The following is a 57,671-nucleotide window of genomic DNA, read 5'->3' on the forward strand; positions in this document are numbered from 1 at the left end:
CGGCGATCACAATAGTTGCGTAAGGCGCAAATTCTGTGGGAGCGGGCTTGCCCGCGATGGCGTCAGTTCAGCCGACATCTCTGTTGAATGTGTTGGCCTCATCGCGGGCAAGCCCGCTCCCACAGTGGTTTGGCGGTGTTAGTGGCCAGACAACGGCGGCGTACGCGGTGGAATCCGGCGCTTGCTCCCGGTGGATTCGAACGCCGCTGCAAAGCGCAGCAACGCCGAATCGTCATAGGCACGACCGGCGAAGGTCAGGCCCACCGGCATGCCGATGTCGGGCATCACACCCATCGGCACGGTCACCGTCGGTACACCCAGGTGGCGGATGGCGAGGTTGCCGTTGGCCACCCAGATCCCGTTGCTCCAGGCGATATCCGCCGAAGCCGGATTGACGTCCGCATCCGCCGGGCCCACATCGGCCACCGTCGGGAACAGCACCGCATCCAGACCCAGGCGATCCATCCAGTCCTCAAGGTCCATCTTGCGGGTCTGCTCCAGCCCACGCAGACCATCAGGCACGGTACTGATCTGATCCCAAGGCGTAATCCCGCGCTCTGCCATCTTCACGTATTCATCCATCCCCGCTGCCAGGTCTCCCTCGCGGTTAGGCAGGGTGCCGGGATCGTGCGGGAAAATCTGCGGACCATCGACGTCCACCAGCCGGTTCAGCTTCGGATCGCCGTTTGCCTGCAGGAAATCATCGAACGCCCACGCCGTCAGATCCCACAATTCATGGTGCAGGAACTCCTTGGAAACGATCCCGCGATTGAACACCGTCGGGGCTCCCGGACGATCGCCTTCGCAGTTCGAAACCAGCGGGAAATCCACTTCAATTACTTCGGCGCCTGCAGCCTCCAGAGCCTGACGCGCCTGCTGCCACAAACCAATCACCGAATCACGGGTGTTGATGCGCTGGCCGGTCGGACCTCCGATGCCCGGCGCTTCGCTGGTACCCGCTTCAGGGTCGGCATTGATGTACATGCGCGGAATGCCGAAGCGCTTGCCCGCGAGCGAGTCGGCCTTCGCCGCCAGCTCAAGGTAGGAAGCAGGGCGCACCGAGGCGACGCTCGGAATCGGCACCCAGGGTTGCAGGCGCCACAGGTCGCCGCGTTTGTCCGGATCTTCGGCCACCACCACATCGAGCACTTCGAGCAGGTCGGCCATGGTCCGGGCGAAGGGCACGACCACATCCATGGTCGGCGTCAGCGGCCAGTTGCCGCGCACCGAAATCACCCCGCGCGAAGGCGTGTAGGCGCACAGGCCGTTGTTCGACGCCGGGCCGCGACCGCTGGACCAGGTTTCCTCGGCCAGACCGAACGCCGCAAAGCTGGCGGCAGTCGCCGTACCGGCACCGTTGGACGAACCGGACGCGAAGGGCGCAGTGAGATAGTCAGCGTTGTACGGGCTCTCCGCCCGGCCATAGACCCCGCGCTGCATGCCGCCATTGGCCATCGGCGGCATGTTGGTCTTGCCCAGGCAGATCGCCCCGCCAGCGCGCAGGCGCTCGACGGTGAAGGCATCGCGGTACGCAACCAGATCCTTGAAGGCTGGGCTGCCGGATGCCGCGGTCAGGCCCTTGACCAGGTAACTGTCCTTGGCGGTATAGGGAATGCCGTCGAGCGGGCCGAGGGTCTGGCCCTTGGCGCGACGCTCGTCCGAGGCCTGCGCTTCCTTGAGCGCATCTGGGTTGCGCACCACCATGGCATTGAGCGCCGTTGACGTCTCGGGACCATCAAAGGCATCGATGCGGGCGAGGTAGGCCTGCACCAATTCGACTGCCGTGGTCTGGCCGGATTCGAGCGCGGCGCGCAGTTGAGCAATGGAAACTTCGGTGACTTCGATCATACGGTTACCACCGGCAGCGAAAGGGGAAGGCGATTAATGATTGCCTCAAGGGAGATCTGGAGCACGGGAACATCACTTTTCTGAAAGGGTATTTTTATAGTGTTACGGGTTGCACAGCCTTACGCGACGGGGGCTGGATTTCAACCTCGGCGTCGCATTCTGCCGCAAACCGCACACATGTCGTTTAACAAGTCGCTGTTTTCAAAGAAAAAAATTTACTCGAAGGGCTTCACAGACGAAACAAATGTTGGTAAATTTCCGCGCATTCCGAAACACACCCTTAAACAGGGCGTGAATCAGGGATCGAATGCCAGGCATTCACAGCAACATTCGCAGGGGCGTCGCCAAGCGGTAAGGCAGCAGGTTTTGATCCTGCCATGCGTTGGTTCGAATCCAGCCGCCCCTGCCATATTCGCAGTATCAGAAACGCCAGTTCCGCAAGGAGCTGGCGTTTTTTTTATACCCGCTTTAAACCCTTCCAGATCCATCCGGACACGGATATTGGCCATTTCGATCCCCTTTTGGCCTGCCTCACGCTGTGAACCGACTAACCTGTCAGCAAGAATCAAAGTCACAACCAGAGACCTTGATCTTCTTTGCCCTTGGCCGTTCCTGCGGCCACTGCCGTCTACAAAACAGAAAAAAACCAACGAGCTGACATTGGGGAACTGATCCATGGACACCATGAAACGCATCCTGGGCGCCACGGTTTGCGGGCTGTCGCTGCTGGCCAGCGCCGTGCACGCCGAACAGCGCGAGTTGAGGGTCTACAACTGGGCGGATTACATCCTGCCGTCCGTGCCCAAGGATTTTGCCGACAAGACCGGCATCAAGGTCACCTGGGACACCTTCGACACCAACGAATCCCTGGAGGCCAAGCTGCTGACCGGCAACTCCGGATACGACCTGGTGGTGCCGTCGAACCAGTTCATCGAAACCCAGATCAAGGCCGGTGTGTTCCAGAAACTCGACAAGTCCAAGTTGCCCAACTGGCAGCATCAGGACCCGGCACTGCTCAAGCTGCTCGACGCCAATGACCCGGGCAACCAGTACGGCGTGCCCTACATGTACGGCACCGTGCTGATCGGCTTCAACCCGGCCAAGGTCAAGGCGGCGCTGGGCGAGAACGCGCCGGTGGACAGCTGGGATCTGGTGTTCAAGCCCGAGAATATGGAGAAGCTCAAGTCCTGCGGCGTAGCGATGCTCGACTCGCCATCGGAGATCCTGCCGCTGGCCCTGCATTACCTGAAGCTGGACCCGAACAGCCAGAACCCGGCTGACTACGAGAAAGCCAAGGCGCTGATGCTCAAGATTCGCCCCTATGTCACCTATTTCAACTCCGCCAAATACATGACCGACATCGCCAACGGCGACATCTGCGTGGCCATCGGTTACTCCGGCAGCTTCTATCAGTTCGGCAACCGCGCCAAGGAAGCGGGCAACGGCGTGGTGGTCGACTGGCGTCTGCCGAAGGAGGGTGCGCCGATCTGGTTCGACACCTTCGCCATCCCGAAAAGCGCGAAGAATGTCGAGGAAGCCCACGAATTCCTCAACACCTTGCTCGACCCGAAAGTCATCGCCCCTATCAGCGATTTCCTTGGCTACCCGAACGTGAACAAGGATTCGTTGCCGCTGATCAACAAGGAAATCACCGGCAACCCCAACCTGACCCCCACGCCACAGGCCCTGGCAACGCTGTACGTGGTGCAGCCATTGCCGCAGAAGCTGGAGCGGGTGCGCACCCGAGTCTGGACCGCCATCAAATCCGACAAATAACCCGATCCCCCCTGTAGGAGCGAGCTTGCTCGCGATGGTCGTCAACGATAGCGCTGGCTGTCTGAATGCCCGCGGTGTCTGGACGTTCATCGCGAGCAAGCTCGCTCCTACAGGTGAACGTGGTGTGCAAATGGGGTGCATGTCGTCGGCTTCAGGCTTGTATTGATTATGTTCGTAATATATTGTCAGCGCACATGTCGAACGCAGGGGCCAAAGCCTCTGGGCGAGACTGAGTGAAACCCTTTGGTTTTTTTTGACCTTATAAATGACGTTCATCATCAATAAAAATGCCGGTGAACCTTCACAACGTCTGGCGGACACCCCCATGGATCAATCACTCAAATCTCTTCGTTACCCGTTTGCCGCATTGGCGCTCACTCTGCTCAGCGCCTGCGATCGCGCACCGGTGGCCGCCAACGCACCCGGAGCACCCCATGTCACGGTCGCCAAGGTTATCGAGCAGCCCATCACCGAGTGGGATGAAGTCACCGCTCGCCTTGAGGCGCCGGAAACCGTCGAAATCCGCCCACGGGTATCGGGGCAGATCGAACGGGTGGCCTTCACCGATGGCGAGCTGGTGAAGAAGGGCGACCTGCTGTTTCAGATGGATCCACGGCCGTTCGAACATGAGGTGCATCGCTTCGAAGCCCAGCTGCAACAAGCCCGGGCCACCCTGGTGCGCACCGCCAACGAAGCCCAGCGCGGGCAGCGCCTGTTGGGCAGTAACGCGATTTCCGCGGAGCTGGCCGACACCCGCAACACCACCGCCCAGGAGGCCAAGGCCGGCGTCGATGCGATCCAGGCCCAGCTCGATCTGGCGCGCCTGAACCTGAGCTTCACCCGCGTCACCGCGCCCATCAGCGGTCGCGTCAGTCGCGCGGAAATCACCGCCGGCAACATCGTCACTGCCGACACCACGGCGCTGACCAGTGTGGTCTCCACCGACAAGGTCTACGCCTATTTCGATGCCGATGAGCGCCTGTTCCTCAAGTACGGAAAACTCGCCCGCCAGGGCCAGCGTAGCCAGACCACTCCCGTGTACATGGGCCTGTCGAACGAGGAGGGCAACACGCACCTGGGGCAGATGAACTTCGTCGACAATCAGGTCAATCCCAAGACCGGCACCATCCGCGGTCGCGCGGTGTTCGATAACGCCGACGGCCAATACACCCCAGGCCTCTATGCGCGCCTGAAACTGGTGGGCAGCGCCGCCTACGCGGGTCTGTTGATCAGGGACGAAGCGGTGGGCACCGACCTGGGCAAGAAGTTCGTGCTGGTGGTCGATCAGGACAACAAGACCCTGTACCGCAACGTCGAACTGGGGCCGAAGCTTGAAGGCCTGCGCATCGTGCGCAGCGGCCTGCAGAAAGAAGACCGCATCGTCATCAACGGCCTGCAACGGGTCCGCCCGGGTGCTGTGGTCGCGCCGCAGGACGCACCGATGGCCGACGCGGAAACCGTCGCGGCCCTGACCCGTCAGCGCCAGGCCGTCGAAGCGAGCAATCAACCTGCAAGCCCATCGTCCGCAGCCGTCAAATCACCCGCCCTGGTGAAGACGGATGCGGCTCTGACACCTCGCGGATAAGGGCCCACCGACATGAAATTCTCTCAGTTCTTTATCACCCGGCCGATCTTTGCCGCGGTGCTGTCGCTGCTGATCCTGATCGCCGGCGCCATCTCGCTGTTCCAGCTGCCGATCAGCGAATACCCGGAAGTCGTGCCACCGACCGTGGTGGTTCAAGCCAGCTATCCGGGGGCCAACCCCAAGGTCATCGGCGAAACCGTGGCCGCGCCTTTGGAACAGGCGATTACCGGTGTCGAGAACATGCTCTACATGTCCTCGCAGTCGACCGCCGATGGCCGCCTGACCCTCACCGTAACCTTCGCCCTGGGCACCGATCTGGATAACGCCCAGGTCCAGGTGCAGAACCGCGTGACTCGTACCGAACCGAAGCTGCCGGAGGAGGTGACGCGCATCGGCATCACCGTCGACAAGGCCTCGCCGGAACTGACCCTGCTGGTACACCTGATCTCGCCGGACAAGCGCTACGACATGCTCTACCTGTCCAACTACGCGATCCTCAATGTGAAGGATGAGCTGGCGCGCCTGGAAGGCATCGGTACCGTGAAGATGTTCGGTATCGGCGACTACTCGCTGCGCATCTGGCTCGACCCGGACAAGACCGCCTCGCGCAACCTGACCGCCACCGATGTGGTCAACGCGGTGCGCGAGCAGAACCGCCAGGTCGCCGCAGGCCAGCTTGGCTCGCCGCCAGCGCCGAATGCCACCAGCTTCCAGATGTCGATCAACTCCCAGGGCCGGCTGGTCACCGAGGAAGAATTTGAAAACGTGATCATCCGCAGTGGCCCGAACGGCGAAATTACTCGTCTGAAGGACATCGCGCGGATCGAACTGGGCTCCAACCAATACGCCTTGCGCGCCATGCTCAACAACCAGGAAGCGGTGGCGATGCCGATCTTCCAGCGTCCGGGTGCCAATGCCATCGACGTGTCCGATCAGGTGCGGGCGAAGATGGCGGAGCTGAAGAAAAGCTTCCCCGAAGGCATGGACTACGAAATCGTCTACGACCCGACCATCTTCGTGCGCAGCTCCATTGAAGCGGTGGTGCACACGCTGTTCGAGGCGCTGATCCTCGTGGTGCTGGTGGTGATCCTGTTCCTGCAAACCTGGCGTGCCTCGATCATCCCGCTGGTGGCGGTGCCGGTGTCGCTGATCGGTACCTTCGCGGTGATGCATCTTCTCGGGTTTTCGCTCAACGCGCTGTCGCTGTTCGGCCTGGTGCTGGCCATCGGCATCGTGGTCGACGACGCCATCGTGGTGGTGGAGAACGTCGAGCGAAACATCGAGTCCGGGCTGGAACCGGCCGAAGCGACCCGCAAAGCCATGGGCGAAGTGACCGGGCCGATCATCGCGACCGCGTTGGTGCTCTGCGCCGTGTTCGTACCGGCGGCGTTCATTTCCGGGCTCACCGGGCAGTTCTACAAGCAGTTCGCTTTGACCATCGCCATCTCGACGGTGATCTCGGCGTTCAACTCCCTGACCCTGTCGCCAGCGCTGGCGGCGGTATTGCTCAAGGCCCATGACGCGCCGAAAGACCGCTTCTCCAAGGTGCTGGACCGGATGCTCGGCGGTTGGCTGTTCAAGCCGTTCAACCGAGTTTTTGAGAAGGCCAGTCGCGGCTACGTGGTCGGCGTAGGCAAGATCATCCGCGGCAGCGGGATTGCCCTGCTGCTTTACGCCGGGCTGATCGCCTTGACCTACATGGGCTTCAGCACCACGCCGACCGGTTTCGTGCCGACCCAGGACAAGAAGTACCTGGTGACCTTCGCGCAGCTGCCGGATGCCGCGAGCCTGGATCGCACCGAGTCGGTGATCCGGCGCATGAGCACCATCGCCATGAACGAGCCGGGCTTCGACAGCGCCGTGGCGTTTCCGGGACTGTCGATCAACGGCTTCACCAACAGCCCGAACTCCGGTATCGCCTTCATCGGCCTGCGCCCGTTCGATGAGCGCAAGGACCCGAGCCTGTCCGCCGGGGCGATTTCAGCCTCGCTCAACGCCAAGTTCGGCGAGATCCAGGACGCCTACACCGCCGTATTCCCGCCACCGCCGGTCCAGGGCCTGGGCACCATCGGCGGCTTCCGTCTGCAGATCGAGGACCGCGGCAATCTGGGCTACGACGAGCTGTACAAGGAGACCATGAACATCATTGCCAAGAGCCGCAACGTGCCGGAACTGGCCAGGGTGTTCACCAGCTACACGGTCAACGTGCCGCAAGTCGAAGCGGCCATCGACCGGGAGAAGGCCAAGAATCACGGGGTGAAGATCAACGATATTTTCGACACCCTGCAGGTCTACCTCGGTTCGCTGTACGCCAACGACTTCAACCGTTTTGGCCGCACCTATCAGGTCAACGTGCAGGCCGAACAACAATTTCGCCAGGAACCGGAGCAGATCGGCCAGTTGAAGGTGCGCAACGATCGCGGCGAGATGATTCCGCTGGCCACCTTCGTCAAGGTCAGTCCGACCTCGGGGCCGGACCGGGTTTCGCACTACAACGGTTTCCTCACCGCGGAAATCAACGGTGCCGCCGCCCCTGGTTACAGCTCCGGCCAGGCCCAGGCCGCTATCGAGAAGCTGCTCAAGGAGGAATTGCCCAACGGCATGACCTACGAATGGACCGACCTGACCTACCAGCAGATCCTTTCCGGCAACACCGCGCTGCTGGTGTTCCCGCTCTGCGTGTTGCTGGCGTTCCTGGTGCTGGCGGCGTTGTACGAAAGCTGGAGCCTGCCACTGGCGGTGATCCTGATCGTGCCCATGACGCTGCTGTCGGCGATTGCCGGGGTGATCATCTCCAAGGGCGACAACAACATCTTTACCCAGATCGGCCTGATCGTACTGGTGGGCCTGGCGTGCAAGAACGCGATCCTGATCGTCGAGTTCGCCAAGGATCGACAGGACCAGGGCCTGTCGCCGCTTGATGCCGTGCTGGAGGCCTGCCGCATGCGTCTGCGGCCGATCCTGATGACCTCGTTCGCCTTCATCATGGGAGTGGTCCCGCTGGTAACTTCCAGCGGCGCAGGCTCCGAAATGCGCCGGGCCATGGGCGTTGCGGTGTTCTCCGGAATGCTCGGCGTGACCTTCTTCGGCCTGCTGCTGACACCGGTGTTCTTTGTCCTCATTCGCCGCTTTATCGAACGTAAAAAGGCCCGCGCGCTGAAACTGGAGGTACAACCATGAAAGCTCTGAAGTTGTTTTTGCCCAGCCTTCTGGTGAGCGCCCTGGCGGCTTGCACGGTCGGTCCGGATTACAAGACCCCCGACACGCCACCGGCCTCAAGCACTTATGCGAAAGCGGCCAACTACGATCAGTCGCGATTCGAATCGGTGTGGTGGCAGCAGTTCGACGATCCGACGCTCAACCAGCTGGTGAGCCAATCCCTGCAAGGCAACCGCGACCTGCGCGTGGCCTTCGCCCGCTGGAAAGCGGCCCGGGCGATTCGCGACGACATCAGTAACGACAATCTGCCGGTGGTCACCAGCCGCGTGAGCAGCGTGCAGGGTCGCTCGCAGGTGCCGGGGCAGACCGAGAGCCGGGTGAATACCGAGCGCTACGATCTGGGTCTGGACATGGCTTGGGAGATCGACCTGTTCGGGCGCATCCAGCGTCAGCTTGAATCGAGCGATGCCCTGGAAGATGCCGCGGCGGCGGATCTGTATCAGCTGCGGGTGACGATGATCGCCGAGCTGGTGGATGCCTACGGGCAACTGCGCGGTGCGCAACTGCGGGAGAAAATCGCCCTGGCCAACCTGAAGAACCAGAACGACTCGCGCAGCGTCACGGTCAGCCTGCGCGATGCCGGCGTCGGCAACGAACTGGATGTGGTGCGCGCCGATGCGCGACTGGCGGCCGTCGAAGCCAGCGTGCCGCAGCTGCAAGCGGAGCAGGTGCGGCAGAAAAACCGCATCGCCACCTTGCTGGGTGAGCGTCCCGAGCAGATGAGTGTCTTGCTGAGCCCCAAAGATATTCCGGCTATCGCCAAGGCGCTGCCGATCGGTGATCCCGCCGAGCTGCTGCGTCGTCGTCCGGATGTGATGGCGGCGGAGCGCCGGCTGGCGTCGGCAACAGCGGATGTCGGCGTGGCCACCGCCGACCTGTTCCCACGGGTCAGCCTGAGCGGTTTCCTGGGCTTTACCGCCGGGCGCGGTTCGCAGATCGGATCCAGCGCCGCTCGTGCCTGGAGCCTCGGCCCGAGCATCACTTGGGCAGCGTTCGATCTGGGCAGCGTGCGAGCGCGCATCCGTGGTGCCAACGCCGATGCCGAAGGCGCTTTGGCCACCTATGAACAGCAGGTGTTGCTGGCGCTGGAAGAATCGGAAAACGCCTTCAGCGACTACGGCAAACGCCAGCAGCGGCTGTTGTCGCTGATCAGGCAAAGCGAGTCGAGCCGCAAGGCGGCGGACCTGGCGGGCATCCAGTACAAGGAAGGTTCGGTGGATTATCTGGTGCTGCTCGACGCCGAGCGTGAACGCCTGAACGCCGAAGATGCCCAGGCCCAGGGCGAGATCGATCAGTATCGGGGGATCGTCGCGATCTACAAGGCGCTGGGCGGCGGGTGGGATGCAGGGGGCAAACAGGTTACAGCGATGAATTGATCATGACACGGACCCTGTAGCAGCTGGCGCAGCCTGCGTCCGGCTGCGTAGCAGTCGCAAAACCTGTGCACCGGATCTATCTGAAACACCGCGGTGCATGGATTTACGACTGCTTCGCAGCCGGACGCAGGCTTCGCCAGCTGCTACAAAGGGCGTGTTTGGCTGGGATCCCTCAAATCACTTCAAACCGGCATACACCAGCTTCACAAAGAAATCCGGCTTGATCACGAAATGCCCCCATTTCCCGTCAAACGCCGCCGAAGGTTTCGCCGCGACAACTTCCTCCAGCGACTTACCCTGTTGTTTGAGCCGTGCGACGTTATCGCGCACGCCCACCAGCATGTCGCGAAACTCGATAACCTGCGCCCGTGTCCCCACCGGACCATGCCCCGGAATCACCAGCGTGTGATCCGTGGTGCGCGCAATCGCTTCGTTGGCCCAGTGGATCGCTGCATCGATACTGCCGCCATCCTGGTTGTCGATAAACGGATAACCGGCATTCCAGAACGTATCGCCCATCGCCAGAACATCGGCTTTTTCAAAGTAGATCGACAGGTCGCCATCGGAGTGACCGGGGCCGAAATTCTCGACCTTGATTCGGCTGGAATCGAAGTTGAAACTCTTCTCCCGATCCACCAGCACTGTCGGTTGAGCGTCTTTCGCAACCGGCTGGAAAGTCCAGTTCCAGTCATCGACATGGGTCGTCTGCGACAGATGCTTCAGCGTATTGACCTGCGCCACGATGGTCGCGCCATCCGCGTTCAACCAGGCATTGCCGTCGGTGTGATCCCAATGCCAGTGGGTGTCGACCACATACTTCACCGGCGCCGGGCTGATCGCCATGAGCGCCGCCTTGACCTTCTCCCGGTTCTTGCTGATACCGGCATCCACCAGAAACTTCCCGTCCTTGCCCGACAACACCACGATATTCCCACCGGAACCCTCCAGCACACTGACGTTGTCACGAAGGTGGTGGGTGACGATATCCGTATCCGCCCGCAGCAAATAATGATGGCCGGCACCGGTGTGGAAATAGTCGTCCTGAACAGGTTTCTCATCGACGGCAAACGCCAGGCCGGCGCCGAGTAACGAGGTGGTGGCGATAATCGCGGACAGCAGGAAATGGGCAGACAATGGGGCAGGAGGTTTTTCAGCGCAGGTCATTTCGGTTTCTCGACAGTGTCAGGTCCGACCGTTGAAAAAGGATCGATCGGTCCTGAAACCCTACGCGGCGGTGGAGCGGGGGCAGAAGTGCAATTTTCGTATTATGAAAATGCAGGGCGTGCATCCCCCTCTGTAGGAGCGAGCATGCTCGCGATGCACCCGAGAACGCCGCGGGGTATCAGGCTCCCCGCGTCATCGTTGGCGACCATCGCGAGCCTGCTCGCTCCTACAGGTAATGCTTCAGCAGTTGAGTAATGCGGCAAGCTCGATCATGGACTCCGCGACTACATCCCAATCCTGTTCCGGCTGCAAATCGATTGTCTGTCCAGCCCCATGCTCCACGGGTCGTCTGACGAACACCGTGCGAAACCCGCAAGCCCGTGCCGCGACAAGATCGCTGTTGTGCGCCGCCACCATGGCCACGCGATTAGGTGGCAGACCCACGGCTTCTGCCGACCGGAAATAAACCTCCGGCTGAGGTTTGTAGGCGCGGGCGAGTTCGGCGCCGGTGATGACGTCCCAGGGCAGGCCGCCGTAGCGGGCGAGGTTCATCATGCCGGCGATGTGGCCGTTAGAGATCGGGCCGATGGCGAAACGTCGTTTCAGGCGCGTGAGGCCTTCGACGGAGTCAGGCCATGGGTCGAGCTTCTGCCAGGCCGTGCTCCAGGCGGCGATATCGGCCGGGTCGAGTCGTCCGGCTTCGACGCCATGCCTGGCCATCAACGCTTCGAGATTCTCCCGGTTCAAAATGTCAAGCGTGACAAAGGCCCGCTCACCCGAGCGTACGCGCTGCATCGACGGCTGGTACAGCGACCGCCATTCATCGGCGAAGGCCAGCGGGTCGATCTGCACGCCGAGTTGCTGCAAATACGGCGCGGATTCCCGGGCGACGCTGGTTCGCCAGTCGACCACGGTGCCAAAGACATCGAAGCCAAGAAAGCCGACTTCATTCAGTGCGCTCATGTTCAGTCTCCTGCGCAGTCGGGGGAACACTTCAACGCCAGCCGAGGGCAGGGGCGACGTGCTTGAGGATGTTTTCGATGACGTGCGCGCAATAGTCCACGCCCAGTTGATTGGGGATGGTCAGCAGCAGGGTGTCCGCCGCTGCGATGGCCTCGTCCTTGGCAAGCTCTTCGATCAATACATCCGGTTCGGCGGCGTAATTGCGGCCGAAGATTCTTTGCGTGTCGTCTTCGAGAAAACCGATAGTGTCCTCGGTCTGGTCATTGCGGCCAAAGTACATGCGATCCATGTCGTTGGTGATTGCAAAGATGCTGCGGCTGACCGACGTGCGCGGCTGGCGGGTGTGTCCGGCCTGTTTCCAGGCCTCGTGGTACACCCGGATCTGCTCGGCCTGCTGGATGTGCAGGGGCTGACCGTTCTCGTCGTTTTTCAGGGTGGATGTCTGCAGGTTCATGCCCATCTGCGCTGCCCACACCGCGGTCGCCTCGGAGCCCGAACCCCACCAGATCCTGTCGCGAAGGCCTTCGGAATGGGGCTCGAGCCGCAGCAATCCCGGTGGATTGGCAAACATGGGCCGGGGGTTAGGTTCGGCGAAGCCCTTGCCACGCAGCAGTTCATAAAACACTTCGGTGTGGCGCCGCGCCAGGTCGGCATGGGTCTCGCCTTCGCGGGGCTCGTAGCCGAAATGCCGCCAGCCATCCATGACCTGCTCGCCCGAACCGCGGCTGATGCCCAGTTGCAGGCGCCCGCCGGCAATCAGGTCTGCGGCGCTGGCATCTTCGACCATGTAGTAAGGATTCTCGTAGCGCATGTCGATGACGCCGGTGCCGATTTCGATCCGGCTGGTTTTGGCGCCGACGGCCGCCAGCAGAGGGAAGGGTGACGCCAGTTGCCGGGCGAAATGATGGACGCGGAAATACGCGCCGTCCGCGCCCAGCTCCTCTGCCGCCACGGCCAGATCGATCGATTGCAGCAGCACGTCGGAGGCTGAACGGGTCTGCGAATGCGGGGACGGGGTCCAGTGCCCGAAATTCAGAAAGCCGATTTTTTTCATGGGATGCTCCCGAAGGGAAAGGGATGAATGGCGCTAATGTAGTCCGCGCCATCCATGACCTGTACCCCCCGTGCATTTGTTACAGCTTCAACCGTTAGTTGTGAATGCGCTGAGTTCCCGAACGTTAGCCGCCCTTGGCAGAGGCCAGATGGTACGCAACCAAGGCATTGGCATGCCCATGGCCCATGCCGTGATCGTTTTTGAGCACGGCCACCATTTCCATGTGCTTCTTGCCATCCAGGGTCTTGAGAAAGTCCAGCCAGTGAGAGACCGGCTGCCCGTACTTCTTTTCAATCGAAGGAAAGTACGATGCAGGTCCTTTTACTTTTGTCTCTTCGGTCATGCTGCAAGCTCCAGTTTTGCGGTCCGTTGATACTCACTTGCTGTTCTGTTTCTGCTTGAGATCCGCCTCGGTCCAGACGCCGGCGAGCGGGCCTCCCGGCAAGCCTTCAGCGGCTCGGGCCAGGGGGAAGGGCACCGGAACGAAGCCGGCGTCGCGTACCAGCCGTTCTCCCATTTCCTTGGCCTTGGTATCGTCGGCGAAGACCGGAATCGCCTTGCCGTCTCCGGACTGATCTTTCATCGCCATGTAGCCGATGGCATTGAATCCTCGCACCAGGTGCGCGCCGGGCAGGTATTGCTGGTCGGCCACTGAAACGCCGGTTTCCAGCGCCTTGCGCCCGGTATCGCCGTCACGCCCGCTGAAGGGGTTGCTGGTACTGAACACCACCTTGCCGTTCAGATGGCCCTTGAGCTGTTCCGCCACCACCGGCATGGCGCCGTAGGGAACGCTCAGCACGATCACCTCGCCCCATTTCGCGGCATCGTCGACTGAGCCTGCCTGGGCGTTGGGGCCGGCGGTCTTGACCAGTTCACTCAACTCCTCGGGATGGCGTGAGGAGAACATCACCGAGTGCCCGGCCTTGACCCAAAGCGTGCCGAGCGTGCCACCGACCTTGCCGGCGCCGATCACGCTGATCTTGAGGCCGTCCGCCGCAGCCTGTCCGGCGCACAGAATCAGGCCGGAGAACAGCAAAACGAGGATTCTGAACATGCTCTGTACCCCTGGGGGTTGGAAAGTGATGTAACCACCGTAGTAGAGGCCGCGCAGATGCGAAAGGCGGGCGAAGGGCGCGAGGCGTTTTTTGGATTGGCTGCTGATGGGTGGGTGGTGCCGTTTGTCCGTTGAACTTGGGTTAAGGGTACCTCTCTAAAGGAAATGTGGGAAAATTTCCCACGCAAAGGTGCTAACTGGCGTTGAAGGATCGCGCGGAAAGCGCAGTGGCTGTCGATGCTGCAGATTTATGTCCGTGCCGGTTGGCTGGTCGCTTTTTGGCGGCTGGAACTCACGGGATTGCGTTCGATATGGAAATGACTACGCAGCTCCAGGCGGAGGTGCAACATGCATATCAACAAATGTTTATTGGCCCTGGCCATAGGCGGAGTCCTGTCGGCTTCGACTGTCCTGGTACCGGATTACATCAGTGGTTTCTCCAGCGCGTACGCCCGGGATGGCGGTAGCGGCGGAGGAGGCGGTGGTGGAGGCGGACACGGCGGCAGCGGTGGTGGCGGTGGTGGCCACGGCGGCGGGTCCGGTAATGGCGGTGGCGGCGGCGGTTCCGGCAACGGTGGCGGCGGAAGCGGCCACGGTGGTGACGGCGGAGGCGGTAACGGCGGCGGTGGTGCAGGCAATGGCGGTGGCCATGGAGACGGGGGTGGTCATGGCGCTTCAGGCCATGACGGCAACGGTCATGGCGGCGTCGCTGGAAACACTGGCGGCAGAGGTCGGGACAATGCCCGCAACCACGACGCCAACGACGATAACGGTCGCGCCCGGGACGCTGCCCGTAACGACAACAATGCTGCCCGAGCGGCTGCCCGCAATGATGCCGATGCAGCCCGAGACGCAGCCCGCGCCGATGCAGACGCTGCTCGCGATGCCGCCAAGGCTGCGGCAGACAGGGCGAGAGACACGGCCAGGGCCAACGCGGACGCAGCGCGTGACGCGGCAAGAAGGGCTGGCGATCCAAACGCCGACGCTACCCGCGATGCTGCCAGGGCCGCAGCCGATGCAACCCGTGACGCGGCCCGTCGCGACGCAGATGCAACCCGCGATGCAGCCAAGGCAACTGCGGACGCCACCAGAGACGCCGCCAAGGCACAGGCCAACGCGGACCGCAATGCTGCCAGAGCCCAGGCCAGCGCAATCAGAGATCCGGACGCTCCAGATGCCCCGGATATGGACGTAGTCGAGGCACGCAACTAGTCCCTAATGTAGGAGCAAGGCTTGCCCGCGAAGGCGTAGTGTCAGGCCGGTCAGTGTCGACTGGCCGGACGCCTTCGCGGGCAAGCCTCGCTCCTACGGGGTTTTGTGTGCGCTCACTGACCGTTCGTCGTCCTCTCGAAAAATATCCTTTGATACCACCAGGCGTTTGGATGATTATCTGTACATCGCATGCGATCTAATCGAAAGCGACAAATAAAACTCAACCTGTGCCGTTTGGAGATCCAGCCATGAAAACCGAAAGCCACCACAATATGTCCCGCTCCACCCATCACGCTTTCGATGGCCACAACGGCAACAACTGGATCTGCGCCGCCTGATAAAAATCTGTTAACACCTTAATAATCGCATGCGATCAAATCGCATAAGAATTTGAATCGAGAGGAAGCCCCCATGAGCAAGATCGAAAAAGTCCTGGCCACCGGCAAAACCCACACCACCCACAGCGCTACCGGCACCACCTCGCGCGGCCACAACGGCAATCTCGACATCGCGCTGTCTTCGCCCGGTGCTGCCCAGCCAGCCCACGTGTTCGCCGCCACCCAGCCACACCCGAAAGCCGAGCAACTGTTCGCCGGGGCCTGGTCGGCCTGCTACACCGCAGCGGTAGGGCTGGTCGCTCAAGAGCGCAACATCGTGTTGCCGGCAAACATGGCCGTCGACATCGAGGTGGACCTGGGCCAGACAGGGCCGGACTACTTCCTTCAGGCTCGATTGACCCTGAGCGTACCGGGGCTGGCACATGACGTGGCGACCGAACTGGCACACATCGCCGATTCCATCTGCCCTTACTCCAAAGCCACGCGCGGCAACATCGACATGGCCCTGAACGTACTCACCGCCTGATAAATATCACGTATACGATTAAAGCGTATACGAATCACAACTCTGTAAACCTGAGGAAACCATCATGAGCAAGATCGAAAAAGTCCTGGCCAGCGGCAAAACCCACACCACCCGCAGCAGCACCGGCAACACCTCGCGCGGCCACAATGGCAGTCTCGACATCGAACTGTCGTCGCCCGGCAGTTCCACGCCAGCGCACGTTTTCACCGGCGTCCAGCCGCACCCGAAAGCCGAGCAACTGTTCGCCGGGGCCTGGTCAGCCTGCTACATCGCCGCGGTGGGGCTGGCCGCCCAGCAGGCGAAAGTGACCCTGCCGGCCGATACCGCGGTCGATATCGAAGTGGACCTGGGCCAGACCGGTGCAGAGTACTTCCTCCAGGCCCGACTGACGCTGCGTGTACCGGGCCTGACCCACGAGGTCGCCACTGAACTGGCCCACACGGCCGATGCGATCTGCCCGTACTCCAAGGCCACCCGCGGCAACATCGATGTCGCGATCAACGTCATCACCGCTTGACGCGACACACTGCCGGTTCAGCAGGACATCCCTGGTGAACCGGCAGTCCGTTTTCATAGAACGAGGAAAGTGCGCACTACCGATACCATCGCATGCGATGTATAGTCGACCCTCGCAACCCTTCGTCTTTTGCCCCAGAGAACGCTCATGAAATCGACCAAGAAGCTCGCCGCCCTCGACCTCAAGCTCTCTGAATTCCTCTGCTTTGCGGTCTATTCCTCCAACCTGGCCTTCGGCAAGGCATACAAGCCCATGCTCGAACGGCTCGGCCTGACCTACACCCAATACATCACCCTCGTCGCGCTCTGGGAGGAAGACAACCAGACCGTCGGCAGTCTCGGCGAAAAGCTGTTCCTGGAATCCAACACCCTCACGCCGATCCTGAAAAAGCTGGAGGGGATGGGCTATCTGCTGCGCCAGCGCGACCCGGAAGACGAACGCCAGGTCCGCATCAGCCTCACCAAGGAAGGGCGCGAGATGCGCGAAGGCCTGACCGAAGACGGTTTTCCGCAGACGGGGCTGGACCCCGATGATTTCGTGCAGATGCAGCAGGCCATCGTGAAGTTACGGAACAACCTCATCCGTACGACGAAAGACAGGGAATAAGCGGTATCACGTGATCCGCTTGTTCAACAATGAGACAACCATGCTCAGAGGGTGGTGTCAGAAGAAATTGATCTCGTAACCGAAGCGAGATGCCGCGGCGACAATGTGTTGTCCCATGATCTGCCGAGCCGATTCGGCATTACGGTCGGCCAGAGCCTGAACCAGTTCTTCATGCTCCCCGCGTGCCGCATGAGGAATGTTGCTGTACATCGGACCGCGCCGGGCGAAGTTCATCGTGATCAGGGCCCGCATCGGTTCGAGCACCGTGCGAATCATCGTCTCCAGATAATCATTGCCTGAAGCGGCCGCCACGGCCCGATGAAAGTCGAGGTCGGCGTTCACCGTTTCCAGTGTCGGTTCGCCTTCGTACTGCATGCGCAGCACCGCCGCCTGAATCATTTTCAGTTTGCGCGGTGTCATGTGCGAGGCCGCGAGGGCTGCGGCCTGGCTTTCCAGTACGGCCCGTACTTCGAACATGTTGCGCACCGTGTTGTCGCCGTCGAGCATCGGCTCGCTGGCACGCGGCGATGCCGACACCGGTTGCGCGGATGGAGCAGGGGCGGCGACGAAAACGCCCACACCCTGGCGCGACTGGATCAACCCCTGGGCCCGAAGCGTCGCGATCCCTTCCCGGACAACGTTCCTGCTGACACCGAAGTTCTGCGAGAGAAATTGTTCGGTCGGCAAACGGTCGCCTGGCCGTAGCCGGCCGGAGGCGATCTCTTCACTCAACGAACGGGCGATGTGCTCCGCCAGATGCGGTCGGCGCGCCACGGGCTGCAGGTTCATTTCACTCATGTTCATCCCTCTCACTTGTCTACTTAATCTACATCAGAAGACTTGTTCCAGACAGTTAAAACTGAAGTTCACTACCGTCATAAATAATAAAACCAATTAAATCAATTAGTTATTAGTTGAAATGGCAAGGCCCGCAAAAAAGTACAAGTTGTTCAGTTGAAGGACAACAGGACGTCAGGTAGGTTGTTCTCAACCCGGCGCGGCAAAAAATCCAAATCACCGCGCCGTTTTCGCAACCTGCCCGAGGCCCGGCCTTATGAAAATTGCCAGCATTGAAACCATTCCGCTCCGCATTCCCTTCACCACGGGAGGCAAATCAGCCGGCGGGGTCTGGGGACCGAAAGACCTGCAAATGGTCGACTCCCTGGTGGTCAAGATCACCACCGATGAAGGCATCGTCGGTTACGGCGAAACCTTTGGTTTCACCGCGATTCCAGCGGTGAAGGTGGTGATCGACACGATTCTCGCGCCTGAATTGCTCGGCAGTGACGTCACGCGCCGGCAGAAACTGCAGGGCGATCTGCAAAAGAAATTCCACGTGTTCGGTCGCAGCGGCGCGTTCATCTACGGACTGTCGGCTATCGATATCGCACTGTGGGATATCGCCGGCAAGGCGGCCGGACAACCGGTCTATCAATTGCTCGGCGGCAGCGAGGCCACGTCGCTCGCGGCCTACGCCAGCCTGATTCGTTATGCCGACCCGGAACTCATCCGCGTCAATGTGCAGCGCGCGGTCAACGACGGTTTCCGCCATCTCAAACTGCATGAAGTCGATCCCGAAGTGATTCGCGCCGCGTGCGAAGCCGCGGGTCCCGACGTGGAAATCACCCTCGACGTCAATGCGCCGTGGTCGGTGCGTGAGGCGCTGGACATGACCGATAAACTGCGTCCGCTGAACCTGCGCTGGATCGAAGAACCCGTCTGGCCGCCGGAAGACTACGCGGGACTGGCACGGGTTCGGCAGCAGGGCGGGATTCCCGTCGCGGCTGGCGAAAACGCCTCGACCCTGATGGATTTCCAGCACCTGCTGGAAGCCGGCGCGGTGGATTTCGTGCAGCCAAGCCCGGCAAAAATGGGTGGCATCACCGAACTGCAAAAGGTCTATGCGCTGGCCAACGCCCATGGCGTCACCGTGATGGTCCACGCCTTCTACGACGGTCCCGGCCTGCTGGCCGCGGTGCATGGCAGTGCGGCACTTGGCGGAGCGAAGTCCCTGGTGGAATGGCGCTACTTCGACCTCGAAGCACAGCTGTATGGCGACGCGATAATTCCGCGCAACGGCCGCATCGACGTGCCGCAAGCGCCGGGACTCGGCATCGAGCCGAACCAGGACGTCATCCGCGATTACCGCTTCAAACCCTGACCCCATCGATCGTCGCCGACGCCACAACGAATGCGTCGGCCTCGATCGGTCACAGCCGCATTCTTGATAAAAACAAATACGAGGATTGAGCAAATGCTAGACAGAATCGTAGGACCCATCCTGCCCGTCGCCTTTGTGATTGCGCTTGGCTACATCGCCGGCAAACGTGGGCGACTCACCCAGTCGGACAGCCTGCTGATCAGCCGGCTGGTGCTCGGCTGGATCTTCCCGGCGCTGCTGTTTGTCGGGATGGCGAGTACACCCCGTGAGCAGTTGTTCGACTTCAAGTTCGTCGTTGCCACCTTCATCGGCATCATGGGCATGTACCTGATCGCACTGGCGATCGGCTGGTACACCACTCGCGATCTGAAAGTGGCGACGCTCAAAGGGTTCGTCAACGGTTACCCGGATGCAGCCTTCATGGGCATTCCGATCCTTGGCGCGATGTACGGAGCGGGTAGTATCTATTCGGTGCTGGTGCTCAACCTGGTGGCGAGCCTGGTGATGATTCCGCTGACCACCATGTTGCTGACCATCGCCGATGGCAAGGGCAGTGGCCGGGAGGCTTTCGTCTCCAGCCTCTCGGGTGCGGTACGCCGTCCGCTGATGTGGGCGCCGGCGCTGGGCATTCTGCTCTCGCTGCTGCAGGTCAAGCTGCCGCCGCTGGCCGCGGAGTCGTTCAATCTGCTGGGCAAAGCCACGCCAGGCGTCTCCCTGCTGTGCCTGGGCTTGATCATGTCGTCGGAGAAATTGCAGATGTCGGGCGAGGTCTGGACCAACCTCGGGCTCAAGCTGTTCATCCATCCGGTGCTGATGTTCGCCGCGACCATTTTGCTGGGTACGCACGGAATCTACGCGCAGCAGATGATCCTGCTCTGTGCGCTGCCGTCGGCGACCATTCCGGCCATGTTCGCCAATCAGACGGGCGCCTATCAGAGCGAAGCGGCGACTTCGATTCTGGTCAGTACCGTGTTGTCGATCGTGACGTTCTCGGCGGCGATTTATCTGATCGATGGAGGGATCGCTTCGGTCTGATGGCGGCCGGTTTCAAGAGATCGCAGCCTGCGGCAGCTCCTGCTTTGGAATGCACTTCCATGTAGGAACCGGTGCAGGCTGCGATCTTTTTTTTGGCCACTGCGCAGTGTCTGTGTATCGCCATGTATCCAACCCCACCCTTAGTAGACTGGCATACAAATGCACCTCGAACCGGATACATCCGGGATACACGGTTGCAGTCAAATAGCCCTGCCTTAGCGAGAAAGCAAACGCGACTCGCACCTCGGCTCAACGCCTGAACCAAGCGGATTGACCGCACACTGTATCTGGAGAATTACCATGTCCCGTATGTCCAACAAATCCCGCATTGGCCTGATCGCAGTTGCACTGGCCGGCAGCATGAACCTGGCTTCGACCGCCTTCGCCGCCGACGCACTGCCACAGGGCTACCAACTGGCCTCTGCGGAAAAAACCAGCGAAGGCAAGTGTGGCGAAGGCAAGTGCGGTGCCAGCGAAACCGGCGCCAAAGCGACCAAGGCCAGCGAAGGCAAGTGCGGTGAAGGCAAGTGTGGCGACGACTCCTTCGCCCGCACCGACACCGACCACGATGGCCGCGTGTCCCTGAAAGAACTGCTGGCCGTGGCGCCACAAGGCGGTGAAGAATTCAAGGCGATGGACACCAACGGCGATGGCTACCTGTCCGAAGCCGAGGTCTACAAATTCCGCACCAACCAATACACCTCCAACGGCAAGAAAGTCCCGACCGAGCTGTTCACCAAAATGAGCAAAGCGCAGAACTGATGGTTTGATGCGGCGGTAAAAAAAACCTCCCCGGTGTTGTGGCCGGGGAGGTTTTTTTACATCTGGCGGGTCAGTCGAAGGCGTTGCGGTAGGCAAAGATTCCCGGCAAGCCGCCGGTCATCACGAACAGCAGATGACTGCCTGCTGGAAAGTCGCCCCGGCGTACCGCAGCCAGCAGACCGGCGAAGGCTTTGCCGCCGTAGACCGGATCGGTGAGCAGACCTTCGTGGGAGGCGAGCAGGCGTACGGCTTCGAGCATGGCTTCGGTCGGCGCGCCATAGGCTTCGCCGCGTTGGCTGCCATCGACGTTGACCAACGTTTCGGGTAGCGACGTGGACGGGGAGAGCAGTTGCAGGACTTGCGTGGTTTTTTCCAGGGTCAGCGCTGCTGCCTGTTCTTCGGTGGCCAGGACGGAGTAACCGAGAACTTTGCTGGAGGAACGGGCCAGCGTGACACCGGCCAGCAATCCGGAGTGGGTGCCGGCGCTGCCGTTGGGTATGGCGATCTGTTCGAAGTGGATGCCCAGCGCATCGGCCTGACGCAGGATTTCGGCGGCGCAGGCGGCGTAACCCAGGCTGCCTCGAGGGCTGGAACCGCCCAGCGGCATCACGAAGGGTTTGCGGCCATGCTGTTTGAGCCTGTCGACCAGTTCGGCAGCGAAGGTGTCGGGTGCGACACCCCGAGGCAGGCGATGGATTTTTGCGCCGAACAGCGCGTCGAGAATGACGTTGCCGTTGTGGCAGAAATCGTCATCGCTGCGCACCGCTGACGGGGTCAGGATCAGTTCGCAGGCCAGGCCTTGCTGGGCGGCGACCGCGGCGGTCAGACGGGCATGGTTGGATTGAAAACCACCCCAGGTCACCAGGGTGTCGGCACCGGCAGCCAGTGCTTCGCCGAGCAGGAATTCGAGTTTGCGCAGCTTGTTGCCGCCACCGCCGAGGCCGGTCAGGTCATCGCGTTTGACGTAGAGGTTGCAGCCGTTCATCTCAGGTAGACGACTCAGACGGTGCAGTTTCTGGATCGGCGTCGGGCCTTCGAGCAACGCCACCCGTGGGTAGGTGGCCAGCGCGGCATCAAGATGACTCAAGTCGTGGGGCATGAAGGATCGCCTTCTTGGAGGGAAGAGAGCTGTGGATCGGCCACTGTAAAAAGGCGCACGGGTGAAGATATAGCGCTGCCGGGTAATTACTGTTGATACATCATGTAATCAACTTGTAGGAGCGAGGCTTGCCCGCGAAGGCGTCAGGTCTGTTTGCATCAATGTTGAATGTGCCGACCTCTTCGCGAGCAAGCCCGCTCCCACAGGTTCTGCAGGCGTATGCAAGATCCCTTGTGGGAGCGAGCCTGCTCGCGATGGCGGCAGGTCAGCCTGCATCAATGTTGAATGTTCCGGCCTCTTCGCGGGCAAGCCTCGCTCCTACGGGTTTTATAGGTTTATGCAAATTCGGCTGGCAACCGAAGTCCCTGTGGGAGCGGGCTTGCTCGCGAAGGCGGTGGTTCAGGCGAAGTGAGGGTGTCTGGTGCGCCGCCATCGCGAGCAGGCTCGCTCCCCCAGGGAGAATGGTGTGATATCTGAATTAAAGATAACTGATACCTGATTAATTCGTTATTTGAGATATCACCTTCGCGCGTACAGTCGGCCCGACTGAAGTAGGGAAGGGCAGATGATGAACAGCGTGAAAGCGACAACGACACACCCGTCGGCCAGCCCATGGCGAGGCACGGTGGCGGGGTTTTCGGCGAGTCTTGTGGGGATCGGGCTGGCGCGGTTTGCCTATACGCCGTTGCTGCCGGCGATTGTCGGCGCCCACTGGTTCGATGCGTCCAGGGCTGCCTATCTTGGGGCGGCGAATCTGGCGGGGTATCTGGCCGGGGCGTTGTTCGGGCGTTCGCTGGCGGCGAAAACTTCAACCCGCTTCACCCTCAGGGCGATGATGCTGCTGGCGAGCATCGCGTTTTTCGCCTGTGCCTATCCCGTGTCCTTCGCCTGGTTTTTCGCCTGGCGCCTGCTCTCTGGTGTCGCCGGCGGGGCGCTGATGGTGCTGGCCGCGCCGACGGTTCTGGCCCACGTGCCAGCCTCCCGTCGAGGCCTGGCCGGCGGGGTGATTTTCATGGGCGTCGGGGTCGGGATCGCGGCGTCCGGCACGCTGGTGCCGCTGTTGCTGCAACAGGGCCTGGCGCAGACCTGGCTCGGCTTGGGCCTGATCGCGCTGCTGCTCACCGCTATCGCGTGGCATGGCTGGCCGAGCGAAAACAACAGCGCATCCAACACCGTCCACCATCGTCGTCCACCCTCCAACGGCACCCTCAAGGCGCTGTATGTCGAATACGCACTCAACGCCGCAGGCTGGGTGCCGCACATGATTTTCCTGGTGGACTTCGTCGCCCGTGGCCTCGGTCAGGGGCTGCAAACGGGCGCGCAATACTGGGTGCTGTTCGGCATCGGCGCCACCGTCGGCCCGTTGCTGGCAGGGGCGCTGGCTGATCGGATTGGCTTCGGTCGGGCGCTGCGGGCCGCGTTCATCATCGAGGCGATCAGCGTCGCCGCACCGGCCCTGGGACTTGGCACGGTCTGGCTGATGGCTTCCAGCGTCATCGTCGGCGCCTTCGTCACCGGCACCGTGCCGCTGATGCTCGGTCGCCTGCAGGAAGTGCTCGCCCGACACCCCGCGCAACAAGCCGCCGCGTGGCAAACCGCAACCGTGGGCTTCGCGCTGTTCCAGGCCGTCGCCGCCTATGGTCTGTCGTTCCTGTTTTCCTACAGCGGCGGTAACTATCGCTTGCTGTTCGGCATCGGCACGGTGGCGATGTTGATTGCCTTCGTCATCGACGTACTGGCGGCAATCCGCAGCGCTGAATCTACGGAGCACTCTGCAACGTGAACTACGCCGAGCGCAATCTTCCTTACTGGCGCCGCAACCTGGCGGTTTGTGTGTTCGGCTCGTTCACCACGCTGGTGAGCCTGACCATGCTGCTGCCATTCCTGCCGCTGTATGTGCAACAACTGGGCGTCACGGCCCAGGCCGATGTGGTGCAGTGGTCCGCCGTGGCCTTTGGCGCGACGTTTTTCGGCACGGCGATCACCGCGCCGCTCTGGGGTCGGCTGGCGGATCGATTCGGGCGCAAACCGATGCTGATCCGCGCCGCCATCGGCATGGCCATTGTGATGTCGTTGATCGGACTGGCCCGCGATGTCACCGACCTGGTGGTGCTGCGCCTGATCGCCGGCTTGATCGGTGGCTATGCCTCGGCATCGATCGTGATGATCGGCTCGCAAGTGCCACGGGAAAAAGCCGGATGGGCGCTGGGCGTGCTGTCGACCGGGGCGTTGTCCGGCAATCTGATCGGGCCGCTGGTAGGCGGTTTCCTGCCACAGTGGGTCGGCATTCGCGGGACCTTTTTCGTTGGCGGCGCGGTGATCGCCGTGGCGGCGCTGGCCACCATCCTGTTGGTCCGCGAGGATTTCCAGCGTGGTGTGGACGGCTCGCAACGCACAAAAAACAGCGCGGACAAACAGGACAACACCCGCTGGCCAGTCATCGCCGCGCTGTTGGTGACCGCCATGATGGTCCTGCTGGCCAACATGTCGATCGAGCCGATCATTACCGTCTACATCGGTCATCTGGGCGTGGCCTTCGACGATCAGGCGCGAGTGGCCGGCGTGGTGATGGCCGCTTCGGCACTGGGCAGCATCCTGACCGCCGCGCGACTGGGCGCACTGGCCGATCGCATCGGCGGCTGGAACGTGATCATCGGTTGCCTGGTGCTGACCGGCATCCTCATGCTGCCCCAGGCGTACGTCACGCATTGGTGGCAACTGGCGGTGCTGCGCGGCCTGATGGGCATGACCCTGGCGGGATTGCTGCCGGCGATCGCCAAGCTGATTCGCGGTGCGGTGCAAGCGCATAACACCGGCAAGATCCTGGGTTACTTGCAGTCGGCGCAGTTCTCCGGTCAGGTGATCGGGCCTTTGATCGGCGGCCAGATCGGCGCGCATTTCGGACTGCATCACGTGTTTCTGGTGACCGGCGCGCTGCTGGTGCTGTGTGCCGCTATCAATGGCTGGATAAAGAACCGTTTCGATGGCGCGTCCGCAGCTCTCGATCGGTCTACCGCGCCACGCTAGGGACTTCGTCCTCCCGCACGCTTTGCAGAAAAGTCGCCAGGGCACTGGAGAAGTAGCCGTCGATGCGGCGCACGAACACGGTCTCGACCTGCGCCATGTCCGCCGGCAGATCGTGCACCGCAACCAGACCGTCGCGCGCCGCATTGGCCGCCACCCCCCGGGGCAACAGGCTGATGCCGACGCCCGCCGAAACGCAGGCGATGATGGCTTCGATCGAGCCGAATTCCAGCGGTTCCGGGGCGACGATGCCGAGGCTGGTCAGCAGCGTGTCCAGGCGCTGGCGATAGGAGCAGCCGATGCGAAACACCACGGTCTTCAAATTCTCCACCTCGGCGATCGCTTGCAGGCTGCGCAGGGCAGGGGACGTCACCAGCACCAGTTCCTCGCGAAAGGCTTCCTCGCTGTGTAGTTCCGGATGGTGGACGGGCCCGGCGACGAACGCGCCTTCCAGCTTACAGTCGATGACGCCCTGGATCAGGCTGCAGGTGGTGCCGGTGCGCACCACCGGGCGAACATCCGGATAAGCCTTGGCAAACTGCGCGATCAGGCGCGGCAAACGCATGGCCAGGGTGGTTTCCAGCGTCCCGATTTCCAGCACGCCCCGTGGCTGGCCGTCATCGCGCGCGGCGCTGGAAGCATCGAGCAAGAGCTTCGACAGCCGGGCCGCGAAGGGCAGGATGCGCCGCCCCGCAGGCGTCACCTGAACCCCCTTGGCGCTGCGTTGAAACAGCGCCACCCCGAGCTCGCCCTCTAGAGCGCGAATCCTCGCCGACACGTTGGATTGCACAGTGTTCAGCTCATTGGCGGCCTTGTTCATGCTGCCGTGGCGCGCCACCGCATCCACCACCCTCAGATCCGCAACATCCATCGCCTTCACCTATCTGTAAAAGTCATAACTGCTGGCGAATCTAAAGCTTCCGGCAGATTAGGGAAAGGGCCGTTCGGCAAATTTAAGGTTCACCAAAACAGATCAACTCAATCACTAATGATCATTTTACTTGATGGTGTGACGGGCATAGGTTGAAGGGGCACAGATACCGCAGCCAGTGGCGGATCGAGTCTGAATCTGAGGCTGTGGAACAACAATAACGCAACCACTGCTACACGGAGTCAACGTGAACCATGCAACCGAATCGGCCAGAATTCGCAATCACCCCCGTTACAAGGAGTTGGTCTCTCGGCAACGAAGATTCGTCGCCGGGCTTACCGCCGCAACCCTTGTCCCGTACTTCACGTTCATCCTCGTCGCCGCTTTCGCGCCCCAGCTGCTAGCGACGAAGCTTTCCGCCACCAGCGTCATCAACATCGGCTGGCCCCTGGGCCTGGTATTCATCGTCGGTGCCTGGTTGTTCACCGGGCTCTACATCCTGCGGGCCAACGGTGAGTTCGACACCCTGACCGCACAAATCCGCGCGGGGGTGATCGTATGAGGCCCCTCCTGCAAAACCTCATTCTTCCTGTTCTGCTGAGCGCCTTCGCAGCGCGCGCCATGGCCGGCGACGTGCTGCAGAACGTAGAAAAGCAGCCGATCAACTACACCGCGATCAGCATGTTCCTGGTCTTCGTCGTGACCACCCTGGGCATCACCTACTGGGCGGCCTCCAAGACCCGATCCATGGACGACTTCTATAACGCCGGCGGCGGCATCACCGGCTTTCAGAACGGCCTGGCACTGGCCGGCGACTACATGTCGGCCGCGGCGCTGCTGGGTGTCACCAGCATGATCTTCTTCAACGGTTTCGACGGCGTGCTGTACTCCATCAGCTTCTTCGTCGCCTGGCCGCTGCTGCTGTTCCTGTTTGCCGAGCGCATCCGCAACCTTGGGCGCATCACCATCTCCGACATCGCTTCGTTCCGCCTCGACCAGAACCGCATCCGCACCATGACCGCCTTCGGCTCGCTGACGGTGGTGTGCTTTTACCTGGTGGTGCAGATGGTCGGCGCCGGGCAATTGATCCAGTTGCTGTTCGGCCTGCCGTACAACTACGCGGTGATTGCCGTGGGCTTGCTGATGGCGGTTTACGTGACTTTCGGCGGCATGGTCGCCACCACCTGGGTGCAGATCATCAAAGCCGGGCTGCTGCTGTTGGGCGGAACCTTGCTGGCGTTTCTGGCGCTGAGCAAGTTCGGTTTCTCCTTCGATCTGATGTTCGAACAAGCGGTGGCCGCGCACCACGATGGCGAGCGGATTCTGCTGCCGAGCAAGCTGGTGGCCGATCCGCTGTCGCTAATCTCGTTGTCGCTGGGCCTGGTGTTCGGCACCGCCGGCTTGCCACACATTCTCATGCGCTTCTTCACCGTGCCGGACGCCAAGCAAGCGCGCAAATCGGTGTTCGTCGCCACCGGCTTCATCGGCTTTTTCTACCTGATCGTCGCCGTGCTGGGACTGGCCGCCATCGTAATCGTCGGGCAGGACCCGGCCTTCTATGAGTCCGGCAATCTGGCCGGCAAGTTGATCGGCGGCGGCAACATGCCGGTGATGCACCTGGCGAAAGCCGTGGGCGGTGACCTGTTGCTCGGCTTCATTTCCGCCGTGGCGTTCGCGACGATTCTGGCGGTGGTGTCCGGGCTGACCATGGCCGGCACTTCGGCGATTTCCCATGACCTGTATGTGATGGTGGTGCGCAAGGGCAAGGCCGATGCGAAGGACGAGCGCCGCGTTTCCCGTATTGCCTCGGTGGGCATCGGCGTCGTTGCCGTGCTGCTGGGGATCCTGTTCAAGGATCAGAACATCGCGTTCCTGGTAGCGCTGACCTTTGGCGTCGCCGCGTCGGTGAATTTCCCGATCCTGGTGCTCTCGATGTACTGGAAGGGCCTGACCACGCGCGGCGCCTTGATCGGCGGCGTCGCCGGCCTGATCAGTGCGGTGGGCCTGGTGATTCTGTCGCCGGCGGTCTGGATCAAGGTGCTGGGCAATGCCGAGGCGATCTTCCCCTATGACTACCCGGCGATCATCTCGATGAACGTGGCGTTCCTCTTCACCTGGCTGGGCTCGGTCACTGACAGAAGTCGCTCCGCAGGGCTGGAACGCGAGCGTTTCGATGACCAGCTGATTCGTGCCCAGACCGGGCTAGGCGCCGCGCAGGCGGTCAATCACTGATCGCGTGTTCCTTTTCCTGATTGGCATTCGCTGCAAAAGGAGTCAGCCATGCAACTCAAAGACAATGGCTTGAGATTTTCCCCCATCACCATCGCCCTGCATTGGGTCGTGGCGTTTTCCCTGCTGGCGATCTTCGGCCTGCAACTGATGATCGGCCAGGCGTCCGCCGAGGCGCTGCGAAGCGAGCTGGTACGGGTGCAGAACCTGGTCGGTCTGGTGCTGTTCCTCGTCTCGATCTACCGCTTCTGGGCGCGGGTCACGGCCTACCATCCGCTGCCCGTGGGCACGCCCAACCCCATCGAAGTGATCATCAGCCGCTCGGTGGCGGTGTCGCTGGCGCTGGCCATGGTGTTGCTGCCCATTGCGGTCTGGGCTTCGCGCTGCGCGGGCGGCGAGGTGGTTGAGTTGCCCGGCGGCCTCGAAATCCCGAGCCTGCTGCCGGTCAATGCGACGCTCAAGCACGTGGTCGATGTGCTGTTCAACATCGGCGCCTCGGCGTTCCTCGCAGGGCTGGCGCTGCACATTTTCGGCGCGGTCAAAAATCACTTTCTCCTGAAGAACAACACGCTCAAGCGCATGCTGGGCAAACACGTGGAGCTGTGAGTATGAACCAGGACAGATGCGATTTTGCCGGGAACGCCATCACCCGATTGTGCGGTGTGAAGTACCCGATTTTCCTCGGTGGCATGGCGGCCATTTCCGGCCCTCAACTGGTGGGTGCCGTGGCCAATGCCGGGGGCATGGGGGTGATCGGCGGTCTGCGCCTGCCGCCGCTGGCCTTGCGCCGCTGGATCCAGGAGACCCGCGAGCTGACCGACCGGCCATTCGGAGTGAACCTGGTGCCGCAGTTCGGCGGCCCGGATGTGTTCGAGGCGCAGTTCCAGGTGATCCTCAAGGAAAAGCCCAAACTGCTGTCGCTGTTTTACGCCGAGAAGTATTCCGCCGATATGATCCCCCGGGCCAAGGACGCCGGGCTGCTGGTGATGGTCCAGGCAGGCTCCGTGGAGCTGGCGCACATCGCCCTTGCCCAAGGCGCGGACATCATCATCGCCCAGGGCAGTGAAAGCGGCGGACACCTCAATCGCGGCACCATCGGCATCATGCCGCTGCTGACTTCGATCCTCGCTATCTCCGAGGGCCGGCCGGTGCTGGCGGCCGGCGGCGTGACCAACGGCGACGATGTGCGGGCACTGATGTCCCTCGGCGCGTCGGGGGTGGTGGTGGGCACGGCGTTCATCGCTACCGAAGAGTCGAACGCGCATCCGCTGTACAAGCGGAAGATCGTCGAAGCGACCACCGATGACACCGAGTACCGCACCGGTTACTCGTTCGGCTGGACCTACGGCACGCCGCACCGGGTGATCCCGAATCGGGACAAGTGGAATTTGCTGCGTCTGATCGGCGGCGGCGCCCGGGCCATCGACAAACCGCGAATGGCCGAAAAGTTGTCGCTGTATGCGGGGCAGGGGGTGGGCAAGATTCACAGCGTGGTGCCGGCGGCGCAGCGGGTGGCGGAATTGGCTGGAGGGTTGGTGGAGCGGATGCCAGTGGAAACCGTGCAACAGAGATGGGCAATGCCTCTGTAGGCACAAAAAACTGTGGGAGCGAGCCTGCTCGCGATGGCGTCTGCACAGCCAGCATCATTGGCGACTGACAGGCCGCTTTCGCGAGCAAGCCCGCTCCCACAGGATTTGAGTCGTAAGTGAATCGCGTGTTCGACACAAAACACTGTAGGAGCGAGTTCACTCGCGATGGAGGTCAACGATAACGCTGGCTGCCTGACACCCCGCAAAGCCTGAACTTCCATCGCGAACAAGCTCGCGCCTACAGGTCGTCCACAAAATCTTGTAAGAGAAACCGCAAAAGAGTACAAATGTACTCCATGACGACTCTAACTCCCCGCCGTACCGCCATCCTGACCTTCATCCGCGAGCGAATCGCCGAACACGGTCAGTCTCCGAGCCTCGCTGAAATCAGCGAGGCCTTTGGTTTTGCCTCCCGCAGCGTGGCGCGCAAGCACGTGCTGGCGCTGACCGAGGCCGGTTTCATCGAGGTCAATGCGCATCAGGCCCGGGGCATTCGCCTGCTCGGTCAACCTGCGCGCCCCGAATTGCTGGACATCCCGGTGCTCGGTCGTGTGGCGGCGGGTGCGCCGATTGGTGCAGATGCGGAAATCCATAGTCGTCTGTTGCTCGACCCGGCGATTTTCTCCCGCACGCCGGACTACATGCTGCGGGTTCGCGGCGACTCGATGATCGAGGACGGCATTCTCGATGGCGATCTGGTGGGCGTACACCGCAGCCCCGAGGCGGTCAACGGCCAGATCGTCGTCGCGCGCCTGGACGGTGAAGTGACCATCAAGCGTTTCGAACGAACAGGTGACACGGTTCGTCTGTTGCCACGCAACCCGGCCTATGAGCCGATCGTCGTCGTGCCCGGTCAGGACCTCGCGATCGAAGGGGTGTTCTGCGGTCTGGTGAGGCAAGGCTGATGGGTGCCGTCGTTGCGCTGGATACGCTGTTCAATGGCGGCCAGATCTGGAAGGGCCGGCCTGCGCCGCCGAGCGCCAGCCCGCAGACCACCGGGCATGCCGCGCTGGATGCGACACTGCCGACCGGAGGCTGGCCGGAAGCGGCCTTGAGCGAAATCCTCCTGGCCGGGCAGGGCGTGGGCGAGTTGCAACTGGTGTGGCCGACGCTGGCGCGGCTGTCGGCGGCGGGCGAGCGCATCGTATTGGTGGCGCCGCCGTTCGTGCCGTACCCCCAGGCCTGGCAGAACGCCGGGGTCGATCTGCGCCAGTTGTCGATCATAGAAGCCAGCGAGCGCGATGCCCTGTGGGCGGCGGAACAATGCCTGCGTTCAGGCAGTTGCGGCGCGGTGCTGTGCTGGCCGCACAAGGCCGATGACCGGGCGCTGCGGCGCTTGCAGGTGGCGGCGGAAACCGGCTCGACCCTGGCCTTCGCCTACCGCTCGATCCATGAAGCGATCAACCCGTCGCCCGCAGCCCTGCGTATCGCCATCGATGCCAGGCCTGCGCAGTTGCGCGTGCTCAAGTGCCGGGGCGGACTGGCCCGCTCGGCGCCGATTGCCTTCCCCGTGGGGCATTGAGGTTGCCATGCGCTGGGTGTGCATTCTGTTCCCGCAATTGGCGCTGGACGCGGTCCTGCGTCAGCGCAGCGACCCTGACGAGCCGCTGGCGCTGCTGACCGGCCCGGCGCAGCGTCGGGTCTTGCAGGCGGTCAACGTCTCGGCACGGGCGCTGGGGTTGCGTCCCGGCCAGTCGATGACCGCCGCCCAGGCACTGAGCAAAGGTTTCGCCACCGCGGAATACGACGCCGCCGAGATCGAACACTGGCAACAGTTCCTGGCGGCCTGGGCCTATCGCTTCAGCTCCCAGGTCAGCGTGCATTACCCCCGTGCGGTGGTGTTCGAGATCGAATCCAGCCTGGGCCTGTTCGGCGACTGGGCGCAATTCGAAACCCGGCTGCGCACTGAACTCGGCGAGCTGGGCTTTCGCCACCGCATCGTCGCCGCGCCCAACCCCGTGGCCGCGCGGATCCTCGCCAACGCCTATGACGGCCTGGTGGTGCCCGATGATCAAGCCCTGCAGTATCACCTGGGGCAATTACCCGTCGACCGCATCGGCCTGGAGGCCAATGTCGCCACGGCGCTGTCGCGCATGGGGCTGCGTACGCTGAGCCAGGTGCAGGCGTTGCCTCGGCAGAGCCTGGCCCGGCGTTTCGAGGCCCAGGTACTCAAGCATCTGGACGCCTTGCTCGGCACGCGGCGCCTGGCGCTGGCGTTCTACCTGCCGCCGGACCGTTTCGATGTGCGCATCGAGCTCAACTTCGATGTGCAATCCCATCAAGCCCTGCTGTTTCCATTACGTCGACTGACCGGCGATCTGTCGGCGTTTCTCTGCGGTCGCGACAGCGGGGTGCAGCGTTTCGACCTGCACCTGGAGCACGCCGGATTGCCCGACAGCGTGATCAAGGTCGGCCTGCTCAGCGCCGAACGCGATGCGGCGATGCTCTTCGAACTGGCCCGCGGGCGGCTGGAGCAAGTCCAGGTCGAGGCTCCGGTGCGCGGCTTTCGCCTGCGCGCCGAAGACCTGCCTGCCTTCGTGCCCCAACGCCAGGAACTGTTCGATGACCGTCCGCAACAGTCCTTGCCCTGGGAGCAACTGCGCGAACGCCTGCGCGCACGGCTGGGGGATGACGCTGTGCACGGCCTGCGCTTTCAGGCCGATCACCGCCCCGAATGTGCCTGGCAGGCCCGTGCCGACAGTCAGCCATGTGTGCCGCTGCCGGGGGTAAAACGCCCGGGCTGGCTGCTGACCGAACCGCAAGCGCTGCACGAACACTCGACGCGCATCCTGATGGGCCCGGAGCGCATCGAGACCGGCTGGTGGGACGGCGATGACGTGCGCCGCGATTACTACCTGATCGAAACCCGCACCGGCCAGCAGGGCTGGGCGTGGCGCGCGGTCGGCGAGGACGGTCCGTTGTGGCTGCAGGGCTGGTTCGCATGAGCGCCGGCTATGCCGAACTGCACTGCTTGTCGAACTTCAGTTTCCAGCGCGGTGCCTCCAGCGCCCTTGAACTGTTTCAACGGGCCAAGAAGCAGGGTTATCAGGCCCTGGCGATCACCGACGAATGCACTTTGGCCGGCATCGTCCGCGCCTGGCAGGCGGCAAAATCCGTGGAGTTGCCGCTGATCATCGGCAGCGAAATCCGCATCGAAAACGGCCCGAAACTGGTGCTGCTGGTGGAAAACCTCGAGGGCTACCAGAACCTGTGCCGTCTGATCACCCAGGCTCGTCGACGGACGCAGAAAGGCCAGTACCAGATCCTCAAGGAAGATTTCAGCGAGTCGTTGCCCGGGTTGCTGGCGCTGTGGGTGCCGGACGCGGTCGATGACGTCGCGCAGGGGCGCTGGCTGAAAGAGGTGTTCGCCGAGCGTTTGTGGCTGGCGGTGCAACTGCATTGCGGCCAGGACGACACCCGGCGCCTGCACGATTTGCTGGCGCTGGCCCGGGCGCTGGACATTCCGGCCGTGGCCAGCGGCGATGTACACATGCACGCCCGTGGCCGGCGCGCCTTGCAGGACACCATGACCGCGATCCGTCATCACCTGCCGGTGGCCGACGCCGGGCTGCGCCTGCACCCCAACGGCGAGCGCCATTTGCGCAGCCTCGAGGTCTTGCGCGAGCTGTATCCGCCGGCACTGCTGGAGGAGTCCGTGAACGTGGCCCGGCGCTGTACGTTCGATCTGAAGCAGTTGCGTTATCAATACCCCAAAGAGCTGGTGCCCGACGGATATAACGCCAGTGCCTGGCTGCGCAAACTGACCGAGGAAGGTATCGCCTGGCGCTGGGAAAACGGCGCGCCGGCCAAGGTACTGGAGCAGATCGACAAGGAACTGGAACTGATCGCCGAGCTTGGCTATGAGAGCTACTTCCTCACCGTGCATGACGTGGTGCGCTTCGCCCGTGAACAGCGAATTCTCTGTCAGGGCCGTGGTTCGGCGGCCAACTCGGCGGTTTGCTATGCCCTGGGCATTACCGAGATCAACCCGGATCAAACCACGCTGCTGTTCGAGCGCTTCATGTCCAGGGAGCGCAACGAGCCGCCGGATATCGATGTGGATTTCGAGCACGAACGCCGCGAAGAAGTCCTGCAATACGTTTTCCGCCGTTATGGCCGGGGTCGCGCGGCCTTGACCGCGGTGGTCAGCACCTACCACGCCGCCGGTGCCGTGCGCGATGTGGCCAAGGCCCTGGGTCTGCCGCCGGACCAGATCAACGCGATGGCCGACTGCTGCGGTCACTGGAGTGATGAAACCCCGCCCGTGGAGCGCCTGCTCGAGGGCGGTTTCGACCCGGAAAGCCCGGTGTTGCGCCGGGTCCTGAGCCTGACCGGGCAACTGATCGGCTTCCCCCGGCATCTGTCGCAGCACCCCGGCGGCTTCGTGATTTCCGAACAGCCGCTGGACACCCTGGTGCCGGTGGAAAACGCCGCCATGGCCGACCGTACGATCATTCAGTGGGACAAGGACGACCTCGATGCGGTCGGCCTGCTCAAGGTCGATATCCTTGCGTTGGGCATGCTCAGCGCAATCCGCCGCTGTTTCGACCTGCTGCGTCGGCACCGCAATCTGGACTTGAGCCTGGCGACGATTCCGTCCGAAGACCGGCCGACCTACGACATGATCAGTCGCGCCGACACCATCGGCGTATTCCAGATCGAGTCCCGGGCACAGATGTCGATGCTGCCGCGCCTCAGGCCCAGGACCTTCTACGACCTGGTGATCGAAGTGGCCATCGTCCGGCCGGGGCCGATTCAGGGCGGGATGGTGCATCCGTACCTGCGACGGCGGAACAAGGAGGAGCCCGAAACCTATCCGTCGCCGGAGCTCAAGGTGGTGCTGGAAAGGACCCTTGGCGTGCCGCTTTTCCAGGAGCAGGTGATGCAGATCGCCATCGTCGCCGCCGACTACAGCCCCGGCGAGGCCGATCAGTTGCGTCGCTCCATGGCGGCCTGGAAACGCCACGGCGGGCTCGAACCGCACAAGGAACGCCTGGCTGCCGGCATGAAGAAAAACGGCTACAGCGCCGAATTCGCCGCGCAGATCTTCGAGCAGATCAAGGGCTTCGGCAGCTACGGTTTTCCCGAGTCCCACGCCGCCAGCTTCGCCTTGCTGACCTACGCCAGCTGCTGGCTCAAGTGCCATGAGCCGGCGGCGTTCGCCTGTGCGCTGATCAACAGCTGGCCGATGGGCTTCTACAGCCCGGACCAGATCCTGCAGGACGCGCGCCGCCATCATTTGCAGATCCGCCCGGTGGACGTGCGCGCCAGCGACTGGGATTGCAGCCTGGAACCGGTGGCCGGTGCGCAACCGGCGATCCGCATGGGCCTGCGCATGATCAAGGGCTTTCGCGAAGAGGATGCGCGGCGTATCGAGACCGCGCGAGGCAAGGGCGCGTTTGCCGATATCTCCGACCTTGGCGAACGGGCGCAACTGGATGCCCGTGCCCGGGAGCTGCTGGCCGATGCCGGAGCGTTGCGCGGCATGGCCGGTGATCGCCATCGGGCGCGCTGGGAAGTGGCGGGGGTGGAGAAACAACTCGGTCTGTTCGCCGGTTTGCCCCGGCAGGAAGAGGAAGCCATCGTGCTGCCAAAACCCACGGTCGGCGAAGACCTGCGCGCCGATTACGCGAGCGTCGGCACCACCCTCGGCCCGCATCCGCTGGCCTTGTTGCGCGGTGAATTGAAGGCCCGGCGCTGTCGCAGCTCCAGGGAATTGCTGGAGGTCGAACACGGTCGGCCGGTGAGCATCGCCGGGCTGGTGACCGGCCGACAACGACCGGGCACCGCTAGCGGCGTAACCTTCGTCACCCTCGAAGACGAGTTCGGCAACGTCAACGTGGTGGTCTGGCGCGACCTCGCCGACCGCCAGCGCCGGGTGCTGGTGGGCTCGCAACTGCTCAAGGTCGACGGGCGCTGGGAAAAGGAAGGCGAAGTCCGCCACCTGATCGCCGGGCGCCTGAGTGACCTGAGTTCACTGCTGGACGGCATTACCGTGCGTAGTCGGGATTTTCACTGATTCACAACTCGGTTTTCGGTCAGGCAGTGATGCGAATTTCCTCTGCGATACAAGGCGTCATCGGTGAGCTTGATTAGCAAATCGCGCGTGCAAGGGGCAATCCAGAGCACTTACGCATTTTGCAATATCTTATGTTTTTCTATATGGATTTTTAGGGAGTAAGGTTTTGCCGTGAAAGTGTTTACCTTTGTCTGGTTATTCGAAGTTTCCTTGAGCTGTTGTACAACTTTTGTGCATGGTTTATGTGGGTTGTTTTTGATGTTTTGTGAGTCGTGTAGATTTTGTTTTGGCTTTTGTAGGAAATTTCCTAGTTCCTTTTGGGAATGTTCTTAATTGTTTTGCTGTCTGGGATTGGCGTAGCCTTTGCTGACGATGTTCCTGCGTAAAATTAAGTTCTTGGAAGATCTTGGAGGCGGAGTGGATAAGGGGCAGGTACCGGACAGGAAATACTGTTGGCGGGCGACTGGCTCTATTCAAGAGGGCAAGATGTCCTTGATTGTCATGAAACAAGTCGGTGCCCATCGTTCCCAAGCGTGTTATGTATTGGCTTGAAGTTGTTGATCGTTTGTCTTCCAGGTTGCGTCATTATTTCGCATAAGGTTCTGCTACCTGAGTGTCAGGAGTTGTCTCAAGGATAAGTTGATATCTGCCATTTCGGCTGATTGAAAACTGTGGAAGTATCCCCTGCTTAGAGGTCACGGATGTCCTACTCAAACAAACTTTCCGCCCATTATATCGAGCTCGCGAAAACCTCTATTTCCAAAGAGAGTTTCGCGGGCGAGGATGTTCGTTTTTCGAGTGAATATGAGGCATTGGAAAGCGAGTTGGGCAAGGCTCAATCCATGCATGAAAGCGGCCAGATCGACTGGCTGAAAATCCGCGAAAACTGCGAAAGTCTGCTTCGCACTCAATCCAAGGATTTGCGCGTGGGAGCCTGGCTGACATGGGCTCTGTACCAGCGTGAATCCTTCCAGGGGATGCTGGCCGGACTCGGGCTGTTGCTCCATCTTAGCGAGCATCACTGGTCCGAGGTCCATCCGGGCAAAGCCCGTACCCGAGGCGCAGCCATCAGCTGGCTGGTGCCACGCCTTGAGCAGGCGCTGAACGAGAACGTTGCGATAAAAGAACAATTGCCAATGTTCCGCCGTCTTGTTGAACACCTTGAGGGTCTCGACGCCGTTTGTACCGCGCAACTGGGTGATGAGGCACCACTGCTGTTACCTGTCTCCCGTCGTCTGAAAAAAATGGTTCAGCGCGCCGCCGACAATCAGCCCGAACCCGGGGTGGTCAGTGCTGCAGTGGCACAGGTCAAGCAGGCCGCCACTCAACTGTTCACCCCTGGCGCGCCGATCGACAACGAAAAGGAAGCCCACAAGGCGTTGCGCGCGCAGCAGGAAAACGCACGACCTTTGTGTGCCTGGTGGCTCAAGCAGCAAGCCACCGACCTGCGCGCCTTGCGCCTCAATCGTACGCTGCTGTGGTTACCCATCGATGCCGTCCCCGAACGCAATGCCGAACACATCACCGCTCTGCGCGGATTGCCGGCGGACAAACTCAAGTCCTATCAGGAACGCTATGACCAGGGCGCTCATGCCGACCTGCTGGTGGAGCTGGAGGCGAGCCTTGGGAAATCGCCTTTCTGGTTCGATGGCCAGCGGATGGTCTGGGAGTGTCTGCAAGGATTGAATGCGGAACTGGCCATGCGAGAGGTGGAAATTCAGTTCGCGCTTTTCATTCAGCGCCTGCCGGGCATCATCGAGTTGCGCTTCCACGACGGCGTACCGTTCGCCGATGCCGCCACCCGAGCCTGGATCAGCGCCAGCGTCCTGCCTCACCTGCAACGCGCCATTGCACCACGCAAGGCCGAGGTTGCCGAAACCCAGCCCGCCTGGGAACTGGCCCTGGATGAAGTTTTGCCGATCCTGCGCAAGGACGGACTCAAGGCCGCCGTACAGATCCTCAAACAAGGCATGCAAAAAAACGCTCAAGGCGGGCGCGCCCGGTTCTTCTGGCAGTTCGCCCTCGCACGGTTGTGCTTCATGGCCAAGAAGTATGAGTTGGCCAGGATCCAACTCGAAACGCTGGACCGGTCACTGCAGGAGTCGGGCGTCAATGCCTGGGAGCCGGATCTTGCGCTGCAAGTGCTGCATTTGCTGCATGGCTGCTGCGAACTGTTGCCCCAGAACCATGCAGTGCGTGAATGCAAGGAAGAGATTCACCGCAGGCTGTGCCACCTCGATCTTGAAGTGGTACTCGAATAGGCCCCAAGGCCACAACCGCAAGGAGAAAACCCATGGCCAAAGAAGGCTCGGTCGCCCCCAAGGAACGCATCAACGTTACCTTCAAACCCGCCACTGGCGGGGCCCAGAAAGAGATTGAACTGCCGCTGAAACTGTTGGCGATCGGTGACTACACCCACCGCAAGGACGAGCGCAAGGTCGAGGATCGCAAGCCGATCAGTGTCGACAACATGACCTTCGACGAAGTGCTGGCCAAGCAGGAACTGCAACTGACACTCAGCGTGCCGAACCGACTCCAGGAAGAAAGCGACACCGAAGAGCTGGCCGTGAAACTGCACGTCAACTCGATGAAGGATTTCAACCCGGCCAACCTGGTCGATCAGGTACCCGAGCTGAAAAAACTGATGGAACTGCGCGATGCCCTGGTGGCCCTCAAAGGTCCGCTGGGCAATGCACCGGCGTTCCGCAAAGCCATCGAAGGCGTGCTCGCCGACGACGAATCCCGCGATCGCGTGTTGGGTGAGCTGGGCTTGAATGCCGCAGCCCCCGACGCCTGAGTTCCATCAGCCAAGGAAGCCAACACCATGAGTAACAGTGCAGCACCGCAAAAAAGTACCGAGAACGGCGAATACAGCATCCTCGACAGCATCATCGCCGAAACCCGCCTGACCCCTGACGATGACGCCTATGACATCGCCAAGCGTGGCGTCTCGGCCTTCATCGAGGAACTACTCAAACCGCAAAACAACGGTGAACCGGTCAAGAAGGCCATGGTTGACCGAATGATCGCCGAGATCGATGCCAAGCTCAGTCGGCAGATGGACGAAATCCTTCATCACCCGGATTTCCAGGCTCTGGAATCGTCCTGGCGTGGCCTGAAGTTGCTGGTTGACCGCACCAACTTCCGTGAAAACATCAAGATTGAAATTCTCAACGTCTCCAAGGACGACCTGCTGGACGATTTCGAAGACTCGCCGGAAGTGATGCAGTCTGGCCTGTACAAGCACATTTACACCGCTGAATACGGCCAGTTCGGCGGCCAGCCTGTAGGCGCAATCATTGCCAACTACTTCATGTCCCCGAGTTCGCCGGACGTGAAACTGATGCAATACGTCTCCAGCGTGGCCTGCATGTCCCATGCGCCGTTCATCACGGCTGCCGGCCCCAAATTCTTCGGCCTGGAAAGCTTCACCGGCCTGCCAGATCTCAAGGACCTGAAGGATCACTTCGAAGGTCCGCAATTCGCCAAATGGCAGAGCTTCCGCCAGTCGGAAGACTCCCGCTACATGGGGCTGACCGTGCCACGTTTCCTGCTGCGCAACCCGTACGACCCGGAAGAGAATCCGGTCAAGTCGTTCGCCTACAAGGAAACCGTCGCCAACAGCCACGAGCACTATCTCTGGGGCAACACCGCCTATGCGTTCGGCACCAAGCTCACGGACAGCTTTGCCAAATTCCGCTGGTGCCCGAACATCATCGGTCCTCAGAGCGGAGGCGCAGTGGAGGACCTGCCGTTGCACCACTTCGAAAGCATGGGCGAAATCGAGACCAAGATTCCAACTGAAGTGCTGGTGTCCGACCGTCGTGAGTACGAAATGGCAGATGAAGGTTTCATCTCCCTGACCATGCGCAAAGGCTCTGACAACGCAGCATTCTTCTCCGCGAGTTCGGTGCAGAAACCAAAGCTCTTCGGCAACAGTGCAGAAGGCAAGGTGGCTGAACTGAACTACAAGCTCGGCACACAACTGCCGTACATGATGATCGTCAACCGCCTGGCGCATTACCTGAAAGTGCTGCAGCGCGAGCAACTCGGCTCGTGGAAAGAGCGCACCGACCTCGAGTTGCAACTCAACAAGTGGATCCGTCAATACGTTGCTGACCAGGAAAACCCGAGTGCCGAAGTTCGTGGTCGTCGTCCGCTGCGTGCTGCCCAAATCATCGTGAGCGATGTGGAAGGCGAACCGGGTTGGTACCGCGTAAGCCTGAACGTGCGGCCGCACTTCAAATACATGGGGGCTGATTTCACCCTGTCGCTGATCGGCAAGCTGGACAAAGAGTAAGCGGAGCATCTCATGAACGGATACGGCAGCTTTTTCGAACGCCTGGGTGGTGACGCGGATCAACGTGTCGGCTGGAGCCGTGAAGTCTCCGCCACGGCGTCCGTGGCTGCCCATCTGGCCAAAATGCTCAGCACCCGTGCGGGCAGTGTGCAAACGCTGTCCGACTACGGGCTTCCCGATCTCAATGACATGCGTCTGAGTCTGCACGACGCTCTGAGTCAGGCCCGTCTGGCCATTGAAAATTTCATCGAAGCCTACGAGCCGCGCCTGAGCAATGTGCGGGTCATTTCCTTGCCGCGAGAACACGATCAGCTCCGACTGTCCTTCAGCATCGAAGGTTTGCTGGAGGTTGATGGCTTCAAGCGTCAGGTCAGTTTCGCCGCGCGCCTGGATGGCAGCGGTCAAGTCAAGGTCAATCAAGGAGACATGTATGTCCGGTAAACCTGCAGCCCGCGTCACCGACCCCACCGCTTGCGCGATTTCCGGCCACGGAAACAACCCGATCGCCACTGGTTCCCCTGACGTGTTTTTCGATGGGCTCCCGGCTGCCCGTCAAGGCGATGCGTCGGAGTGCGGAGGGACGTTGGCGGGAGGGCTTGCGACGACGGTTTTAATCAACGGCAAGCCAGCGGCCATTGTGGGATCGGTCGGTAGCCATGGCAATGAAGTCACCGCAGGCTCCGGAACCATCATGATTGGCAACTCGCACACACCTGCGCCTTTTGTGCCGCCCAAGTAGGAACCCATTGTTTTTCGAGCCCTATCACCAGGCAGGTACGCCATGTCCTTCAACCACTATTACCAAAGCGAACTCACTGCACTTCGCCAGCTAGGTCGCCGATTCGCCGAACGTAGTCCAGCGTTGGCCCCATTCCTGGGACAGGCTGGACGGGATCCGGACGTAGAGCGGTTGCTCGAAGGCTTTGCGTTCCTCACCGGGCGCTTGCGTCAGAAACTGGATGACGAGTTGCCCGAGCTCAGCCATTCGCTGATGCAACTCCTGTGGCCCAACTACATGCGGCCGTTGCCCGCGTTCAGTATCCTGCAGTTCGACCCGCTCGAGCACGCAGGCCCGCCAATGAGGGTAGGGCGCAATACACCGGTTGAGAGCATGCCGGTCGATGACGTGCGTTGTCGTTTTCGCACCTGCTACCCCACCGAGGTTCAAGCCCTGCAGCTGGCGGCGCTGACGTACTCGGTGAAGGGCAACGGTTCGCTGTTGAGCTTGCACCTTGCGATGAGTGCCGAAGGGCAATTCGGTGAGTTGGATCTGAGTCGCCTTCGACTGCATTTCTCCGGTGAGCGTTACATCAGCCAGATGCTCTATCTGTGTCTGCTGCGTAACCTGGATGGCATCGAACTGATTCCCCTGGATGCTGCCGGCGATCCCGTCAACGATGTGGGCGGCCGGCCCCTGACATTCAAGTTGCCAAGCGACCGGGTACGGCCCGTGGGATTCGCCGAAGAAGAAGCGCTGATTCCCTACCCACTGAATACCTTCCGCGGCTATCGCTACCTGCAGGAATATTTTGCTTTCCAGGACAAATTCCTGTTCGTCGACGTCAATGGCCTGAGCGTGCTCAAAAACCTGCCGCAAGATGCCCTCGAACAAATGAAAGGCCTGGAGTTGCGTTTCGATATCCGGGAGAGCGGCATCCTGCGTATGCGCCCGACGCTGGAAAACGTGAAGCTGCATTGCACGCCGATCGTCAATCTGTTCCAGCACGATGCCTTGCCAATTCGCCTTGACGGCAAGCAGGACGAATACCTGCTGTTACCCGCTGAATTCGACCTGGAACACTGCGGCGTGTTTGCCATCGAAAAAGTCGTCGGCTGGATACCCGGTGGCCTGGGTTACCAGGAATACGTGCCGTTCGAATCCTTCGAGCACGACCCCAGTTTCGACGTGCCAGACGGCAGCCCCCACTACAGCATCCGCCAGCGCTCTTCCTCGCTGCACGAAGGCCTGGACACCTACTTGAGCTTTGGCATTCGTCACAAAGAAGCTCATGAAACCCTGTCGATCGAACTCACGTGCACTAACCAGAATCTGCCGCGAAAACTCAAGCTGGGCCAGATCTGCATGGCTTGTGAAGGCACCCCCGAATTCCTGAGTTTCCGCAACATCACCCCGGCTACCCCAAGTTATGCGCCGCCGCTGACCCAGGACTTCCTGTGGAAGCTGATCAGCAACATGTCGCTCAACTATCTGTCCCTGGCCGATGTGAATGCGCTGAAGGTGATTCTCGAAACCTACGACTTGCCGCGTTACTACGACCAACAGGCGGAGCGCGTCAGCAAGCGTTTGTTGGGCGGGCTCAAATCCATCAAACATCAGCATGTTGATCGACTGCACCGGGGGTTGCCGGTGCGGGGCCTGCGCTCGGAATTAACCATCGACCCGCAAGGTTATATCGGCGAAGGCGATCTGTTCGTTTTCGCATCCGTACTCAACGAGTTTTTTGCGCTTTATGCCAGCCTCAATTCGTTTCACGAACTGAGGGTCAACAGCACACAGGGAGAGGTGTACCAATGGACACCACGTATGGGCCTTCAGCCGCTGCTTTAAGCGGACTGACCCGAGGCATACGCGAATACTCGGTCTATCAGGCCGTGCTGCTGGTGGTTGACCGTTTGCGCGAGGCTCACCCGCACCTGAGCCACGATGATTTGTACGACCATCTGGAGTTTCAGGCCAACCCCAGCCTGGGGTTTCCGGGCAGTGATGTGGACCGTGTCGAGTTTTTCCACGAACACGGGCAGATGCGCGCACGCATGCGTTTCAACCTTATGGGTCTGGTGGGCTCCAGCTCGCCGCTACCGGCGTTCTATGGCGAGCAGGCCTTGGGCGACAGCGAAGCTGGCAACCCGACCCGACAGTTTCTGGACCTGTTCCACCATCGCTTGCAGCGGCTGATGTTGCCGATCTGGAAGAAATACCGTTACCGCGCCAGCTTCCAGAGTGGTGCGATTGATCCGTTTTCCAAACAGCTTTTCGCGCTGATCGGCCTGGGCGGCGAAGAGATCCGCCGCGCTCGGGAGCTGAACTGGAAGCGCTTGCTGCCTTACCTCGGCTTGCTCAGCCTGCGCGCGCATTCGGCAGCACTGACCGAAGCGGTGCTGCGTTACTACTTCAAGCATGCCGCGCTGACCATCGAGCAGTGCATCGAACGCCGCGTGGCAATTATCCACGCGCAACGCAACCGGCTGGGGCGTGTCAACACCGCTCTCGGCGCAGATGTGGTGCTGGGCGAAAGCGTGCGCGATCGCAGTGGCAAGTTCCGGATCCACATCCGCGAACTGAACTGGCAACACTTTCATGAATTCCTTCCGATCGGCTCTGGCTACCAGTCGTTGTGCGCGCTGGTGCGGTTCACCCTGCGTGACCCGCTGGACTACGACATTCGCCTGGTGTTGCGCCAGGAAGAAATACGCGAGCTGTGCATCGGAGAGCAGAACGTTTGTCACCTGGGATGGACCAGTTGGCTGGGGCGCGAGAGCGCAGACGGTGTCGTCACCCTGGGCAGCAGAACTCACTAAGGATGTGAAAGTCATGAGCAACGCAGATCTGCAACAGCTGATCAAGGCGCTGGACGCCGAAACCCGCCGCGACCTCGAACGGTCCGCTGAACGCTGCGTGGCTCGTGGCGGTTACAAGATTCTTGTCGAGGACATGCTGCTATGCCTGCTGGAGCGCCCGCAAGGCTTGCTCGGCAAGGCTTTGCAGGATGCGCAAGTGGACGCTGGCGAGTTGAGCGCCACGTTGCAATCGCAGGTCGAACACAGCGCTTCACGCAATCCGGTGTTCTCGCCGGAACTGGTGCAATGGCTGCAGGATTCCTTGCTGGCAGCAAGCCTCGAATTGGGTAGGACCGATATCGGACAGGCCGCGCTGATCCTCGCACTGCTGCAAAACCCGTTTCGGTATGCGGGCAGCCGCTACCTTCCGTTGCTGGCGAAACTCAACCTGGAGCGACTCAAGGAGTTCGCCCTGTCCCAACAGGAAAAACCTGCCAGCCATCCAGTCGTACCGGGTGAATCCCTTTTGCAGCGCTTCACTCACAACCTCACCCAACAAGCCCGCGACGGCAAACTGGATCCGGTGTTGTGCCGCGACGGCGCGATCCGGCAGATGGTCGACATTCTCGCCCGGCGCCGCAAGAACAATCCGATTGTGGTGGGGGAGGCAGGCGTCGGTAAAACCGCCGTCGTCGAAGGCCTGGCGTCGCGTATTGCCGCTGGTGAAGTACCGCCAGTGCTCAAAGGCGTTGAACTGCTATCGCTGGACATGGGCCTGTTGCAGGCGGGGGCCAGCATCAAGGGTGAGTTCGAGCGCCGCCTCAAAGGCTTGATCGACGAAGTCAAAGTCTCGCCCAAGGCGATCATTCTGTTCATCGATGAAGCTCATACCCTGATCGGTGCGGGCGGCAACGCCGGCGCTTCAGACGCCGCCAATCTGCTCAAGCCCGCCCTTGCTCGTGGCGAATTGCGCACCATCGCCGCCACCACGTGGACGGAATACAAAAAATACTTTGAAAAAGACCCGGCGCTGGCACGCCGCTTCCAGCCGGTGCAGTTGCACGAGCCTACCGTTAACGAAGCCGTGACCATCCTGCGTGGTTTGGCAAAGGTTTATGAGAAGAGCCACGGAGTCTACCTGCGGGATGACGCGGTGGTTGCTGCAGCTGAGTTGTCGGCGCGTTACCTGTCCGGGCGTCAGTTGCCAGACAAGGCAGTGGATGTACTGGACACGGCTTGCGCCCGGGTTCGTATCTGCCTTGCTGCCGCGCCGCACAGCCTGGAGCGCTTGCGCGGTGAACTGATCGAAGGTGGCCGCCAACGCCAGGCCCTGCGTCGTGATGCGGACGCTGGCTTGTCAATCGATCACGAAGCTCTGGACGCGCTCGAAGCCCGTCTGGATGAAGCTGAAAAAGAAAGCATCGCGCTACAAGTGCAGTGGTCTGAACAGAAAGAATTGGCCGAGCGTTTGCTGGATCTGCGTCAACAATTGGCCAAGGCTCGAGAACTGTCTGCCAAGCCTGGTGCACAAAGCGTCGAAGTCCTTGAAGCCACCCTCAACGAAACCTACCGCAGCCTGACCGACCTGCAAGCCAATGACCGACTGGTGAGCTTTGAAGTCTGCCCGCGCCTGGTGGCTGAAGTGATCAGCGCCTGGACCGGCGTACCCTTGGCTCAGTTAGCCCGTGAGCACAACGTCAGGGTCGCAAACTTCGCCGCAGATCTGAGGTTGCGCATTCGTGGTCAGGAACAGGCCGTGCACGCTCTGGACCGTTCGATGCGCGCTGCTGCTGTCGGTCTGAACAAGCCTGATGCTCCGGTCGGCGTGTTTCTGCTGGTCGGTCCGAGTGGAGTCGGCAAGACCGAAACGGCATTGGCCCTTGCCGAACTGTTGTACGGCGGAGGGCGTTTCATCACCACCATCAACATGTCCGAGTTCCAGGAAAAACACACGGTGTCGCGTCTGATCGGCGCGCCGCCGGGTTACGTCGGTTACGGCGAGGGCGGCATGCTCACCGAGGCCGTGCGGCAGAAACCGTATTCCGTGCTGCTGCTCGATGAGATAGAGAAAGCCGATCCGGACGTGCTCAATCTGTTCTACCAAATCTTCGACAAGGGTGTTGCGAACGACGGCGAAGGACGCGAGATAGATTTTCGCAACACACTGATCCTGATGACTTCCAACCTGGGCAGCGAGCGCATCATTGAACTGTGCGAGAACGATGCCAAGCCGACCGCCGAGGCACTCGAAGACGCCATCAGACCGATACTCGTCAATCACTTCAAGCCTGCGCTGCTGGCGCGTATGCGCGTAGTTCCTTACTACCCTGTGGGCGCTCCGGTACTGCGCGAGTTGATCGAAATCAAGCTGGCTCGATTGGGCGAGCGCCTGATCCATCGACAACTGGATTTCACCTATTGCCAGCGCCTTGTCGACCACTTGGCTGAACGCTGCACCCAGAGCGATAGCGGTGCACGTCTGATCGACCACTTGCTTGACCTTCATGTATTGCCACTGGTTGCAGACCGTTTACTCGATGCGATGGCCACAGGCGAGCGCCTCAAACAAGTCCACGCAACGATTCTTGGCAACGCCAGTGTCACTTGCGAGTTCGCCTGAGATGGGTGCGATGTTAACTTCAATTACACAGCCTCTGGAGTACGCCGAAGCGCTGCTCGAGCAGTTCGCCAGTCTGTCGCGAGCTGAAGACGGAACTTCACTGCTTGGGAATTTCCTGCAGGGGCTGTCGCAGCTCAATAGCTGTGAACTGGCGCAGCTGTATTTACTGGACGCCACCCATACCTGTCTTGGTCTGGCCGCCGAGTCTCTCAATGGCAACCTGCAGCCAAGGGAAGTGACCAGTGTTCCGACGGACTACAGCGGTGAACAACTGCTGCAATTCGTGCTCTGCCAGAACCGCGTGGTGAGCCTCGGTGCATTGGGGATCAGCCAACACGAAACCGGATTTCTTCCGAGCCAGGCCAAACGCTGGGAGTCTTTGCTGTGTGTGCCGCTTCTGAACGGTAACGGGCAAGTCAAGGGGTTGATCCTGTGCGCGACCCATCGGCACATCGATCTGCACGGCTTTGCCGAATCCATCGGCAAACTCGCCTCCTTTGTGTACGGGCAGTTTTTACTGCTTCAACAGCTACGGCAGCCAAAAGAGCATGCCTCCACAGTACCGGTGACAGTACCGAATGCCAGAGGGTATGGCTTGATTGGCCACAGCGCGGCCATGCGCGAAGTTTATTCGTTGATCAGCAAAGTCCTGCACAGCCCCTACACCGTCCTGCTGCGCGGCGAGACAGGTACCGGCAAGGAACTGGTCGCCCGCGCTATCCACGAGTTCGGCCCCCGCCGCGCCGGGGCGTTCGTCGTGCAGAACTGTGCGGCCCTTCCCGAGAATCTGCTCGAAAGTGAATTGTTCGGTTACCGCAAGGGCGCGTTCACCGGTGCCGACCGCGACCGCGCCGGATTGTTCGATGCGGCAAACGGCGGGACCTTGTTGCTCGATGAAGTGGGTGATATGCCACTTCCTCTGCAAGCCAAGCTTCTACGGGTGTTGCAGGAGGGCGAGATTCGCCCGCTGGGCTCAAACGACACCCACAGGATAGACGTGCGCATTGTCGCCGCCACCCATAGGGACTTGGTAAAGCTGGTCAAGCTGGGGAAGTTCCGTGAAGACCTTTACTACCGCCTCGCACAGTTTCCCATCGAACTGCCTGCGCTACGCGAGCGCGAGGGTGACATTCTCGACCTTGCCCGGCACTTCGCCCACAAGGCCTGCGTGTTCTTGCAGCGCGAGAGGGTGAGTTGGTCCAGCGACGCGTTGAATCATCTGGCCTGTTACGCATTCCCCGGTAACGTTCGCGAGCTCAAAGGCCTGGTCGAGCGCGCAGTGTTGCTGTGTGACGGCAGCGAGTTGCTGGTCGAACATTTCTCGATGCGTGTGAACGCCTTGCCCGAAAACAGCAGCCTGAATCTGCGCGAACGGCTCGAAAAGTTCGAGCGCAGTTTGCTCCTCGACTGCCTGCGCAAACATGACGGTAATCAGACGACTGCTGCCCATGAACTGGGCCTGCCGCGCCGCACGTTCCTCTACCGGCTCAGGCGCCTGAACATCAATCTGGCGAATATCGATGGGTAGGCCGCCGATGTCCGATCCCCTTCATCCATTTTTACCGGCGCTACCCGCAAGGGTGGTTGCTTGGTGCTGTCCCTGCGGAGATTCCCTGAATGCTCGTTCGTCACTGGCAAGCCGTCCTGCTGATCCTCGTCGTTTCATGCGGCCTGGGCGGATGCAGCGGTAACTACAAATTCAACGACTCTGCCTATCGACCCTTGGGCGATCCGCAGGTGGTAAATCGCGGCAAGTGACCACAAGGAGAATTACCATGGAACTGGTTTTCGAAATAATCAATAACAAGCAATTCATCTCTGCCGGACCGTGTCAGAAGATCTTCAAGCAGTCCGGCGGTGTGATTGGGCGAGCTGAGGATTGTGACTGGGTCATTCCAGACATCAACCGGCACGTGTCCAATCATCATGCTTCAGTCAGTTATCGTGATGGTTCGTTTTTTCTGACCGATACCAGCACCAACGGGATCAAGGATAGGGTCAGTGGGGCGCGTCTGGACAAAGACGTTCCGGTACGCGTCGAACACGGCAGTACATATGTGCTGGGCGACGTTGAAATTCATGCGCGCCTGGTTCGCGATCAGGACCTGTTAAATGTCGAGGTGGGGCTCCCACAGATCGCCGGCAGCGTCATTCCTGACGATGCATTTCTCGATCTCGACCCGCTGAAAGCCCTGGACCTACAGGAACGCGTGCGCTCGGAAATCGAAGATGTCATCTCGCCCCCCGCGACCATCGAAGAAACCCGTCAACGCGCAGACTATGCGCGTATCGACATGGAGAGCCTGACCGTACCGCAGTTGGTAGCAGCTGCACCGGAGCCTGAACCCGCGTCACCGCCGCAGGCGGTCGAACGCCAGTCCGATGATTTCTGGGAAAAGTTCGGCGCCGCCCTGGGTGTGAACCTCAATGAGCTCGATCATGACGCCAGGGAGGCGCTGGCGGTCAACGCAGCGCACCTGCTCCAGCAGAGCATCGTGGGCGTGCAGCAAAGCCTGCGCACACGTTGTGAGCTGAAAAACGAACTGCGTTTGGCTCAGACCACGGTGCAAGGGTTGCAAAAGAACCCGTTGAAGTTCGCCGTCGATGCTCCGGAGGCACTGGGCATTCTGTTGCAACCAGACAAGCCGGGCCTATTGTCTGCCGAACAGGCCGTCTGCCGTGCATTTCTTGATCTGCAAGCACATCAGGTGGCCTTGCTCAGCGCCAGCCGCGCCGCGGTTCGCGCCACCCTGGAGCACTTTTCGCCGCAGCAACTGACGCTGCGTTTCGAACGAGATAACAAGCCGTTGCTTGCAACCTCAGCAAGTCGTTGGAGAGCGTTCGAACGCTATCACCAGGCGCTACGCCAGGACGATGAGTGGAGCGAACGTCTTCTGTCCCGGGATTTCGCCCAGGCCTACGAAGAACAGATCCGCCTGATCTCGACCCTGCATACCGATCACCGAGGATGATGCGCATGTCACTCCGTTCAATTCCCTTCTTCAGCCTGCTGGCAGTCCTGGTATTGATCGCCGGCTGCTCGACCTTCTCGCCGTATTCCAAAGTGACCAAGCTGAACCTCAAGCTTACGGCTAGCGATCAACTCAACCCGGACCTCCATGGCCGACCGTCACCGGTCGTCGTGCGGCTGTATGAGTTGAAACACCCTGTGGCCTTCGAGAATGCGGACTTCTTCAGTCTGTACGAACGCGCCAGGGAGTCCCTGGCACCGGATATGGTTGCCAGCGAAGAGCTGGAACTGCGTCCTGGCGAAACCGTCGAGCTCAAGCTAAGCGTGGAGCAGGGCAGTCGCTATGTCGGCGTCCTCGCCGCTTATCGCGACCTGATGGATACCCAATGGCGCTACACGCTGCAAGTTACCCCGCAGCAGTCAACGGACAGTGACCTGACCCTGGATCAGACTGGCATTCGCAATACCCGCTCGGTGCTGGTGAAGGCAGGAGGCAGACCATGAATTCCCACAAGGTTGTATGGCAGGAAGGCATGTTACTGCGCCCACAGCACTTGCAGCACAACGATCGTTACTACGATCACCAGTTGAAGACCCGCACCCAGTTGCTGGGCAGCTACACATGGGGGTTTCTGAACCTGGAACTCGATTTGCAGTTTCTCAACATGAGCAAGGTGGTGGTGAGCCAGGCTTGCGGAGTGCTGCCCGATGGCAGCCTGTTCGAGTTGGGGGATAACGCCGAGCCACTGACGCTGGACGTGCCACCCAATACGGGAAAAACGTCGGTGTATCTGGCGTTGCCGCTGGTGACGGGCAACCACATCGAGTCCCGCCGCCCGGAGCAGTTGGACGTCCTGGCGCGTTACACCGTGTATGAAGCGCAAGTGGCCGACTCCAATGCGGGGGATGATTCTGCAAGTCAGATCATGTGTGCTCGTCCGGATTTCAAACTACTGCTGGGAGAGCAACAGACCGATCAGGCCTACGTGAAAATGAAGGTCTGCGAGGTGCTCAACACCACACCGGACGGTGTGATCAGCCTTGATCCGGATTTCGTACCGACGTACATCAGGGCGCATGCCTCCAAGTATCTCCTGTCGTGCCTGAAGGAAGTCATCAGCATGCTCGGTCACCGGGGCGACACCATCGCCGAGCGAATTCGTTCCACTGGCAAGGTGGGGGGCGCCGAGATCGGTGACTTCATGATGCTGCAACTGATCAATCGCACCGAATTGTTGTTGCGTCACTATCTGGGCCTTGAGCAATTGCACCCGGAGGAGTTGTACCGCACGCTGCTAAGCCTGCTCGGTGATCTTTCGACATTCTCGAGCGACAGCAAAAGGCCGTGTCTGGACAGCCGTTATCAACACAGCGATCAGGGTGTGAGCTTTCGCAAGCTGATGCAGGCGATCCGGCAAATTCTGTCTATGGTGCTGGAACAGCACGCTATCGAACTGGCCCTGCAAACCCGACAGTACGGCATCATCGTTTCGCCGTTACAGGACCACAAACTGCTGGGGTCGGCGTCTTTCGTGCTGGCAGCCAGCGCCAACTGCGACAGCGAAGAGTTGCGCCAGCGATTGCCGTCGCACCTCAAGGTCGGCCCGGTCGAAAACATCCGCCAGTTGGTCAACCTGCATCTGCCTGGCATCAAGGTCAAACCGTTACCGGTGGCACCACGGCAGATCGCGTTCCACTCCAACAAAACCTATTTCATTCTCGAACTCAGTTCAGAAGACCGGGCACAACTTGAGCGCTCCGGGGGCTTCGCCTTCCATGTGTCCGGCGAATTCACCGAGCTTGAACTGAACTTCTGGGCCATCAGAGACTGACCGACATGACCAAGGAAACGGAACAACATCAGGACGATAAAACCATCTTGCTTGACCGCCAGGGCAAGGGTCTGGCGCCGTCCCCGCTGACGGATTCGGTGGCTGCGCCGCGTGTCGAACATTTGTCAGAACGCATGATCTACTCCGCGCGCTCAAGCTCTACTGAGGCGTTCAACACAGGCCTCAACTCGCTGGTTTCAGCGGCTTGCGATCTGTTATCGGAAGTGGTGCGACTCAAACACAGCACTGCTTGCGCGGACCTCCACGGTCTCAACACGCAACTGGCCAACGACTTGAAATCGTTCGAGGCGCGCGCTTTGCAAAACGGCGTCGAAACTGGCCAGGTCATGGCTGCCCGTTACGTGCTGTGTTCGGTAGTGGATGAGGCTGTAGTGACGACGACCTGGGGTAACGAAAGCAAATGGTCGCAAATGAGCCTGCTCAGCAAATTCCACAATGAAACCTTTGGCGGTGAAAAGTTCTTTCAATTACTGACTCGCTTGTCCAGGAACCCTGTCAAGCACCTGCCGATGCTTGAGTTGATGTACGTGTGCCTGTCGCTCGGATTTGAAGGGAAGTACCGCGTGCAGACCCGGGGAATGCTCGAACTGGAAGGCATCCGCGATGACTTGTACCGCCAGATTCGCCAGTTGCGCGCAGACACACCGCGCGAACTGTCGCCCCAGTGGGAGGGGCTCAATCATCAGCGCCGTAGCCTGGTACGCATCGTGCCGGCGTGGATGGTCGTGTTGTTTACCAGTGTGTGCCTGGTGGTGATGTATTCGGGGTTCGCCTGGGTGCTGGGTGAACAGCGCGACGCCGTTCTCCAGCCTTATCAGGCAATTGATCCGGTAGCCGCCAAACCGCAGTCCTAACCGTAGACAGGGACGAATTATGAAAAAGGTTTTCAAGAAAGTTGGCGTCTTCCTGCGCAAAACATGGGTCTGGGCCCTGTTGCTGGTACTGTTCGCTGCGTTGCTGGTCTGGATTGTCGGGCCATTGCTGGCCGTGAATGACGAGAAGTTCTGGGAAAGTTCCTCCGCGCGCCTTTTCACCATCAGTGTGATGTTTCTGATCTGGGGCTTGTGCATGGTGTACGTCAGCTGGCGTGCTGGTGTGCATAAAAAAACCAACGAGGAAAGCGAGGGTGGAAAGGATCGTGTTCTTCGCGAGAAGCACATCGACGAAGAACAGAAGGCGCTCAGGACAGGTTTCAAGGATGCCTTGAAAACCCTCAAGTCCTCGAGTCTGTATCGGGGCCGTAGCGAGCGCTGGCGCGATGACTTGCCGTGGTACCTGCTGATTGGTCCCCATGCCAGCGGCAAGACCAGCCTGCTGGATTTTTCCGGTATTGAGTTTCCGATCAACAGGATTGACCGCAAACTGACGCGCGACACCCGCGGGACACGTTATTGCGATTGGTATTTCGCTGATCACGGCGTGCTGATCGACACCGCCGGTCGCTACCTGAACCAACCCGATGCTCAAGTCGATGCCAGTGCATGGAGCACGTTGCTCGATCTGTTGCGCCAGCGTAGCCGCAATCGACCGTTGAATGGGGTGCTGGTGACTATCTCGGTAGAAAACCTGCTGAGTTCCAACGAACAGGAATTGGACGCTCTATCCAACCAGGTGCGTGCGCGTTTGCAGGAGGTACACCAGAAACTGCACGTCGACGTACCGGTTTACCTTGTGTTGAGCAAGGCCGACCACCTGCCTGGTTTCGACGAGTTTTTCGATCAGCTGAGTCGCGAAGAATGCGATCAGGTCCTGGGCACCAGCTTCCGCAAGGACCAGTGCGGTAGCGATGCTGCCGTAGTGCGCGCCGAATTCGAAGCGCTGCTGCATCGCTTGAACAGCCAGGTGATCACACGGATGCATCAGGAGCGCAATGCCCGGCACCGTGGTCGGATTCTCGATTTCCCTCATCAATTGGGAAAACTCGGTGAGCGACTTTGCTTGTTTGTCGACATGGCATTCACTGGCAACCGCTATCAACGTGCAACCCGGTTGCGTGGATTCTATTTCACCAGTGCACTGCATCTGGTTGAACAGTTGAATGAAAACACCGAGGGCACCGATTCAAGCCTGGAAGTGAATGCCGGAGTGCTGCCCACGCTGCGCAGTGGCCGCTCGCGGTTCATACACCATCTGTTCAGCCGGGTGATCTTTCCTGAAGCTGATCTTGCGGGACTGGACAAGCGTGAGCGCAGCCGAATTCATTGGGGGCAACGTGCGTTGTATCTCGGTGCAGTCACTGCCCTGGTGTTGTTCGGCATCCTGTGGGCCGGCGGATTTTCGGCCAATTACGGGCGTCTGGAAACCTTGCGCAATCTGGCGCAAAACTGGACACAAGAAACCTCTGCCTTACCCGCAGGCGATGACCCCATAGCGGTGCTCAAGAGCCTGGACAATCGCCACAAGGCCACTCAGGTATTCCCGAGTACAAGCGAAGTGAGTTATCACGAACGCGTTGGCCTGTATCAAGGTGAGTACGTCCATCCGACAGTCAAGTCTGCTTACGATCGCGAGCTTGAAGAAAGGCTTTTGCCGCAGGTGGCGATGCTGCTCGAAGGGCAGATCCGCACGAGCATGAAGGACCGCGAGCGTTTGCTTAACAGCTTGCGCGCTTACTTGATGCTGAACATGAAAGACCGCCGCGACTCGCCCTGGCTCAAGGACTGGGTCTCAGCCGCGTGGTCACAACGTTACCCCGGCAATACCGAAGTACAGAACGGTTTGAACAGCCACTTCGAGCGCCTGCTTGAACAGCCATTCAACTATCCAGTGAATGATCAGTTGGTCACTCAGGCACGCCAGGTTTTGCGCAACGAGTCTTTGGTCAACGTGGTCTACCGGATGCTGCGCGAGCAGGCTCGCAGCTTGCCTGATTACCGTTTGAGCCAGCATCTTGGGCCGCAAGGGGCGCAGTATGTCGGCACTGATCACGTGATCCCGGGGTTCTACACCCAGCAAGGTTATCGGCAATACTTCTCGGTGCAAGGCTCGATGCTGGTCACCGATATCCTGAATGACAACTGGGTATTGGGTGAAGGCACGGGTATCAGCAATATGGACTTGCGCCGACTTCTTGTAGATCTGGAGCAACGCTATTTCCGAGACTACTCCAACTATTGGAGCGAAGCGCTCGGCCATGTCGCACTGTCCCCCGCAAATGACTTTGGTGAAGTCGCCGAGCAGCTGGCGAGCCTGACTTCGGCCAGCTCTCCGCTTCTGCGGTTGCTGGTGGAAGTGCGGGAGAACACCCGCTTTCCCGTTATCGCCGATGAAGCTGCGGACACTGTCGGTAAGCTGGCAGAGAAGGGCGCAAAACCGGGCAAGCTTGCTGCCTCGGCGTCAGGCAAGGTTTCGGGCGCAATGGCAAAAAATCTTCCGGACACGGCGAGAAAATCTCTGCAGCGTCGTTTTGAGCCGCTGCATCAGTTGCTGGGTGACGACAACGGCCCATCGGCTGATTTGACTCCGGCCATGAATGCACTCAACGATCTGCAACTGCAAATGGCCAGTCTGGCTCGCGCAAGCGTTCCGGAACAGGCCGCTTTCGATATGGCCAGGACTCGCATGGGTGACCAGCGCGATGCCCTGAGCAACTTGCGCAATGCGTCCGGTCGTTTGCCGCGACCGGTCAGTGCTTGGTTCAGTGTGTTGGGAGATGACACCTGGCGCCTGGTGCTGGGCGATGCCTACGCTCACCTTAACCAGCGTTATCAAGCCGAGCTGTTCGGCTTCTACCTAAAGGCGATCTACAAGCGTTATCCGTTCGATGCACACAGCCCCAGCGACGTGTCGCTCGGTGATTTCCGCGAGTTCTTCAAGGCCCAGGGCATCGCCGATCGCTTTTTCGACGGCTATCTGCGCCCATTTGTCAGCGGCGACCCGGGTAGCTATCGCATGCGCACGTTCGATGGCCAGAGCCTCCCGATCTCCAGAACCTACCTGGACCAGATGGCCGCGGTGCAGGTGATCCGCCAGAGTTTCTTCAGCAACAACCCGGCGGAGCCACAGGTGCAGTTCAAGCTGGAACCCTACACCCTTGATCCTTCGGTGAGCCGTTCGGAGTTCAAGTTTGGTGGTACGACCATGGAATATCGGCACGGCCCGATCGTTCCAGTGTCATTCAAGTGGCCAACCGACGCTGAAGATGGTCGCACCAGCCTGGTCCTCGACAAAATGGTCGGCCGCCCGATTGGGATCGAAAAGAACACCGGGCCTTGGTCGCTGTTCCGTCTGTTCGATCTGATGCAGACCGAGTATCTGACCGGTCGTGACGTGCTGGTGCTCAAGGCGGATCTGGGCGGTCTGCGCGCCAACTACCTGCTGACCAGCCAACGTACACCAAACCCCTTCGATATGGGCATGCTGCGCACCTTCCGTATGCCGGTGCAGCTCTGATGCGAGTAGCGGTTCCCTGGCGCAGTGCGGCGCGCACCGATATTGGCAAGATTCGGTCGCGCAACGAGGACGCTTTTCTCGACTGCCCCCAGCAAGGAATGTGGGTGGTCGCGGACGGCATGGGTGGTCATCAGGGTGGCGACGTCGCCAGCCAGTTGATCGTCGCCAGCCTGGCGGATTTGCCCCTGCTGGATGACTTCGACGAGCGACTGAAGGGCGTTCGTCAATGCCTGCACTGGCTCAACCGCCGTCTGGGTCAGGAGCTGACGGTCATTGCCGGACGCCATGACGGCATCATGGGCAGCACCGTGGTGCTGTTGCTGGTGGAAGGCAATCGCGGAGCATGCATCTGGGCGGGCGACAGCCGTTGCTACTTGTGGCGAGGGCAACGCTTGTATCAGCTGTCCAGGGACCATTCGCTGCAACAGCAACTGATTGACGAACAACGAATGAGCGCTGCCGAGGCCAAAGCGCACCCGGACGCTCATGCACTGACCCGCGCGATTGGCGCCGCGGCGCAACTGACTCTCGACGTGCTGGAGTTCGAGGTTCATCCCGGCGATGCGTTTCTGCTGTGCAGCGACGGCCTGTACCAGAATGTGAACAGCGCTGCTCTTGGCAATGCATTGAGCCTGACGGCACCGCATCTTGCGCTGCAATGTCTGTTCGACAGCGCCCTGTGTGGCTCGGCGCGGGACAACCTGACTGCCGTGATGGTTCGCCAATGACCGAACTCACTCCATCTCCCGACATCCTGTCACCGAGTGAAGAGCAGGACCACAATCCGACTTACTTCGCTTTCGCCAACGCGCATCTGGCGCAACCTGCACCGTCATCATCCCGGCTCAGCGTCGGGCAAATGCCCGAAGTGCTTGCAGGTCGTTATCGCATCGAGCGCCTTTTGGGTGCCGGTGGCATGAGCCTGGTTTTCCGTGCACGTGACTTGCTGATCGAACAGTTCGGCGAACCCGCCCCTTGCATCGCACTGAAGGTGCTCAGCGAAGAATTTGCCCAATGGCCCGACGCGAGCACCTTGCTGTACAGCGAATTCGCCATGACCCGGCATTTGCGTCATGACAACGTGCTGCGTTTTCACACGTTCGAGGTGGACACCGATTGCCAGCGGGCCTTCATCACCATGGAGCTGATGCGAGGCCTGACTCTGGACAAGTTGTTATGCGAGCAACCGCTGGGTATCCCCTGGGCTGATTTGCGCAGCATCGCGTTGCAGTTACTTGACGCACTGGCTCACGCGCATGCACGGGGCATCCTGCACGGCGACATCAAACCGAGCAACGTGATGATCAGCGAGGAGGGTGTGCGTTTGTTCGACTTCGGTCTGGGCCAGGTGCAGGAGGGCGTACTGCCCGGCTTGCCGAAGCTTAGTCGCGAGCGGTTCGTTGCGTGGACTCCCGGCTATGCTGCTCCGGAATTGCTGGAAGGTCAGGCGTTGACGGCGGGCACTGACCTATACGCAGTGGCCTGCGTGCTCTACGAGCTGGCGGGAGGCAAACATCCGTTCCGCCGCTTGCCTGCAACGCAGGCACGTGATGCGCGTCTGGACCTCGAACTGAGCCGACCCGGACACTTGCCTAAACATTGCTGGCCGGCATTGCGTACCGCACTGGCATTTGATGAGAACCGAAGAAATATCAACGTCCAGCAACTGCGCGACGCTTTTGGCGAAACCTCATCATCGCTGCGACGGCGCATCTTTACGCGCGTTCAAGCCTGATTATCTGAAAAAGCCTGCATGCCGTGAGCATGCAGGCTTTTTCATTCAGGTTGCCTGTTCGTGGCTACCCTCAGTTCTTGTCCAAATCCACATTCCGCGTCTCACGCAGGCACAGCATCCCCACCACCAGGCTCACCCCGGTAATCAGCACCGGGTACCACAGCCCGTAGAAAATATCCCCGGTGTACACCACCAGCGCGAACGACACGGTTGGCAGGAAACCGCCGAACCAGCCGTTGCCGATGTGGTAGGGC

47 protein-coding genes, 1 tRNA gene and 1 pseudogene (1 of these 49 running past the window's edge) are annotated in these 57,671 nt (G+C 60.7%); 39 read left to right on the forward strand and 10 right to left on the reverse strand.

The window, feature by feature from the left end; translation table 11 throughout:
* Positions 1-138: 138 nt before the first annotated feature.
* Entirely contained in the window at positions 139-1,848 is a 1,710-nt protein-coding gene (locus ACW9JE_RS00535; RefSeq protein ID WP_224537405.1) for an amidase, read from the reverse strand.
* Positions 1,849-2,182: 334 nt separating this feature from the next.
* Between ACW9JE_RS00535 and ACW9JE_RS00540 the strand changes: the two genes are divergently transcribed.
* From ACW9JE_RS00540 to ACW9JE_RS00560, 5 genes are all read left to right on the forward strand, one after another.
* Positions 2,183-2,257, forward strand: a tRNA-Gln gene (locus tag ACW9JE_RS00540).
* Positions 2,258-2,523: 266 nt separating this feature from the next.
* Positions 2,524-3,624: a polyamine ABC transporter substrate-binding protein gene (locus ACW9JE_RS00545; protein ID WP_224537403.1), complete on the forward strand. Its 1,101-nt coding sequence runs from the start codon at positions 2,524-2,526 to the stop codon at positions 3,622-3,624.
* A 325-nt stretch (positions 3,625-3,949) separates the two neighbouring features.
* The gene (mexE, locus tag ACW9JE_RS00550) at positions 3,950-5,209 is read left to right on the forward strand and encodes a multidrug efflux RND transporter periplasmic adaptor subunit MexE (protein ID WP_457431499.1); all 1,260 of its coding nucleotides are present in this window, start codon (positions 3,950-3,952) and stop codon (positions 5,207-5,209) included.
* Positions 5,210-5,221: 12 nt separating this feature from the next.
* Complete coding sequence (locus ACW9JE_RS00555; RefSeq protein WP_224537399.1) at positions 5,222-8,389, forward strand: efflux RND transporter permease subunit; 3,168 nt, start codon at positions 5,222-5,224, stop codon at positions 8,387-8,389.
* Positions 8,386-9,804, forward strand: coding sequence for an efflux transporter outer membrane subunit (locus ACW9JE_RS00560; RefSeq protein WP_457431500.1), 1,419 nt, complete (start codon positions 8,386-8,388; stop codon positions 9,802-9,804). The genes ACW9JE_RS00555 and ACW9JE_RS00560 overlap by 4 nt, the downstream gene beginning before the upstream one ends.
* Positions 9,805-9,981: 177 nt before the next feature.
* On the opposite strand, the gene ACW9JE_RS00565 is transcribed toward ACW9JE_RS00560, so the two are convergent.
* The 5 genes from ACW9JE_RS00565 to ACW9JE_RS00585 form a co-directional block, all read right to left on the reverse strand.
* Positions 9,982-10,968, reverse strand: a complete 987-nt coding sequence (locus tag ACW9JE_RS00565) for an MBL fold metallo-hydrolase (protein ID WP_457431501.1) — start codon at positions 10,966-10,968, stop codon at positions 9,982-9,984.
* 240 nt (positions 10,969-11,208) lie between these two features.
* Positions 11,209-11,931, reverse strand: a complete 723-nt coding sequence (locus tag ACW9JE_RS00570) for a haloacid dehalogenase type II (protein ID WP_457431502.1) — start codon at positions 11,929-11,931, stop codon at positions 11,209-11,211.
* A 31-nt stretch (positions 11,932-11,962) separates the two neighbouring features.
* Complete coding sequence (locus ACW9JE_RS00575; RefSeq protein WP_224537392.1) at positions 11,963-12,985, reverse strand: LLM class flavin-dependent oxidoreductase; 1,023 nt, start codon at positions 12,983-12,985, stop codon at positions 11,963-11,965.
* 124 nt (positions 12,986-13,109) lie between these two features.
* Positions 13,110-13,328, reverse strand: coding sequence for a DUF4287 domain-containing protein (locus ACW9JE_RS00580; protein WP_224537390.1), 219 nt, complete (start codon positions 13,326-13,328; stop codon positions 13,110-13,112).
* A gap of 33 nt (positions 13,329-13,361) precedes the next feature.
* The gene (locus ACW9JE_RS00585) at positions 13,362-14,039 is read right to left on the reverse strand and encodes an NADPH-dependent F420 reductase (protein ID WP_457431503.1); all 678 of its coding nucleotides are present in this window, start codon (positions 14,037-14,039) and stop codon (positions 13,362-13,364) included.
* A gap of 348 nt (positions 14,040-14,387) precedes the next feature.
* Between ACW9JE_RS00585 and ACW9JE_RS00590 the strand changes: the two genes are divergently transcribed.
* The 4 genes from ACW9JE_RS00590 (at position 14,388) to ACW9JE_RS00605 (ending at position 17,238) form a co-directional block, all read left to right on the forward strand.
* Entirely contained in the window at positions 14,388-15,251 is an 864-nt protein-coding gene (locus ACW9JE_RS00590) for a hypothetical protein (RefSeq protein ID WP_224541606.1), read from the forward strand.
* 411 nt (positions 15,252-15,662) lie between these two features.
* Positions 15,663-16,115 (forward strand): Ohr family peroxiredoxin, encoded by a 453-nt coding sequence (locus ACW9JE_RS00595; RefSeq protein WP_457431504.1) that lies wholly within the window; start codon positions 15,663-15,665, stop codon positions 16,113-16,115.
* A 64-nt stretch (positions 16,116-16,179) separates the two neighbouring features.
* Complete coding sequence (locus tag ACW9JE_RS00600) at positions 16,180-16,632, forward strand: Ohr family peroxiredoxin (protein WP_457431505.1); 453 nt, start codon at positions 16,180-16,182, stop codon at positions 16,630-16,632.
* A gap of 147 nt (positions 16,633-16,779) precedes the next feature.
* Positions 16,780-17,238: a MarR family winged helix-turn-helix transcriptional regulator gene (locus tag ACW9JE_RS00605; protein ID WP_224541614.1), complete on the forward strand. Its 459-nt coding sequence runs from the start codon at positions 16,780-16,782 to the stop codon at positions 17,236-17,238.
* Positions 17,239-17,295: 57 nt separating this feature from the next.
* Here ACW9JE_RS00605 and ACW9JE_RS00610 read toward each other — a convergent pair whose 3' ends face one another.
* Positions 17,296-18,027, reverse strand: a complete 732-nt coding sequence (locus tag ACW9JE_RS00610; protein WP_457431506.1) for a FadR/GntR family transcriptional regulator — start codon at positions 18,025-18,027, stop codon at positions 17,296-17,298.
* Positions 18,028-18,292: 265 nt separating this feature from the next.
* On the opposite strand from ACW9JE_RS00610, the gene ACW9JE_RS00615 reads away from it, so the two are divergent.
* The 3 genes from ACW9JE_RS00615 (at position 18,293) to ACW9JE_RS00625 (ending at position 21,196) form a co-directional block, all read left to right on the forward strand.
* Positions 18,293-19,399 (forward strand): mandelate racemase/muconate lactonizing enzyme family protein, encoded by a 1,107-nt coding sequence (locus tag ACW9JE_RS00615; RefSeq protein ID WP_457431507.1) that lies wholly within the window; start codon positions 18,293-18,295, stop codon positions 19,397-19,399.
* 93 nt (positions 19,400-19,492) lie between these two features.
* The gene (locus tag ACW9JE_RS00620; protein WP_224541620.1) at positions 19,493-20,434 is read left to right on the forward strand and encodes an AEC family transporter; all 942 of its coding nucleotides are present in this window, start codon (positions 19,493-19,495) and stop codon (positions 20,432-20,434) included.
* 300 nt (positions 20,435-20,734) lie between these two features.
* Positions 20,735-21,196 (forward strand): HvfA family oxazolone/thioamide-modified RiPP metallophore, encoded by a 462-nt coding sequence (locus tag ACW9JE_RS00625; RefSeq protein WP_224541622.1) that lies wholly within the window; start codon positions 20,735-20,737, stop codon positions 21,194-21,196.
* Positions 21,197-21,266: 70 nt separating this feature from the next.
* Here ACW9JE_RS00625 and ACW9JE_RS00630 read toward each other — a convergent pair whose 3' ends face one another.
* The gene (locus tag ACW9JE_RS00630) at positions 21,267-22,295 is read right to left on the reverse strand and encodes a D-cysteine desulfhydrase family protein (RefSeq protein ID WP_457431508.1); all 1,029 of its coding nucleotides are present in this window, start codon (positions 22,293-22,295) and stop codon (positions 21,267-21,269) included.
* A gap of 568 nt (positions 22,296-22,863) precedes the next feature.
* Between ACW9JE_RS00630 and ACW9JE_RS00635 the strand changes: the two genes are divergently transcribed.
* Both ACW9JE_RS00635 and ACW9JE_RS00640 read left to right on the forward strand, forming a co-directional pair.
* Positions 22,864-24,078: a YbfB/YjiJ family MFS transporter gene (locus tag ACW9JE_RS00635; protein WP_457431509.1), complete on the forward strand. Its 1,215-nt coding sequence runs from the start codon at positions 22,864-22,866 to the stop codon at positions 24,076-24,078.
* Positions 24,075-25,322, forward strand: coding sequence for an MFS transporter (locus ACW9JE_RS00640; RefSeq protein WP_224535981.1), 1,248 nt, complete (start codon positions 24,075-24,077; stop codon positions 25,320-25,322). The genes ACW9JE_RS00635 and ACW9JE_RS00640 overlap by 4 nt, the downstream gene beginning before the upstream one ends.
* Here ACW9JE_RS00640 and ACW9JE_RS00645 read toward each other — a convergent pair.
* Positions 25,306-26,190, reverse strand: coding sequence for a LysR substrate-binding domain-containing protein (locus ACW9JE_RS00645; protein ID WP_457431510.1), 885 nt, complete (start codon positions 26,188-26,190; stop codon positions 25,306-25,308). The two genes, ACW9JE_RS00640 and ACW9JE_RS00645, sit on opposite strands and share 17 nt — an antisense overlap.
* 247 nt (positions 26,191-26,437) lie before the next feature.
* On the opposite strand from ACW9JE_RS00645, the gene ACW9JE_RS00650 reads away from it, so the two are divergent.
* The 25 genes and pseudogenes from ACW9JE_RS00650 (at position 26,438) to ACW9JE_RS00770 (ending at position 57,417) form a co-directional block, all read left to right on the forward strand.
* Positions 26,438-26,752: a DUF485 domain-containing protein gene (locus tag ACW9JE_RS00650; protein WP_457431511.1), complete on the forward strand. Its 315-nt coding sequence runs from the start codon at positions 26,438-26,440 to the stop codon at positions 26,750-26,752.
* Positions 26,749-28,422 (forward strand): cation acetate symporter, encoded by a 1,674-nt coding sequence (locus tag ACW9JE_RS00655; protein WP_457431512.1) that lies wholly within the window; start codon positions 26,749-26,751, stop codon positions 28,420-28,422. The genes ACW9JE_RS00650 and ACW9JE_RS00655 overlap by 4 nt, the downstream gene beginning before the upstream one ends.
* A gap of 48 nt (positions 28,423-28,470) precedes the next feature.
* The gene (locus ACW9JE_RS00660) at positions 28,471-29,025 is read left to right on the forward strand and encodes a cytochrome b (protein WP_457431513.1); all 555 of its coding nucleotides are present in this window, start codon (positions 28,471-28,473) and stop codon (positions 29,023-29,025) included.
* A 2-nt stretch (positions 29,026-29,027) separates the two neighbouring features.
* Positions 29,028-30,008, forward strand: coding sequence for an NAD(P)H-dependent flavin oxidoreductase (locus ACW9JE_RS00665; RefSeq protein ID WP_457431514.1), 981 nt, complete (start codon positions 29,028-29,030; stop codon positions 30,006-30,008).
* 287 nt (positions 30,009-30,295) lie between these two features.
* Entirely contained in the window at positions 30,296-30,913 is a 618-nt protein-coding gene (gene lexA / locus ACW9JE_RS00670) for a transcriptional repressor LexA (protein ID WP_457431515.1), read from the forward strand.
* The gene (gene imuA, locus ACW9JE_RS00675; protein ID WP_224535961.1) at positions 30,913-31,530 is read left to right on the forward strand and encodes a translesion DNA synthesis-associated protein ImuA; all 618 of its coding nucleotides are present in this window, start codon (positions 30,913-30,915) and stop codon (positions 31,528-31,530) included. The genes lexA and imuA overlap by 1 nt, the downstream gene beginning before the upstream one ends.
* A 7-nt stretch (positions 31,531-31,537) precedes the next feature.
* Entirely contained in the window at positions 31,538-32,953 is a 1,416-nt protein-coding gene (locus ACW9JE_RS00680) for a Y-family DNA polymerase (RefSeq protein WP_224535960.1), read from the forward strand.
* Complete coding sequence (locus ACW9JE_RS00685) at positions 32,929-36,027, forward strand: error-prone DNA polymerase (protein ID WP_224535958.1); 3,099 nt, start codon at positions 32,929-32,931, stop codon at positions 36,025-36,027. The genes ACW9JE_RS00680 and ACW9JE_RS00685 overlap by 25 nt, the downstream gene beginning before the upstream one ends.
* 701 nt (positions 36,028-36,728) lie before the next feature.
* On the forward strand, positions 36,729-38,288 hold the full coding sequence (gene tssA, locus ACW9JE_RS00690; RefSeq protein WP_457431516.1) for a type VI secretion system protein TssA: 1,560 nt from the start codon (positions 36,729-36,731) through the stop codon (positions 38,286-38,288).
* 32 nt (positions 38,289-38,320) lie between these two features.
* Positions 38,321-38,824 carry a type VI secretion system contractile sheath small subunit gene (gene tssB, locus ACW9JE_RS00695; protein WP_457431517.1) on the forward strand — a complete coding sequence of 168 codons (504 nt, stop codon included), beginning with the start codon at positions 38,321-38,323 and terminating at the stop codon, positions 38,822-38,824.
* Between the two features lie 27 nt (positions 38,825-38,851).
* Complete coding sequence (gene tssC, locus ACW9JE_RS00700; RefSeq protein ID WP_224535950.1) at positions 38,852-40,327, forward strand: type VI secretion system contractile sheath large subunit; 1,476 nt, start codon at positions 38,852-38,854, stop codon at positions 40,325-40,327.
* A gap of 12 nt (positions 40,328-40,339) precedes the next feature.
* A complete protein-coding gene (gene tssE / locus ACW9JE_RS00705; RefSeq protein ID WP_224535947.1) occupies positions 40,340-40,768 on the forward strand; it encodes a type VI secretion system baseplate subunit TssE in 429 nt (142 codons plus the stop codon).
* Positions 40,758-41,060, forward strand: a pseudogene (locus ACW9JE_RS00710) (PAAR domain-containing protein); the annotation flags it as partial. The gene tssE and the pseudogene ACW9JE_RS00710, both read left to right, overlap by 11 nt.
* Positions 41,061-41,108: 48 nt before the next feature.
* Complete coding sequence (tssF, locus tag ACW9JE_RS00715; protein ID WP_457431518.1) at positions 41,109-42,896, forward strand: type VI secretion system baseplate subunit TssF; 1,788 nt, start codon at positions 41,109-41,111, stop codon at positions 42,894-42,896.
* Positions 42,860-43,867 carry a type VI secretion system baseplate subunit TssG gene (gene tssG, locus ACW9JE_RS00720; protein ID WP_457431519.1) on the forward strand — a complete coding sequence of 336 codons (1,008 nt, stop codon included), beginning with the start codon at positions 42,860-42,862 and terminating at the stop codon, positions 43,865-43,867. The genes tssF and tssG overlap by 37 nt, the downstream gene beginning before the upstream one ends.
* Positions 43,868-43,880: 13 nt before the next feature.
* Positions 43,881-46,466 carry a type VI secretion system ATPase TssH gene (tssH, locus tag ACW9JE_RS00725; protein WP_457431520.1) on the forward strand — a complete coding sequence of 862 codons (2,586 nt, stop codon included), beginning with the start codon at positions 43,881-43,883 and terminating at the stop codon, positions 46,464-46,466.
* 10 nt (positions 46,467-46,476) lie between these two features.
* The gene (locus ACW9JE_RS00730) at positions 46,477-47,994 is read left to right on the forward strand and encodes a sigma-54 interaction domain-containing protein (protein ID WP_457431521.1); all 1,518 of its coding nucleotides are present in this window, start codon (positions 46,477-46,479) and stop codon (positions 47,992-47,994) included.
* 89 nt (positions 47,995-48,083) lie between these two features.
* Positions 48,084-48,224 carry a type VI secretion protein gene (locus tag ACW9JE_RS00735; RefSeq protein ID WP_224535937.1) on the forward strand — a complete coding sequence of 47 codons (141 nt, stop codon included), beginning with the start codon at positions 48,084-48,086 and terminating at the stop codon, positions 48,222-48,224.
* 17 nt (positions 48,225-48,241) lie between these two features.
* On the forward strand, positions 48,242-49,438 hold the full coding sequence (gene tagH, locus ACW9JE_RS00740; RefSeq protein WP_457431522.1) for a type VI secretion system-associated FHA domain protein TagH: 1,197 nt from the start codon (positions 48,242-48,244) through the stop codon (positions 49,436-49,438).
* A gap of 5 nt (positions 49,439-49,443) precedes the next feature.
* Positions 49,444-49,941, forward strand: a complete 498-nt coding sequence (gene tssJ / locus ACW9JE_RS00745; RefSeq protein WP_224535933.1) for a type VI secretion system lipoprotein TssJ — start codon at positions 49,444-49,446, stop codon at positions 49,939-49,941.
* The gene (tssK, locus tag ACW9JE_RS00750; protein ID WP_457431523.1) at positions 49,938-51,269 is read left to right on the forward strand and encodes a type VI secretion system baseplate subunit TssK; all 1,332 of its coding nucleotides are present in this window, start codon (positions 49,938-49,940) and stop codon (positions 51,267-51,269) included. The genes tssJ and tssK overlap by 4 nt, the downstream gene beginning before the upstream one ends.
* A gap of 5 nt (positions 51,270-51,274) precedes the next feature.
* A complete protein-coding gene (icmH, locus tag ACW9JE_RS00755) occupies positions 51,275-52,144 on the forward strand; it encodes a type IVB secretion system protein IcmH/DotU (protein WP_457431524.1) in 870 nt (289 codons plus the stop codon).
* Positions 52,145-52,163: 19 nt separating this feature from the next.
* A complete protein-coding gene (gene tssM / locus ACW9JE_RS00760; RefSeq protein ID WP_457431525.1) occupies positions 52,164-55,682 on the forward strand; it encodes a type VI secretion system membrane subunit TssM in 3,519 nt (1,172 codons plus the stop codon).
* Positions 55,682-56,410: a PP2C family protein-serine/threonine phosphatase gene (locus tag ACW9JE_RS00765; RefSeq protein ID WP_457431526.1), complete on the forward strand. Its 729-nt coding sequence runs from the start codon at positions 55,682-55,684 to the stop codon at positions 56,408-56,410. Before tssM ends, ACW9JE_RS00765 begins: the two co-directional genes overlap by 1 nt.
* Positions 56,407-57,417, forward strand: a complete 1,011-nt coding sequence (locus tag ACW9JE_RS00770) for a serine/threonine-protein kinase (protein ID WP_224535923.1) — start codon at positions 56,407-56,409, stop codon at positions 57,415-57,417. The genes ACW9JE_RS00765 and ACW9JE_RS00770 overlap by 4 nt, the downstream gene beginning before the upstream one ends.
* 70 nt (positions 57,418-57,487) lie before the next feature.
* On the opposite strand, the gene ACW9JE_RS00775 is transcribed toward ACW9JE_RS00770, so the two are convergent.
* Positions 57,488-57,671 carry the 3' end of an MFS transporter gene (locus ACW9JE_RS00775; RefSeq protein ID WP_224535920.1) on the reverse strand. It continues 1,439 nt past the right edge of the window, so 184 of the gene's 1,623 nt are visible here — the last part of the coding sequence; its start codon lies off the right edge, out of view; the stop codon is at positions 57,488-57,490.

It is taken from the genome of Pseudomonas sp. SDO55104_S430, from assembly GCF_054070595.1.

Excerpts from the sequence above, each read along its gene's own strand:
- ACW9JE_RS00735 (WP_224535937.1), top strand. The coding sequence starts at position 48,084 with ATGCTCGTTCGTCACTGGCAAGCCGTCCTGCTGATCCTCGTCGTTTCA.
- ACW9JE_RS00570 (WP_457431502.1), bottom strand. The coding sequence starts at position 11,931 with ATGAGCGCACTGAATGAAGTCGGCTTTCTTGGCTTCGATGTCTTTGGC.
- ACW9JE_RS00575 (WP_224537392.1), bottom strand. The coding sequence starts at position 12,985 with ATGAAAAAAATCGGCTTTCTGAATTTCGGGCACTGGACCCCGTCCCCG.
- ACW9JE_RS00595 (WP_457431504.1), top strand. The coding sequence starts at position 15,663 with ATGAGCAAGATCGAAAAAGTCCTGGCCACCGGCAAAACCCACACCACC.
- ACW9JE_RS00585 (WP_457431503.1), bottom strand. The coding sequence starts at position 14,039 with ATGTTCAGAATCCTCGTTTTGCTGTTCTCCGGCCTGATTCTGTGCGCC.
- lexA (WP_457431515.1), top strand. The coding sequence starts at position 30,296 with ATGTACTCCATGACGACTCTAACTCCCCGCCGTACCGCCATCCTGACC.
- ACW9JE_RS00765 (WP_457431526.1), top strand. The coding sequence starts at position 55,682 with ATGCGAGTAGCGGTTCCCTGGCGCAGTGCGGCGCGCACCGATATTGGC.
- ACW9JE_RS00535 (WP_224537405.1), bottom strand. The coding sequence starts at position 1,848 with ATGATCGAAGTCACCGAAGTTTCCATTGCTCAACTGCGCGCCGCGCTC.
- tssF (WP_457431518.1), top strand. The coding sequence starts at position 41,109 with ATGTCCTTCAACCACTATTACCAAAGCGAACTCACTGCACTTCGCCAG.
- tssE (WP_224535947.1), top strand. The coding sequence starts at position 40,340 with ATGAACGGATACGGCAGCTTTTTCGAACGCCTGGGTGGTGACGCGGAT.
- imuA (WP_224535961.1), top strand. The coding sequence starts at position 30,913 with ATGGGTGCCGTCGTTGCGCTGGATACGCTGTTCAATGGCGGCCAGATC.
- ACW9JE_RS00610 (WP_457431506.1), bottom strand. The coding sequence starts at position 18,027 with ATGAACCTGCAGCCCGTGGCGCGCCGACCGCATCTGGCGGAGCACATC.
- ACW9JE_RS00555 (WP_224537399.1), top strand. The coding sequence starts at position 5,222 with ATGAAATTCTCTCAGTTCTTTATCACCCGGCCGATCTTTGCCGCGGTG.
- ACW9JE_RS00680 (WP_224535960.1), top strand. The coding sequence starts at position 31,538 with ATGCGCTGGGTGTGCATTCTGTTCCCGCAATTGGCGCTGGACGCGGTC.
- tssM (WP_457431525.1), top strand. The coding sequence starts at position 52,164 with ATGAAAAAGGTTTTCAAGAAAGTTGGCGTCTTCCTGCGCAAAACATGG.
- mexE (WP_457431499.1), top strand. The coding sequence starts at position 3,950 with ATGGATCAATCACTCAAATCTCTTCGTTACCCGTTTGCCGCATTGGCG.
- ACW9JE_RS00605 (WP_224541614.1), top strand. The coding sequence starts at position 16,780 with ATGAAATCGACCAAGAAGCTCGCCGCCCTCGACCTCAAGCTCTCTGAA.
- tssJ (WP_224535933.1), top strand. The coding sequence starts at position 49,444 with ATGTCACTCCGTTCAATTCCCTTCTTCAGCCTGCTGGCAGTCCTGGTA.
- tssA (WP_457431516.1), top strand. The coding sequence starts at position 36,729 with ATGTCCTACTCAAACAAACTTTCCGCCCATTATATCGAGCTCGCGAAA.
- ACW9JE_RS00660 (WP_457431513.1), top strand. The coding sequence starts at position 28,471 with ATGCAACTCAAAGACAATGGCTTGAGATTTTCCCCCATCACCATCGCC.
- ACW9JE_RS00580 (WP_224537390.1), bottom strand. The coding sequence starts at position 13,328 with ATGACCGAAGAGACAAAAGTAAAAGGACCTGCATCGTACTTTCCTTCG.
- tssB (WP_457431517.1), top strand. The coding sequence starts at position 38,321 with ATGGCCAAAGAAGGCTCGGTCGCCCCCAAGGAACGCATCAACGTTACC.
- ACW9JE_RS00645 (WP_457431510.1), bottom strand. The coding sequence starts at position 26,190 with ATGGATGTTGCGGATCTGAGGGTGGTGGATGCGGTGGCGCGCCACGGC.
- ACW9JE_RS00620 (WP_224541620.1), top strand. The coding sequence starts at position 19,493 with ATGCTAGACAGAATCGTAGGACCCATCCTGCCCGTCGCCTTTGTGATT.
- ACW9JE_RS00655 (WP_457431512.1), top strand. The coding sequence starts at position 26,749 with ATGAGGCCCCTCCTGCAAAACCTCATTCTTCCTGTTCTGCTGAGCGCC.
- ACW9JE_RS00600 (WP_457431505.1), top strand. The coding sequence starts at position 16,180 with ATGAGCAAGATCGAAAAAGTCCTGGCCAGCGGCAAAACCCACACCACC.
- ACW9JE_RS00590 (WP_224541606.1), top strand. The coding sequence starts at position 14,388 with ATGCATATCAACAAATGTTTATTGGCCCTGGCCATAGGCGGAGTCCTG.
- tssH (WP_457431520.1), top strand. The coding sequence starts at position 43,881 with ATGAGCAACGCAGATCTGCAACAGCTGATCAAGGCGCTGGACGCCGAA.
- ACW9JE_RS00625 (WP_224541622.1), top strand. The coding sequence starts at position 20,735 with ATGTCCCGTATGTCCAACAAATCCCGCATTGGCCTGATCGCAGTTGCA.
- ACW9JE_RS00565 (WP_457431501.1), bottom strand. The coding sequence starts at position 10,968 with ATGACCTGCGCTGAAAAACCTCCTGCCCCATTGTCTGCCCATTTCCTG.
- ACW9JE_RS00545 (WP_224537403.1), top strand. The coding sequence starts at position 2,524 with ATGGACACCATGAAACGCATCCTGGGCGCCACGGTTTGCGGGCTGTCG.
- ACW9JE_RS00615 (WP_457431507.1), top strand. The coding sequence starts at position 18,293 with ATGAAAATTGCCAGCATTGAAACCATTCCGCTCCGCATTCCCTTCACC.
- icmH (WP_457431524.1), top strand. The coding sequence starts at position 51,275 with ATGACCAAGGAAACGGAACAACATCAGGACGATAAAACCATCTTGCTT.
- ACW9JE_RS00560 (WP_457431500.1), top strand. The coding sequence starts at position 8,386 with ATGAAAGCTCTGAAGTTGTTTTTGCCCAGCCTTCTGGTGAGCGCCCTG.
- ACW9JE_RS00730 (WP_457431521.1), top strand. The coding sequence starts at position 46,477 with ATGTTAACTTCAATTACACAGCCTCTGGAGTACGCCGAAGCGCTGCTC.
- tssC (WP_224535950.1), top strand. The coding sequence starts at position 38,852 with ATGAGTAACAGTGCAGCACCGCAAAAAAGTACCGAGAACGGCGAATAC.
- tssK (WP_457431523.1), top strand. The coding sequence starts at position 49,938 with ATGAATTCCCACAAGGTTGTATGGCAGGAAGGCATGTTACTGCGCCCA.
- ACW9JE_RS00665 (WP_457431514.1), top strand. The coding sequence starts at position 29,028 with ATGAACCAGGACAGATGCGATTTTGCCGGGAACGCCATCACCCGATTG.
- ACW9JE_RS00635 (WP_457431509.1), top strand. The coding sequence starts at position 22,864 with ATGAACAGCGTGAAAGCGACAACGACACACCCGTCGGCCAGCCCATGG.
- tssG (WP_457431519.1), top strand. The coding sequence starts at position 42,860 with ATGGACACCACGTATGGGCCTTCAGCCGCTGCTTTAAGCGGACTGACC.
- tagH (WP_457431522.1), top strand. The coding sequence starts at position 48,242 with ATGGAACTGGTTTTCGAAATAATCAATAACAAGCAATTCATCTCTGCC.
- ACW9JE_RS00770 (WP_224535923.1), top strand. The coding sequence starts at position 56,407 with ATGACCGAACTCACTCCATCTCCCGACATCCTGTCACCGAGTGAAGAG.
- ACW9JE_RS00630 (WP_457431508.1), bottom strand. The coding sequence starts at position 22,295 with ATGCCCCACGACTTGAGTCATCTTGATGCCGCGCTGGCCACCTACCCA.